This window comes from Streptomyces sp. NPDC053474, assembly GCF_044544845.1.
Taxonomy (GTDB): domain Bacteria; phylum Actinomycetota; class Actinomycetes; order Streptomycetales; family Streptomycetaceae; genus Streptomyces.
Map to the genome: position 1 here is coordinate 510,775 of NZ_JBITXV010000001.1, position 54,201 is coordinate 564,975.

The 54,201-nt window shown below is 71.6% G+C and carries 58 protein-coding genes (2 of these 58 cut by a window edge); 10 read left to right on the forward strand and 48 right to left on the reverse strand.

Going from position 1 to position 54,201, the window contains the following annotated elements:
• The 6 genes from ACIG3E_RS02225 to ACIG3E_RS02250 form a co-directional block, all read right to left on the reverse strand.
• Positions 1-331, reverse strand: the 5' end (the start) of a protein-coding gene (locus ACIG3E_RS02225) for a serine/threonine-protein kinase (protein ID WP_399610146.1). It extends 1,394 nt beyond the left edge of the window; the window shows 331 of its 1,725 coding nt (coding positions 1-331); it begins with the start codon at positions 329-331; its stop codon lies beyond the left edge, outside the window.
• Positions 332-478: 147 nt separating this feature from the next.
• The gene (locus ACIG3E_RS02230) at positions 479-2,149 is read right to left on the reverse strand and encodes a protein kinase (RefSeq protein ID WP_399610150.1); all 1,671 of its coding nucleotides are present in this window, start codon (positions 2,147-2,149) and stop codon (positions 479-481) included.
• Between the two features lie 90 nt (positions 2,150-2,239).
• A complete protein-coding gene (locus ACIG3E_RS02235; RefSeq protein ID WP_399610763.1) occupies positions 2,240-3,814 on the reverse strand; it encodes a protein kinase in 1,575 nt (524 codons plus the stop codon).
• 247 nt (positions 3,815-4,061) lie between these two features.
• On the reverse strand, positions 4,062-6,788 hold the full coding sequence (locus tag ACIG3E_RS02240) for a protein kinase (RefSeq protein WP_399610153.1): 2,727 nt from the start codon (positions 6,786-6,788) through the stop codon (positions 4,062-4,064).
• 242 nt (positions 6,789-7,030) lie between these two features.
• Positions 7,031-9,292, reverse strand: coding sequence for a serine/threonine-protein kinase (locus ACIG3E_RS02245; protein ID WP_399610156.1), 2,262 nt, complete (start codon positions 9,290-9,292; stop codon positions 7,031-7,033).
• Between the two features lie 229 nt (positions 9,293-9,521).
• Positions 9,522-11,228, reverse strand: coding sequence for a glycerol-3-phosphate dehydrogenase/oxidase (locus tag ACIG3E_RS02250; RefSeq protein WP_399610158.1), 1,707 nt, complete (start codon positions 11,226-11,228; stop codon positions 9,522-9,524).
• Positions 11,229-11,456: 228 nt separating this feature from the next.
• Here ACIG3E_RS02250 and ACIG3E_RS02255 point away from each other — a divergent pair, with 228 nt between their 5' ends.
• The gene (locus ACIG3E_RS02255) at positions 11,457-12,710 is read left to right on the forward strand and encodes a nucleotide sugar dehydrogenase (protein WP_399610160.1); all 1,254 of its coding nucleotides are present in this window, start codon (positions 11,457-11,459) and stop codon (positions 12,708-12,710) included.
• 103 nt (positions 12,711-12,813) lie between these two features.
• A complete protein-coding gene (locus ACIG3E_RS02260) occupies positions 12,814-13,386 on the forward strand; it encodes a hypothetical protein (RefSeq protein WP_399610163.1) in 573 nt (190 codons plus the stop codon).
• A gap of 74 nt (positions 13,387-13,460) precedes the next feature.
• Here the strand turns inward: ACIG3E_RS02260 and ACIG3E_RS02265 are convergent, their stop codons facing one another.
• The 4 genes from ACIG3E_RS02265 to ACIG3E_RS02280 all read right to left on the reverse strand — a co-directional run bounded on the left by ACIG3E_RS02265 (position 13,461) and on the right by ACIG3E_RS02280 (position 17,918).
• A complete protein-coding gene (locus ACIG3E_RS02265; protein ID WP_399610165.1) occupies positions 13,461-14,585 on the reverse strand; it encodes a GuaB3 family IMP dehydrogenase-related protein in 1,125 nt (374 codons plus the stop codon).
• A gap of 112 nt (positions 14,586-14,697) precedes the next feature.
• Positions 14,698-16,206 (reverse strand): IMP dehydrogenase, encoded by a 1,509-nt coding sequence (gene guaB, locus ACIG3E_RS02270; RefSeq protein WP_399610167.1) that lies wholly within the window; start codon positions 16,204-16,206, stop codon positions 14,698-14,700.
• Positions 16,207-16,461: 255 nt separating this feature from the next.
• Positions 16,462-17,037 (reverse strand): sigma-70 family RNA polymerase sigma factor, encoded by a 576-nt coding sequence (locus ACIG3E_RS02275; RefSeq protein ID WP_138961349.1) that lies wholly within the window; start codon positions 17,035-17,037, stop codon positions 16,462-16,464.
• Between the two features lie 269 nt (positions 17,038-17,306).
• On the reverse strand, positions 17,307-17,918 hold the full coding sequence (locus tag ACIG3E_RS02280; RefSeq protein ID WP_003948568.1) for a response regulator transcription factor: 612 nt from the start codon (positions 17,916-17,918) through the stop codon (positions 17,307-17,309).
• A 378-nt stretch (positions 17,919-18,296) separates the two neighbouring features.
• Here ACIG3E_RS02280 and ACIG3E_RS02285 point away from each other — a divergent pair, with 378 nt between their 5' ends.
• On the forward strand, positions 18,297-18,623 hold the full coding sequence (locus tag ACIG3E_RS02285; protein ID WP_399610171.1) for a WhiB family transcriptional regulator: 327 nt from the start codon (positions 18,297-18,299) through the stop codon (positions 18,621-18,623).
• Positions 18,624-18,785: 162 nt separating this feature from the next.
• Here ACIG3E_RS02285 and ACIG3E_RS02290 read toward each other — a convergent pair whose 3' ends face one another.
• Positions 18,786-19,682, reverse strand: coding sequence for a LysR family transcriptional regulator (locus ACIG3E_RS02290; protein WP_399610174.1), 897 nt, complete (start codon positions 19,680-19,682; stop codon positions 18,786-18,788).
• Positions 19,683-19,761: 79 nt separating this feature from the next.
• On the opposite strand from ACIG3E_RS02290, the gene ACIG3E_RS02295 reads away from it, so the two are divergent.
• Positions 19,762-20,430 carry an MOSC domain-containing protein gene (locus ACIG3E_RS02295; RefSeq protein ID WP_399610177.1) on the forward strand — a complete coding sequence of 223 codons (669 nt, stop codon included), beginning with the start codon at positions 19,762-19,764 and terminating at the stop codon, positions 20,428-20,430.
• A gap of 80 nt (positions 20,431-20,510) precedes the next feature.
• Positions 20,511-21,284 (forward strand): SDR family oxidoreductase, encoded by a 774-nt coding sequence (locus ACIG3E_RS02300; RefSeq protein ID WP_242721222.1) that lies wholly within the window; start codon positions 20,511-20,513, stop codon positions 21,282-21,284.
• A 200-nt stretch (positions 21,285-21,484) separates the two neighbouring features.
• Here ACIG3E_RS02300 and groL read toward each other — a convergent pair whose 3' ends face one another.
• The 3 genes from groL to ACIG3E_RS02315 form a co-directional block, all read right to left on the reverse strand.
• Positions 21,485-23,113, reverse strand: a complete 1,629-nt coding sequence (gene groL, locus ACIG3E_RS02305) for a chaperonin GroEL (protein ID WP_399610180.1) — start codon at positions 23,111-23,113, stop codon at positions 21,485-21,487.
• Between the two features lie 159 nt (positions 23,114-23,272).
• Positions 23,273-23,581, reverse strand: a complete 309-nt coding sequence (gene groES / locus ACIG3E_RS02310) for a co-chaperone GroES (protein ID WP_030022440.1) — start codon at positions 23,579-23,581, stop codon at positions 23,273-23,275.
• 566 nt (positions 23,582-24,147) lie between these two features.
• Complete coding sequence (locus ACIG3E_RS02315) at positions 24,148-25,089, reverse strand: polysaccharide deacetylase family protein (RefSeq protein WP_399610184.1); 942 nt, start codon at positions 25,087-25,089, stop codon at positions 24,148-24,150.
• A gap of 90 nt (positions 25,090-25,179) precedes the next feature.
• Here ACIG3E_RS02315 and ACIG3E_RS02320 point away from each other — a divergent pair, with 90 nt between their 5' ends.
• A complete protein-coding gene (locus tag ACIG3E_RS02320) occupies positions 25,180-26,385 on the forward strand; it encodes an SAM-dependent methyltransferase (RefSeq protein WP_399610186.1) in 1,206 nt (401 codons plus the stop codon).
• Between the two features lie 18 nt (positions 26,386-26,403).
• On the opposite strand, the gene ACIG3E_RS02325 is transcribed toward ACIG3E_RS02320, so the two are convergent.
• Genes ACIG3E_RS02325 through tsaB form a run of 4 tightly spaced genes read right to left on the reverse strand, consistent with a single transcriptional unit; the run spans position 26,404 to position 29,006 of the window.
• Positions 26,404-26,658 carry a hypothetical protein gene (locus ACIG3E_RS02325; protein WP_399610189.1) on the reverse strand — a complete coding sequence of 85 codons (255 nt, stop codon included), beginning with the start codon at positions 26,656-26,658 and terminating at the stop codon, positions 26,404-26,406.
• Positions 26,655-27,770, reverse strand: coding sequence for a tRNA (adenosine(37)-N6)-threonylcarbamoyltransferase complex transferase subunit TsaD (gene tsaD / locus ACIG3E_RS02330; protein WP_399610190.1), 1,116 nt, complete (start codon positions 27,768-27,770; stop codon positions 26,655-26,657). Before tsaD ends, ACIG3E_RS02325 begins: the two co-directional genes overlap by 4 nt.
• Positions 27,763-28,314: a ribosomal protein S18-alanine N-acetyltransferase gene (gene rimI / locus ACIG3E_RS02335; protein ID WP_399610765.1), complete on the reverse strand. Its 552-nt coding sequence runs from the start codon at positions 28,312-28,314 to the stop codon at positions 27,763-27,765. The genes tsaD and rimI overlap by 8 nt, the downstream gene beginning before the upstream one ends.
• Positions 28,315-28,349: 35 nt before the next feature.
• Complete coding sequence (gene tsaB / locus ACIG3E_RS02340; protein ID WP_399610192.1) at positions 28,350-29,006, reverse strand: tRNA (adenosine(37)-N6)-threonylcarbamoyltransferase complex dimerization subunit type 1 TsaB; 657 nt, start codon at positions 29,004-29,006, stop codon at positions 28,350-28,352.
• A gap of 102 nt (positions 29,007-29,108) precedes the next feature.
• On the opposite strand from tsaB, the gene ACIG3E_RS02345 reads away from it, so the two are divergent.
• Positions 29,109-29,657, forward strand: coding sequence for a hypothetical protein (locus ACIG3E_RS02345; protein ID WP_399610194.1), 549 nt, complete (start codon positions 29,109-29,111; stop codon positions 29,655-29,657).
• Between the two features lie 5 nt (positions 29,658-29,662).
• On the opposite strand, the gene ACIG3E_RS02350 is transcribed toward ACIG3E_RS02345, so the two are convergent.
• The 6 genes from ACIG3E_RS02350 to ACIG3E_RS02375 all read right to left on the reverse strand — a co-directional run bounded on the left by ACIG3E_RS02350 (position 29,663) and on the right by ACIG3E_RS02375 (position 35,344).
• Positions 29,663-29,842, reverse strand: coding sequence for a hypothetical protein (locus tag ACIG3E_RS02350; RefSeq protein WP_399610196.1), 180 nt, complete (start codon positions 29,840-29,842; stop codon positions 29,663-29,665).
• Between the two features lie 246 nt (positions 29,843-30,088).
• Complete coding sequence (tsaE, locus tag ACIG3E_RS02355; protein ID WP_399610197.1) at positions 30,089-30,604, reverse strand: tRNA (adenosine(37)-N6)-threonylcarbamoyltransferase complex ATPase subunit type 1 TsaE; 516 nt, start codon at positions 30,602-30,604, stop codon at positions 30,089-30,091.
• 18 nt (positions 30,605-30,622) lie between these two features.
• Positions 30,623-31,822, reverse strand: a complete 1,200-nt coding sequence (locus tag ACIG3E_RS02360) for an alpha/beta fold hydrolase (RefSeq protein WP_399610200.1) — start codon at positions 31,820-31,822, stop codon at positions 30,623-30,625.
• A gap of 13 nt (positions 31,823-31,835) precedes the next feature.
• Positions 31,836-32,993: an alanine racemase gene (gene alr / locus ACIG3E_RS02365; RefSeq protein ID WP_399610204.1), complete on the reverse strand. Its 1,158-nt coding sequence runs from the start codon at positions 32,991-32,993 to the stop codon at positions 31,836-31,838.
• Between the two features lie 449 nt (positions 32,994-33,442).
• The gene (locus tag ACIG3E_RS02370; RefSeq protein WP_399610207.1) at positions 33,443-34,912 is read right to left on the reverse strand and encodes an NAD(P)H-hydrate dehydratase; all 1,470 of its coding nucleotides are present in this window, start codon (positions 34,910-34,912) and stop codon (positions 33,443-33,445) included.
• A 63-nt stretch (positions 34,913-34,975) separates the two neighbouring features.
• Positions 34,976-35,344: a holo-ACP synthase gene (locus ACIG3E_RS02375; protein WP_399610210.1), complete on the reverse strand. Its 369-nt coding sequence runs from the start codon at positions 35,342-35,344 to the stop codon at positions 34,976-34,978.
• A 103-nt stretch (positions 35,345-35,447) separates the two neighbouring features.
• Here ACIG3E_RS02375 and coaA point away from each other — a divergent pair, with 103 nt between their 5' ends.
• On the forward strand, positions 35,448-36,446 hold the full coding sequence (gene coaA / locus ACIG3E_RS02380) for a type I pantothenate kinase (protein WP_399610214.1): 999 nt from the start codon (positions 35,448-35,450) through the stop codon (positions 36,444-36,446).
• A 54-nt stretch (positions 36,447-36,500) separates the two neighbouring features.
• Complete coding sequence (locus ACIG3E_RS02385) at positions 36,501-37,451, forward strand: DUF389 domain-containing protein (protein ID WP_399610217.1); 951 nt, start codon at positions 36,501-36,503, stop codon at positions 37,449-37,451.
• On the opposite strand, the gene glmM is transcribed toward ACIG3E_RS02385, so the two are convergent.
• The 4 genes from glmM to ACIG3E_RS02405 form a co-directional block, all read right to left on the reverse strand.
• Positions 37,448-38,806, reverse strand: a complete 1,359-nt coding sequence (gene glmM / locus ACIG3E_RS02390; RefSeq protein WP_399610220.1) for a phosphoglucosamine mutase — start codon at positions 38,804-38,806, stop codon at positions 37,448-37,450. The genes ACIG3E_RS02385 and glmM overlap by 4 nt on opposite strands.
• A 124-nt stretch (positions 38,807-38,930) precedes the next feature.
• Positions 38,931-39,446, reverse strand: a complete 516-nt coding sequence (gene rpsI / locus ACIG3E_RS02395; protein ID WP_399610223.1) for a 30S ribosomal protein S9 — start codon at positions 39,444-39,446, stop codon at positions 38,931-38,933.
• A 42-nt stretch (positions 39,447-39,488) separates the two neighbouring features.
• A complete protein-coding gene (gene rplM / locus ACIG3E_RS02400) occupies positions 39,489-39,932 on the reverse strand; it encodes a 50S ribosomal protein L13 (protein ID WP_399610226.1) in 444 nt (147 codons plus the stop codon).
• Positions 39,933-40,141: 209 nt separating this feature from the next.
• Entirely contained in the window at positions 40,142-41,368 is a 1,227-nt protein-coding gene (locus ACIG3E_RS02405) for a glycosyltransferase 87 family protein (protein WP_399610229.1), read from the reverse strand.
• Positions 41,369-41,442: 74 nt separating this feature from the next.
• On the opposite strand from ACIG3E_RS02405, the gene ACIG3E_RS02410 reads away from it, so the two are divergent.
• Positions 41,443-42,291, forward strand: coding sequence for a hypothetical protein (locus tag ACIG3E_RS02410; protein ID WP_399610232.1), 849 nt, complete (start codon positions 41,443-41,445; stop codon positions 42,289-42,291).
• Between the two features lie 21 nt (positions 42,292-42,312).
• Here the strand turns inward: ACIG3E_RS02410 and truA are convergent, their stop codons facing one another.
• The 20 genes from truA to rplN all read right to left on the reverse strand — a co-directional run.
• On the reverse strand, positions 42,313-43,167 hold the full coding sequence (gene truA, locus ACIG3E_RS02415) for a tRNA pseudouridine(38-40) synthase TruA (RefSeq protein ID WP_399610235.1): 855 nt from the start codon (positions 43,165-43,167) through the stop codon (positions 42,313-42,315).
• A 123-nt stretch (positions 43,168-43,290) separates the two neighbouring features.
• On the reverse strand, positions 43,291-43,782 hold the full coding sequence (gene rplQ / locus ACIG3E_RS02420) for a 50S ribosomal protein L17 (RefSeq protein ID WP_384799803.1): 492 nt from the start codon (positions 43,780-43,782) through the stop codon (positions 43,291-43,293).
• Between the two features lie 135 nt (positions 43,783-43,917).
• Positions 43,918-44,940 carry a DNA-directed RNA polymerase subunit alpha gene (locus ACIG3E_RS02425; protein WP_016645160.1) on the reverse strand — a complete coding sequence of 341 codons (1,023 nt, stop codon included), beginning with the start codon at positions 44,938-44,940 and terminating at the stop codon, positions 43,918-43,920.
• Positions 44,941-45,057: 117 nt separating this feature from the next.
• Positions 45,058-45,462: a 30S ribosomal protein S11 gene (gene rpsK / locus ACIG3E_RS02430; RefSeq protein WP_003948617.1), complete on the reverse strand. Its 405-nt coding sequence runs from the start codon at positions 45,460-45,462 to the stop codon at positions 45,058-45,060.
• A gap of 65 nt (positions 45,463-45,527) precedes the next feature.
• A complete protein-coding gene (gene rpsM / locus ACIG3E_RS02435) occupies positions 45,528-45,908 on the reverse strand; it encodes a 30S ribosomal protein S13 (protein WP_242721177.1) in 381 nt (126 codons plus the stop codon).
• Positions 45,909-46,098: 190 nt separating this feature from the next.
• The gene (gene rpmJ / locus ACIG3E_RS02440) at positions 46,099-46,212 is read right to left on the reverse strand and encodes a 50S ribosomal protein L36 (protein WP_003948619.1); all 114 of its coding nucleotides are present in this window, start codon (positions 46,210-46,212) and stop codon (positions 46,099-46,101) included.
• Positions 46,213-46,271: 59 nt separating this feature from the next.
• Positions 46,272-46,493 carry a translation initiation factor IF-1 gene (gene infA / locus ACIG3E_RS02445; protein WP_003948620.1) on the reverse strand — a complete coding sequence of 74 codons (222 nt, stop codon included), beginning with the start codon at positions 46,491-46,493 and terminating at the stop codon, positions 46,272-46,274.
• A 221-nt stretch (positions 46,494-46,714) separates the two neighbouring features.
• Complete coding sequence (gene map, locus ACIG3E_RS02450; protein ID WP_399610242.1) at positions 46,715-47,551, reverse strand: type I methionyl aminopeptidase; 837 nt, start codon at positions 47,549-47,551, stop codon at positions 46,715-46,717.
• Between the two features lie 151 nt (positions 47,552-47,702).
• Positions 47,703-48,359: an adenylate kinase gene (locus ACIG3E_RS02455; RefSeq protein WP_150512584.1), complete on the reverse strand. Its 657-nt coding sequence runs from the start codon at positions 48,357-48,359 to the stop codon at positions 47,703-47,705.
• On the reverse strand, positions 48,359-49,672 hold the full coding sequence (gene secY / locus ACIG3E_RS02460; protein WP_399610245.1) for a preprotein translocase subunit SecY: 1,314 nt from the start codon (positions 49,670-49,672) through the stop codon (positions 48,359-48,361). Before secY ends, ACIG3E_RS02455 begins: the two co-directional genes overlap by 1 nt.
• Before the next feature lie 248 nt (positions 49,673-49,920).
• A complete protein-coding gene (rplO, locus tag ACIG3E_RS02465) occupies positions 49,921-50,376 on the reverse strand; it encodes a 50S ribosomal protein L15 (RefSeq protein ID WP_138961319.1) in 456 nt (151 codons plus the stop codon).
• A 2-nt stretch (positions 50,377-50,378) separates the two neighbouring features.
• Positions 50,379-50,558 (reverse strand): 50S ribosomal protein L30, encoded by a 180-nt coding sequence (rpmD, locus tag ACIG3E_RS02470; RefSeq protein WP_052580766.1) that lies wholly within the window; start codon positions 50,556-50,558, stop codon positions 50,379-50,381.
• Positions 50,558-51,163, reverse strand: a complete 606-nt coding sequence (gene rpsE / locus ACIG3E_RS02475) for a 30S ribosomal protein S5 (protein WP_399610250.1) — start codon at positions 51,161-51,163, stop codon at positions 50,558-50,560. The genes rpmD and rpsE overlap by 1 nt, the downstream gene beginning before the upstream one ends.
• A 40-nt stretch (positions 51,164-51,203) precedes the next feature.
• A complete protein-coding gene (rplR, locus tag ACIG3E_RS02480) occupies positions 51,204-51,587 on the reverse strand; it encodes a 50S ribosomal protein L18 (RefSeq protein ID WP_138961318.1) in 384 nt (127 codons plus the stop codon).
• A gap of 3 nt (positions 51,588-51,590) precedes the next feature.
• On the reverse strand, positions 51,591-52,130 hold the full coding sequence (gene rplF / locus ACIG3E_RS02485; protein WP_138961317.1) for a 50S ribosomal protein L6: 540 nt from the start codon (positions 52,128-52,130) through the stop codon (positions 51,591-51,593).
• 24 nt (positions 52,131-52,154) lie between these two features.
• The gene (rpsH, locus tag ACIG3E_RS02490; RefSeq protein ID WP_018528360.1) at positions 52,155-52,553 is read right to left on the reverse strand and encodes a 30S ribosomal protein S8; all 399 of its coding nucleotides are present in this window, start codon (positions 52,551-52,553) and stop codon (positions 52,155-52,157) included.
• A gap of 212 nt (positions 52,554-52,765) precedes the next feature.
• Positions 52,766-52,951 carry a type Z 30S ribosomal protein S14 gene (locus ACIG3E_RS02495; RefSeq protein WP_003948630.1) on the reverse strand — a complete coding sequence of 62 codons (186 nt, stop codon included), beginning with the start codon at positions 52,949-52,951 and terminating at the stop codon, positions 52,766-52,768.
• 5 nt (positions 52,952-52,956) lie between these two features.
• Complete coding sequence (gene rplE, locus ACIG3E_RS02500; protein WP_138961315.1) at positions 52,957-53,514, reverse strand: 50S ribosomal protein L5; 558 nt, start codon at positions 53,512-53,514, stop codon at positions 52,957-52,959.
• On the reverse strand, positions 53,514-53,837 hold the full coding sequence (rplX, locus tag ACIG3E_RS02505) for a 50S ribosomal protein L24 (protein WP_384799819.1): 324 nt from the start codon (positions 53,835-53,837) through the stop codon (positions 53,514-53,516). Before rplX ends, rplE begins: the two co-directional genes overlap by 1 nt.
• Before the next feature lie 2 nt (positions 53,838-53,839).
• Positions 53,840-54,201, reverse strand: the 3' portion of a protein-coding gene (rplN, locus tag ACIG3E_RS02510) for a 50S ribosomal protein L14 (RefSeq protein WP_003974257.1). 7 nt of this gene lie beyond the right edge of the window; the window shows 362 of its 369 coding nt (coding positions 8-369); the start codon falls outside the window, past its right edge — the gene reads right to left on this strand; it ends in the stop codon at positions 53,840-53,842.

The following is a 54,201-nucleotide window of genomic DNA, read 5'->3' on the forward strand; positions in this document are numbered from 1 at the left end:
GCTCCTTGACGGCCACCTCGCGGTCGACGGTCTCGTCCTTGGCCCGCCAGACCGTGCCCATGCCGCCGTGCCCGAGCTTGGCGAGCAGCCGGTAGCGGCCGCCCACGAGACGGCCCGTGCCCGGGTCGGACCGGGTGGCCCCCGCCTGCGGGGCGAGCGGCGTCCGCGAAGCCGACGGGGCCTGCGGAGCCTGCTGGCCCGGGACGGTCTGCACCGCCTCCGCGTACGGATGGGGGTCCGGCGTCCCGCCCTGCTCTGGGGGGCGCGGCGGCTGCAACCCGTAGCTGGTGGTGTCGTGCGGCCCGTAGGAGGCTCCCCCGTCGTTACTCATGGACCCATGACTACCTTGCCCGGCGTGTCTGATTCCAGCCGGGGCCCCCACTTGTGACCTGGGTGATGCACGGACCGGGAACTCACGCCCCCACCAGGCCCTCGGCGCACGGGAGCCACCCCGTACGGGCCCGTGTACGGCGGCCCGTCAGCGGCGTACGAACGTGTCGACCGCGGTGTCGAAGTACCGCCGTCCCCGCCCGGATTCGGGCAGCGGAGCCGACACCCACACGTCGTACATCCGCCCGCCCTCCTCCCAGCACAGGTCGTAGGTGCGGAGCGGCCCTTGCCGGGTGTACTGCCACAGCGCGGCGGGGCGGCCGTTGCGGGTGGTCTCGGTGACCTGCCCGTCGCGGTAGCCGGGGCTGCGCTCGGGGCCCGCCGCGTGCGCGCGGCGCTGGGCCGCGGACGGGCCGCCGGGCACCGGGGCGGCGGCCTTGATGCCGACGCGGAAGGCGCCGTCCGGGGAGGTGTAGTAGGTGCGCGGCCCGTCCGTGGTGCGCCGGTAGCCCGTGGGCACGGCGAGCGTGAAGCCGCGCGGGTCCTTCGCCAGGCGGTAGCCGCGCGGGGCGTCGGGCGTGGAGGGCCGCACGGAGTCCGGTGTCTTGGTGACCGTGGAGGTGGCCGTGGGCCGGGGAGCGTCGGTGGCCGCGGTGCCGGGTCCGTCCCGCGTGGCCGACGTGGCCGGATTTCCCCCCTCCCCTTCGCCGTCGCGGCCGAGCAGGAGCGCGGCGGCCGAGACCGCGCCGCCCGCCACGGCGGCGACCAGGACGGCGGCGACGAGCATGGTGCGGCTCTGCCGCCGGTTCAGCCGCTGCCGGGTGGCCGGTCCTGGCTCGTAGGGGTCCGCCGGGAGCGGCAGCAGCACCGCGGCCTTGGTCCGCTGGTATCGAGGCAGGTCACGTGGGGTGGACGGATGGCGCCCCGGCCATAACGCGGCGGGCAGCAGGCCCGAGCCCGACCGGTCCCCGTCGAGCCTCGGCATCGTGCCGGTCACGACGTACGTACGCAGCAGCCGTTCCGCCGAGGCCGCGTCGAGCCGTCGCTCCGGGTCGCGTTCGAGCAGCCCGAGGACGACGGGAGCGAGCGGCGCCGCGGCGGGCGGCGGGCGTATCTCGTCGAAGACGACGGCGTGCAGCACCCCGCCGATCGAGTCGCGGCGGAACGGCGACTCGCCGCTGACCGCCGCGACGAGCAGCGCCCCGAGCGACCACAGGTCGGAGGCGGGCCCGGTCCGCTCGCCGGACATCCGCTCGGGTGCGGTGTACTCCGGCGAGCCGACGAACGACCCGCTCTCGGTGAGCGTCGTAGCCCCGCTGACCTGCGCGATTCCAAAGTCCGTGAGGACGACGCGGCCGGTGGCCTCCTCGATGAGCACGTTCGCGGGCTTCAGGTCGCGGTGCAGGATCCCGGCGGCGTGCGCGGTGCGCAGCGCGCCGAGCAGATCGAGGCCGACCCGGGCCGCCGCGTGCGGGGGGAGCGGCCCCGAGCGGGCGATGCGCCGCGCGAGCGACACGCCGTCGACGTACTCCATGACGAGGTACGCGTGGCCGTCCTGGACCACCACGTCGTGCACGACCACGATGTGCGGATGGCTCAGCCGCGCCACCGCGCGCGCCTCGTGCAGGGTGCGCTCGCGCTGCCGGGCGGCCTCCTCCTCGGAGAGGGTCTCGTCGAACGCGAGCTCCTTGACGGCGACCCGGCGCCCGAGGAGCTGGTCACTGGCCCGCCACACGACACCCATGCCGCCCCGGCCGAGCCGCGCTTCGACGCGGTAACGACCGGCGATCACACGGGTGCTGTCACCCAGGCTCCCCATGCGGCCATCATGCCCCAGAGGTGTGGCCCTCGATCCGGACCACCGCAGGTGGGGCCGGAGACCGGCCAGTTCAGGCCGCCCGCGCGGGGGTCAGTCGCGCCAGCCGCGCAGCACCGCGTCGAACTGCTCCCGCGTCGTGTCCCAGCTCTCCTCGGGGCCCGACATGTAGATCATGTACTCGACGCCGTCGCCGTTGACGTACCCCTGCTCGATGGCGTGCCGGGGGCCCTTGGTGGTGTCGCTCGAACCCGCCGTCCAGCGGAACTCCCACAGCGCGCCGGGGTGGTCGCGGAAGTTGTTGGAGTTCAGGTGCAGGCGTTCGTAGTCCGGCAGCTTGAGCTGTCGCTCCAGGTCGAGCTGGTGGGCGTAGGGGCTGTCGAAGTCAGGGCTGCGGTCGACGGCGATGCGCACGAAGTGGCGGCCGTTGTCCGGCGTGTAGTCGATCTGGTTGCCGTCCACGCGCCGCGACCAGCCCTTGGGCAGCATCAGGCTGAAGCCCTCGGCGTCGCGCACCCGCACCCAGTCGGAGGGGATGCCGCCGACGACCCGGTCACCGCCCTTGCCGTCCTTGCTGTCCCTGCTCTCCTTGCCCTCGCTGGCCTCGGCGCGGGCGCGGTCGCCGTTGTCACCGCCGAACTGCAGGTATCCGAACACCGCGCCGCCGCCGAGCAGCGCCGCCGCGGCGACCAGCGCGAGCCGTCTGACCCAGCGGCCCCTGCCGGGCGCCGCGGGGGGCGTCGGGATCACGGGGGCCGTCTGCGGCGCGGTCGCGGGCTGGGTCGCGGGCTGGGTCGCGGGCGGCGGCAGCTGGTTGGCCCGCGTCGGTACGTACGCGGGCGCGGCGCTGGGCCTGCGTCCCTCCGCGGCCTCGGCGAGCATCTGCTCCGCCTCGTCCGCGCTCGGCCGCGCGGTCGGGTCCTTGCGCAACAGCGCGGCGATGACCGGGCCGAGGGGTCCGGCGTGCGCGGCCGCCTTGGGCTCCTCCGTCACCACGGCCTGCATGGTGCCGAGCGGCGAGGTGCGGCGGAACGGCGAGGTGCCCTCCACCGCCGTGTACAGCGTGGCGCCGAGCGCCCACAGGTCGGCCGCGGGGCCGGGGTTGGCGCCGCTGACCCGCTCGGGCGCCAGATAGTCGACGGACCCCACCACTTCGCCGGTGCGCGTGATGGTCTTGTCGCCCTCGATCGCCGCGATGCCGAAGTCGGTGAGCAGCACCCGGCCGTCGTTCGACAGCAGGACGTTGCCCGGCTTGATGTCGCGGTGCAGGACCCCGGCGGTGTGCGCGGCCCGCAGGGCGCGCAGCACCCACAGGCCGATGCGGGCGACCTCGCGCGCCTCGACGCGGCCCCGCTCCTTGACGGCGTCGGCGAGCGAGCAGCCCTCGACGAGCTCCATCACGATCCACGGCCGGTCGTCGTACTCGAGTACGTCGTGGACGGTGACGACGGCGGAGTGGTTGATCTGCGCCTGGGCCCGCGCCTCCGTCTGGGTGCGCGTCAGCAGGACCGCGCGGTCGGCCTCCTGCACCCACTGGGCGGCCGTCAGCTCCTTGACGGCGACGGCCCGGTGCAGCACCTCGTCCCGCGCGCGCCACACCCGCCCCATGCCACCGCTGCCGATGGACTCACCGAGCCGGTAGCGGCCGGCGAGGAGCAGGCCCTGCATCTGATTCACGTTCCCCCGCAGTTGGTCTTGACAGGGCCCAGGTTCTGACAGAGCCAAGGGTAAGGAGGCGCGGGGAGGCAGGGAACGGGAGGGGGTGGCCGGAAGCCGCACTGTGACGGATGCGGCTCCGGTCCTTCGCCGTTCCACCGCGAATCCCCGCGTTACCCCCGCGTACGGAGGGGCCACTTCCAGTTGCGCCCGGCGCCGAGGATGACGGCGGCTGGGGCGGTTCGGTTCCGTCCGGACGTCAGCCGGTGGCCTGGTACGACTTCGACGCCTGCTCGTACAGCCGGTCCACCTCGTCCCGTTCGGCCTCCGGGCCGCGCACCTGCACCACGTGGTACTTGCCGTCCACGATCAGCGCCAGATTGCGCACGAAGACCTCCGTGCCGTCCGGCCCCTGCCAGGTGAACTGGCCCTCCGCCATGGCGCGGCCGCCCACGTCGACCCGGCGCATCCCGCTGGACGTGGCCCAGGAGGAGTCCCGGAACGGCTGGAGCTCGCGCTCGTCCTCCTTCTGGTACTTCATCGGGTCCGTGCCGTAGTCCCCGGTGCTGTCCCGGCCCGGGACGACGAGGAGCTCGAACTTGCCGTGGGTGTAGAGCACTTGCTCCCGGCCGTTCATCGCCTGGCGCTGCCAGCCGCTGGCCACGGCGACGCGGAAGCCCTCCGTGTCCTTGCGCAGCGTGAAGCCGGGCGCCACGCCGGACGCGGTGGTCTGCGGCTCCTGCGCGCCGGGGGTCTCCTCGCCGTCGGGCGACTTCCCCGGCCTGCCGTCCTGGCCCTCGCCCTGGTCGTCGGTGTCGCCGCCCTGGCCCGGCTTGCCGTTGCCCGCGGGGCGGTCGTCCGGGGTGGTGCTGGACTCGCCCGCGGTGCCCGTGCGCCCCGCGCCCTCGTTCTCATCGGCCTTGGGCATGAACAGCATCGCGTACGTGACCGCCGCCACGAGCCCCGCGAGGATCGCCAGGAGCAGCACCCGGCCGAGGGACCGCGGCCCCTGCGCGGGGCGCGGCTCCCGCTCCGGGCGGGGCGCCCGCACCGGCCTGGTGTCCCGGGTGTGCTCCCGGCCGCGCTTGTGGCGGCCGTGGCCGGTGCCCGTGGCGACCGGCGCGGGCGGGCGCCGCTTGCGCACGACCTCGCCCCGGCGGCGCACGACGGGCAGCCTGCCGCCGTCGTACGGCGGTGCCGGTATCACGTGGGTGCCCGCGTCCGGCTCCGGCGCCGACCGCACCAGGGAGCGCAGCCAGCCGCTCAGCTCCTCGAAGTCGATGCGCTCGGTCGGGTCCTGACGCAGCAGCGACTCCACGACCGGCCGCAGCGGCCCGCACTCCTCGGCGAACGCGGGCGGCTCCGCGCACACCATCTGCACGAGCTCCGCGGTGTTCTCCTCCGGGTAGGGCGCGTGTCCCTGGACGGCGCGGAAGAGCAGCGCGCCGAGCGCCCACAGGTCGGTGGCGGGGCCGATGGGCGCGGCGAGCTGCCAGTTCTCGTGCACGGGCCCTGCCTGCTCGGGGGCCCAGCGCTCGGTGACCGCGCCCACGACCGTCATCCGCGCGTGCCGGGCCCGCTCGGCGGCGAGCGCGGTGGCGGGGCCGCGCCGGGGCCGCCGCTCGGCCGCGGGGTCGCCCCAACGGCCGCTGAGGGCACGGCCGTCCGGCTCGGAGCCCTCGTACTCAGCGGCCTCCTGGTCCTCCTCGGCCGCGGTGCCGTACCTGTCGTGCTCGTCGTGCCTGTCGTGCCTGTCGTAGGTGTCGCGCGTGTCGTACCTGTCGTACGCGTCGTCGTCCGGCGGTGTCTGCCGCCGCGGCGGCGCCGGTCGCTTGGCCAGGCTCGGGGCCAGGGCGTCGCCCTGCGCGGGCACGCCGGTCCGGGGCACGGCGCCGTGCCACTGCTTGCGGGCGCCGCCGTTCCAGCTCTCCGGCGCGCCGCCGTGGGCCTCGCGGCCGCCGCGCACTCCGTACGGGTCCGCGATCCGGCCGGTGGCGCTGCCGGTGTCGGCCTCGCTGACCTGAGCCGCCGCCCGGGCCGCGCCCGCGCGGTACGCGGCGATCGCACCGGCGCGCGCCGCCCGCAGGTCGGATGCGTAGTCGGGCTCGGGCCGGGCGTCCGGCCCGGGGGCGGGGTCGGTCTCGTACACGGCACCCGGCTCGTACGCGTCAGACGCATACGCGTCGGACTCATAGGACTCGTACGGCGGGTCGGGCTCGTACGCGGGCTCCGGGGCCGCCTCCAGGCCGCGGGCCTCTCCGGCCTCTCCCGCCTCTCCGGCCGCGAGGGCGCCCGCGGGCTCCGTGAAGCCGGAGAAGTCCTCGCCCTCGGGCCGCGGGTCGTACCCGCACAGGGCCTCCTCCGCCGCGCCCGCCGCGAGCCCCGTGAGGAGCACGCGCCCGTCGTCGCAGACGAGCACCGTGCGCGCGGTGATGTTCCGGTGGACCCAGCCGTGCGCGTGCAGCACGCGCAGCGCGGTCACGACGTCGGCGGCGACCTCCGCCGCGCGGAACGGGTTCAGCGGTTTGTCGGCGAGCAGCGCCGCGAGCGGCCGGGCCGCCACCAGCTCACTGACTATCCACAGCGAGCCGTCCTCCGCGAACACGTCGAAGACCTGGTCCAGGCGCGGATGGTCGGGGATGCGCGCGGCGGCCTGCGCGGCCTCTATGGCCCGGCGCACCGCGGGGTCGCTGGGCCTGCGCGTGGCCCGTGCGCCGGGGCGCCGGGGGGTGCGCGCGCCGGAGCCCGCGCTCCTGAAGCCCTCGGGCAGTCCGCCGGGCAGGACGTCACTCAGGTCGCCGTCGCCGTAGCCCTCGTCGCCGACCACTTCCGCCTCGACGACCTCCGGCAGGGGGACCTGCCTGACCAGGACTTCCTGGCCGCTATAGGTGTCGAAGGCGCGGGTCTCGGCGAACTCGTACTCATCGGCCGGCGGCAGCGGCAGGCGGTAGCGGTCGGCGAGCACCCGTCCCGCATAGTCGTCCACGATGCCTCCCCCAACCGCCCGGTGGTCAATTCCGTTCGTTTTACGGCTCGTTGCGCTTGCTTACCCTCCGCAAGCACTCACGATACGTCTCCAGGCCGGACCGTATTGACGGGATGCCAGATCTCACCGGATCGTCAACCACCGGTTCCGGCTCTTCTCGGGCCCCGCTTGCGGATCATCCGCGAGGCCCCCCGGGTCTCCGCCCGGCCCGCTCCTCGGACCACTCCCGGGTCGCCCCTGGGTCACTTCTTGGGCTCGAACGTGCGCGTGAACGTCCGCCAGGTGTCCCGGCGCTGGTCATCGCCCCAGCGGTCGGCCTTCGCCGTGTACATCAGTCCGTAGCCGAGACCGCCGTTGACCACGAAGCCGCGGTCGACCGAGCGGTACTTGGTGCCGCCGTCGACGTAGGTGAACTCCCAGTCGGCCGTGAGCCAGCCGCGGAAGCCCACCTTCTCTATCCGGATCCGCTTGTATGCCGCCCGGCGCATGCCCGACTCCTGGTTCTTCCAGTCGGCCACCGGATTGTCCTTGGGCGTGGTGGTCCAGCCGACGAGCAGCCGCTGGTCGTCCGGCCCCGTGAAGCGCGCGCCCGCGCGGTCCGTGCCCTTGAACGTCCAGCCCTTGGGCAGGCCGATCGAGAAGCCCTGCGGGTGCTTGTGCGTCGTCTCGGCGCCGTCGCCCTTGTCCTTGCCCTTCTCCTTGCCGTCCCCGCCGATGGGCGCGCCCTGACCGGCGCCGTCGTCCTTGCCGGAGCCCTGGTCCTCGCCCTGGTCGCCCTTGGCGCCGTCGTCCTTGGCGCCGTCGCCCTTGCCGGACCCGGACCCGTCGGACTTCCCGTCGTCGGTGTCCTTGCCCTTGCCCTCGCCGCCCGCGCTCGCGCCGCTGGAGGCGGACGTGCCGGTGCCCTTGCCGCCCTTGTCGCCCTCGTCGCCGTTGAGCGCGAAGGCGAGCACCGTGCCGAGCACGGCGAGCACGACGACCACCGCGATGATCACCAGCGTGCGCCGGGGCACCACGTCCGTGAGCGGCGCCCTGGCGGGCGGTCTGGGCGGTGTGCCGGGCGGCGTCCCGGGCTGGGCGGGCACCTGGGCGCCGAGCGGGGAACCGCCCCCCGCGGCGGCGGAGTTCCTCCCGGCACCGACACCGGAACCAGCGCTGGCGCCGAGGCCGGTGGCCGTGCTCGCGCCGGAGCCCGCCGCGGTGACGCGCGCCGCCGCCGGGCTGGTCGTGGGCCGCGCGGGAACACCGGTGCCGGTGCCGGTGCTCGTGCCCGTCGTAGGGTTCCCCGAAGTGACCGCTCCACCCACGGCTCCGGCCGCGGGGGCTCCGGCCGTCGGGGCTCCGGCCGGGGAGCCCGTCGCGGGCCCGCCGCCGCCCGTGCCCCGGTCCGTGGCGGAACCGCCCGTGGCGGAACCGCCGAGCGCCGTGGCCCCACCGGCCGCCGCGGCTCCAGCGCCCCGGGACGTCGCCGCCGCGGCCGCCTTCTTGCGCACCGAGCGGAACGCGCCCTTCAGCCGCTCCGCCGCCTCCTCGCCCTTGCGGCCGCCGGAGGTCCCGGGCCCCTGCGCGGGCACCGGAGGCACCGGCGGCAGGGGCACGACCTTCGTGGCGTCCGCCGGGTCCTCGGGGCGCCTGTCCGCCGCACCGTCCGGGGAGTTGATCACTTCCTGGAGCAGGGCCCGCGCGCTCGCGTCGTCGAGCCGCTGCTCGGGGTCCTTGGCGAGCAGGCCGTAGATGACCTTCTCCAGCAGCGGACCGGCGTTCTCCGGAGGGTCGACCGCCTCGGTCATGACGGCGGTGAGCGTGGCGATGGCCGAGCCCTTGTCGTACGGCGGCACGCCCTCCACCGCCGCGTAGATCAAGCCGCCGAGCGACCACATGTCGGCCGCGGGGCCGGGCTTGTGGCCGCGCGCCCGCTCCGGCGAGATGTACGAGGGAGCGCCGACGAGCATGCCCGTCGAGGTGATGGACGGGTCGCCCTCGACCTGGGCGATGCCGAAGTCGGTGAGGACCACCCGGCCGTCCTCGGCGATGAGGACGTTGGACGGCTTCACGTCGCGGTGCAGGATGCCCTCGCGGTGCGCGGAGCGCAGCACGTCGAGCACGGCGAGCCCGACCTCGGCCGCGCGCCGCGGCGTGAGCAGCCCGTCCTCGCGGACGGCCTCGGCGAGGGACTTGCCCTCGACCAGCTCCATCACGATCCACGGCCGGTCGTCCTCGTCGACCACGTCATAGACCGTCACCGCGCCAGTGTTGCGGATCCGGGCGATCGCCTTGGCCTCGCGGAGGGTGCGGGTGATGAGGCGCCGCTTCTCCTCGTCGTCGATGCTGGAGGGGAAGCGCAGCTCCTTCACGGCGACCGTGCGGCCCAGCGTCTCGTCCTTCGCCCGCCAGACCGTGCCCATGCCGCCCCGGCCGAGCACGTCACCGAGCCGGTACCGGCCCGCGAGGAGACGCGCGCTCTGATCCTGACGGGCCCCGCCCGTCTGCTCCGCCTCCGACATGCGTCCCCTCAACTACCCGCACAACCCGCCCTGACAGAGCCTTCATTGTCCCTCACCCGAGGACCGGTCAACGCCGCGGGTCGGATGTCCCACATGGTGGACTTCGTCGCCTCGCGAACCCCTGCGCACCACCCCAAACCCCCCTGGTCATACCCTCCTTGGCCACCCCGCTCCGGTCAAACCGCCCGATCTCTGGCGTGTCCTTCCTTGACAACCCCGGACCCGGCCTCTAGAGGGGCACGATGTCCGGCGCCCCGAGGCGGGCCGCGTCCGCCGTCAGGTCGTCCGGCTGGCGCTGGGACTCGCGCTCGGCCTCCACCCGCTTCTCGTAGTGCTGGACCTCGCGCTCGACTTGGCCCTTGTCCCAGCCGAGCACGGGCGCCATCAGCTCGGCGCACTCGCGGGCGCTGCGCGTGCCCCGGTCGAAGGTCTCGATGGAGATGCGGGTGCGGCGGGTCAGCACGTCGTCCAGGTGCCGGGCGCCCTCGTGCGAGGCCGCGTAGACGACTTCGGCGCGCAGATAGTCCTCGGCGGCGTGCAGCGGGGCGCCGAGCGAGGCGTCGGCCTCGATCAGCTCGATGACCTCTTCGGCCAGCGAGCCGTAGCGGTTCAACAGGTGCTCGACGCGCACCACGTGCAGGCCGGTGCGCGCGGCGATGCCCGCGCGGGCGTTCCACAGCGCGCGATAGCCCTCGGCGCCGACCAGGGGGATGTCCTCGGTGACGCACTCCGCGACGCGCTGGTCCAGGCCGTGCACCGCCTCGTCCACGGCGTCCTTGGCCATCACGCGGTACGTCGTGTACTTGCCGCCCGCCACCACGACCAGGCCGGGCGCGGGGTGCGCGACCGTGTGCTCCCGGGAAAGCTTGCTCGTGGCGTCCGACTCCCCGGCGAGCAGCGGGCGCAGGCCCGCGTACACCCCCTGGACGTCGTCGCGGGAGAGGGGGACCGCGAGGACCGAGTTCACATGCTCCAGGAGGTAGTCGATGTCCGCGCTGGAGGCCGCCGGGTGGGCCTTGTCCAGGTCCCAGTCCGTGTCGGTGGTGCCGACGATCCAGTGCCTGCCCCAGGGGATGACGAACAGGACGCTCTTCTCCGTGCGCAGGATCAGACCCGACGTCGAATTGATCCGGTCCTTCGGTACGACCAAATGGATGCCCTTGGACGCCCGGACGTGGAACTGGCCGCGCTCGCCGACCATCGCCTGGGTGTCGTCGGTCCACACCCCGGTGGCGTTGACGATCTGCTTCGCGCGGATCTCGTACTCCCCGCCCGCCTCGACGTCCTGGACGCGGGCGCCGACGACCCGCTCGCCCTCGCGGAGGAAGCCGGTCACCCGCGCGCGGTTGGCGGCCCGGGCGCCATAGGCCGCGGCGGTGCGCACGAGGGTGGCCACATAGCGGGCGTCGTCCATCTGCGCGTCGTAGTACTGGAGGGCCCCGACGAGGGCGTCCCGCTTCAGGCACGGGGCCACGCGCAGGGCGTGACGCCGGGTCAGGTGGCGGTGCATGGGCAGGCCCCGGCCGTGGCCGCGCGCCATCGACATCGCGTCGTACAGCGCGACGCCCGATCCGGCGTAGAGCCGCTCCCAGCCCTGGTGCTGCAAGGGGTACAGGAACGGCACCGGCTTCACCAGATGCGGGGCCAGGCGCTCCAGCAGCAGGCCGCGCTCCTTCAGGGCCTCTCTGACCAGCGCGAAGTCCAGCATCTCCAGATAGCGCAGGCCGCCGTGGATGAGCTTGCTCGACCGGCTCGACGTGCCCGACGCCCAGTCCCTGGCCTCGACGATGCCCGTGGTCAGGCCGCGCGTCACGGCGTCGAGCGCGGTGCCCGCGCCCACCACACCGCCGCCCACGACGAGAATGTCCAGCTCGCGCTCGGCCATGCCCGCGAGTGACTCGGCACGCTCCGCCGGCCCCAGAGTCGCTGTCCTCACCGCTGCCTCCCGTGGTCGTCGGGTGTGGTCGCGCTCACATCATGCCCAGATTCTTGTCGCGCTCGCCGAGTTCAGCCACCGCCTGTGGACAACACTCCGGCGACGGGCGGGGCCCAATGCCGCAAATCGGTCATATTTACTCCTAGTCTGACATTGCGCTGCCCCATCTTGTCCACAGGGCTTGCGCCCTCGTCCCGCTCCGGCTATTGGGAAGGACGGCTCACCGCCATGCCAGCAGACCTCGCCGTCATCGGCCTCGGCCACCTCGGCCTGCCCCTGGCCCAGGCCGCCGCCCACAGCGGCATCGCCACCATCGGCTACGACCCCGCCCGCGCACCCGAGCTCGCGAGCGGCCGCCTTCCCGGCGACGGCGCGGAGGGCACCCTCACCGCCGCCGACGTCCGCCGCATGCTCGCGGGCGGCTTCCGCCCGACGACCGACCCGGCCGAGCTCGGCCGGGTCCGCACCGCCGTCATCTGCGCGCCCACGCCGCGGGCGGCCGACCGCACGCTCGACCTCGGCCCCGTGGCCGAGGCCGCCCGCGCCCTGGCCGCACGCCTGCGCCCGCACACCACGGTCATCCTCGAATCGCCCGCCTACCCGGGAACCACGGAGGAATTCCTCCGCCCCCTCCTCGAAGAGGGCTCGGGCCTGCGCGCCGGACGCGACTTCCACCTCGCCTACTCCCCCGGCCGCCTCGACCCCGGCAGCCGCACCCACGGCTACGCCGGCACCCCCAAGGTCATCGGCGGCCTCACCCCCGCCTGCACCGAGTCCGCGGCCGCCTTCTACGGCCGCCTCACCGACAAGGTCGTACGCGCGCGTGGACCGCGGGAAGCCGAGACCGTGCACCTCCTGGAGACCAACTACCGCCACGTGAACATGGCGTTGGTCAACGAGATGGCCGTGCTCTGCCACGACCTCGGCATCGACCTCTGGGACGTCATCCGCTGCGCCGAGACCAAGCCCTTCGGCTTCCAGGCCTTCCGCCCGGGCCCCGGCGTCGGCGGCCACAGCGCGCCCCTGGAGGTGCCGGGCCCGGCCCACGGAGCCCGCCCCCTGCGCATGGTCGAACTCGCCCAGCAGGTCAACGACCGCATGCCCGGCTACGTCATCCAGCGCGCCGCGACCCTGCTCAACGAACACGGCAAGTCCGCCCGCGGCGCGCGCGTGCTGCTTCTCGGCATCACGTACAAGCCGGACGTCGCCGACCAGCAGGGCGCCCCCGCCCAGGAGATCGCGGTCCGTCTCATGCAGCTCGGCGCCGCCGTCAGCTACCACGATCCGTACGTGGCCCACTGGAACGTTCTCGGCCATCCCGTCCCACGCGCGGACAGCCTCTACGAAGCGGCCGCCGACGCCGATCTGACGATCCTGCTCCAGCAGCACCGCACCTACGACCTCCAGGGTCTGGCCGTGAAGGCCCAGCTCCTGCTCGACACCCGGGGCGCGACCCCGGCGGGCGCCGCCCACCGCCTCTGATCCCCCGTCCGACCCCCTGGGGCACGTCCGCCGCTGCTGCTACCGTGCGGATCCAGCCATTTACCGCACACCAGTGCACTCATATGTCCCAGGGGGAAACCACATGACGCAGCCCACGCCTCCAGGCCAGCCATACGGCCAGCCGCAACACCCCCAGCAGCCATACGGCCAGCCGGGCTACGGCTACCCCCAGCAGCCCTACGGCCAGCAGCCGTACGCGCCCTTCCCGCCGCAGCAGGGCGGTTTCCCGGTGCCGCCCGGCCCGGCGCCGCACCGCGGCAACCCTGGCCTCGGGATCGTCGTCGCCGTCGTGACCGCCCTGGTGGCCGCAGGCGTCTACGGCGCGATCATCGGCGCCACGGAGCACGAGATCGGCTGGGCCGCCGTGGGCGTCGGCTTCGTCGTGGGCCTGGCCGCCGGGAAGGTCGGCGGCAGCCATCCGGCGCTCGGCGTGGTCAGCGCGGCCCTGTCGCTCGGCGCGGTCTACTTCGGCCAGCTGATCGGCGAGGCCATGATCGCCGCCGACAAGACGCCGTGGACCTTCTCGGAGATCTTCATCGACCACTTCGACCTCCTCCAGGAGGCGTGGAAGAAGGACGCCGACGCGATGACCTTCGTGTTCTTCGCGATAGCCGCGGTGGCGGCCTTCGGCGGCGCGCAGCGCGCGGCGCGCTAGCCGGACAGCGAAGGGGCCCGGGCCGCCCGACGGCGGCCCGGGCCCCTTCGTATCTGCTCAAGCGCAGCGCGGCGTCACCGCTTGTGCTGCGAGTCCGCCACCGTCACCTCGACGCGCTGGAACTCCTTGAGCTCGCTGTAGCCGGTCGTGGCCATCGCGCGGCGCAGGGCGCCGAAGAAGTTCATCGAGCCGTCCGGGATGTGCGACGGGCCCGTGAGGATCTCCTCGGTGGTGCCGACGGTGCCCAGGTCGACCTTCTTGCCGCGCGGCACGTCCTCGTGGACGGCCTCCATGCCCCAGTGGTGGCCCCGGCCCGGCGCGTCCGTGGCGCGCGCGAGCGGGGAGCCCATCATCACGGCGTCCGCGCCGCAGGCGATGGCCTTGGGCAGGTCACCCGACCAGCCCACGCCGCCGTCCGCGATGACGTGCACGTAGCGGCCGCCGGACTCGTCCATGTAGTCGCGGCGGGCGGCGGCGACGTCGGCCACGGCGGTGGCCATGGGGACCTGGATGCCCAGGACGTTGCGCGTGGTGTGGGCGGCGCCGCCGCCGAAGCCAACGAGGACACCGGCCGCGCCGGTGCGCATCAGGTGCAGGGCGGCCGTGTACGTGGCGCAGCCGCCGACGATGACCGGGACGTCCAGCTCGTAGATGAACTGCTTCAGGTTCAGCGGCTCGGCGGCGCCGGAGACGTGCTCGGCCGACACCGTCGTACCGCGGATCACGAAGATGTCCACGCCCGCGTCCACGACGGCCTTGGAGAACTGCGCGGTGCGCTGCGGGGAGAGCGCGGCGGCGGTGACGACGCCCGCGTCGCGCACCTCCTTGATGCGCTGCCCGATCAGCTCTTCCTTGATGGGGGCGGCGTAGATCTCCTGGAGGCGGCGGGTGGCGGCCTCGGCGGGCAGCTCACCGATCTCGTCGAGCAGCGGCTGCGGGTCCTCGTACCGCGTCCACAGGCCTTCCAGGTTCAGCACGCCGAGGCCGCCGAGCTCGCCGATGCGGATGGCGGTCGACGGCGACACCACGGAGTCCATGGGGGCCGCGAGGAAGGGCAGCTCGAAGCGGTAGGCGTCGATCTGCCAGGCGATCGAGACCTCCTTCGGGTCGCGGGTGCGCCGACTCGGTACGACGGCGATGTCGTCGAAGGCGTACGCCCGGCGGCCGCGCTTGCCGCGCCCGATCTCGATCTCAGTCACGTGTGTGGCCCTTCAGCTTTCCTACGGCACTCCGTATGCCGTTCCAGTATCCCCGACACGCGCGCGTGGGGGCGGCCCGGGATTCCGGACCGCCCCCACGCGCGCGTGGCCGCTACTTGTTGCGGCTGTAGTTCGGTGCCTCGACGGTCATCTGGATGTCGTGCGGGTGGCTCTCCTTGAGGCCCGCCGACGTGATCCGCACGAACCGGCCGTTCGCCTGGAGCTCGGGCACCGTACGGCCGCCCACGTAGAACATCGACTGGCGCAGACCGCCCACCAGCTGGTGCACGACCGCGGACAGCGGGCCGCGGTAGGGCACCTGACCCTCGATGCCCTCGGGCACCAGCTTCTCGTCGGAGGCGACGCCCTCCTGGAAGTACCGGTCCTTGGAGAAGGAGCGCTGGTCACCACGGGACTGCATGGCGCCGAGGGAGCCCATGCCGCGGTACGACTTGAACTGCTTGCCGTTGATGAAGAGCAGCTCGCCCGGGGACTCCTCGCAGCCCGCGAGCAGCGAGCCGAGCATGACCGTGTCCGCGCCGGCGACGAGCGCCTTGGCGATGTCTCCGGAGTACTGCAGGCCGCCGTCGCCGATCACCGGGACACCGGCTTCCTTGGCGGCGAGCGACGCTTCGTAGATGGCCGTTACCTGCGGTACGCCGATGCCGGCGACGACGCGGGTGGTGCAGATGGAGCCGGGGCCGACGCCGACCTTGATGCCGTCGACACCGGCGTCGATGAGGGCCTTCGCGCCGTCACGGGTGGCGATGTTGCCGCCGATGACGTCGACGCCGCTGGAGTTCGACTTGATCTTGGCGACCATGTCGCCGACCAGGCGGGAGTGGCCGTGCGCGGTGTCGACGACGATGAAGTCGACCCCCGCCTCGATCAGCGCCTGGGCGCGGTCGAAGGCGTCACCGGCGACACCGACGGCGGCACCGACGATCAGGCGGCCCTCGGCGTCCTTCGCGGCGTTCGGGTACTTCTCGGCCTTCACGAAGTCCTTGACCGTGATGAGGCCCTTGAGGACGCCGCTGTCGTCGACCAGCGGCAGCTTCTCGATCTTGTGGCGGCGCAGCAGCTCCATGGCGTCCACGCCCGAGATGCCGACCTTGCCGGTGACCAGCGGCATCGGCGTCATGACCTCGCGCACCTGGCGGGAGCGGTCCGCCTCGAAGGCCATGTCGCGGTTGGTGACGATGCCGAGCAGCTTGCCCGCGCCGTCGGTCACCGGGACGCCGCTGATGCGGAACTTGGCGCAGATCGCGTCGGCCTCGCCGAGCGTGGCGTCCGGGTGCACGGTGATGGGGTCCGTCACCATGCCGGACTCGGAGCGCTTGACCAGGTCGACCTGGTTCGCCTGGTCGGCGATCGACAGGTTCCGGTGCAGTACGCCGACGCCGCCCTGGCGGGCCATGGCGATGGCCATGCGGGACTCGGTGACCTTGTCCATCGCGGCCGAGAGCAGCGGGACGTTCACCCGGACGTTCTTCGAGACGTGCGAGGCGGTGTCGATGTCACCCGGCGCCATGTCCGACGCGCCCGGCAGCAGCAGCACGTCGTCGTAGGTCAGCCCGAGTGTCGCGAATTTCTCGGGCACTCCGTCGACGTTTGCAGTCATGACACCTTCCCCAAATGGCCTTGATCGGTGCGGATGTCCATGCTAACGGGAAGCGCGGCTCTCTCATTCCACAGTTCCGGGCGCCCTACGGCTTCGTAGGTTCACACAGAGTCTTCTCGGGGCCCTCGTCGGCCGGGTCGTGCCCGGTACGGCCGGAGTGCGCCGCTTCGCAACGCGCCGTCGCGGCGGAAAAGAGATCCTGGCCACAGGGGCCGGAACGGGACGGGATCCACCGCTCCGGCACGGGCGGGGGCGCTACTGCTCGGCCAGGGCCCGCAGACGGCTCAGCGCCCGGTGCTGGGCCACCCGGACCGCGCCGGGCGACATGCCCAGCATCTGCCCGGTCTCCTCTGCGGTGAGGCCGACGGCGACGCGGAGCAGCAGCAGCTCGCGCTGGTTCTCGGGGAGGTTGGCCAGGAGCTTCTTGGCCCATTCCGCGTCGCTGCTGAGCAGCGCGCGCTCCTCGGGTCCGAGGGAGTCGTCGGGCCGCTCGGGCATCTCGTCCGAGGGCACGGCGGTCGACCCCGGGTGGCGCATCGCCGCCCGCTGGAGGTCCGCGACCTTGTGCGCGGCGATGGCGAAGACGAAGGCCTCGAAGGGCCGCCCGGTGTCGCGGTAGCGCGGCAGGGCGAGCAGGACCGCGACGCAGACCTCCTGCGCGAGGTCCTCCACGAAGTGGCGGGCGTCACCCGGGAGTCGGGAGAGCCGGGTGCGGCAGTAGCGGATGGCGAGGGGGTGCACATGGGCCAGGAGGTCGTGCGTGGCCTGCTCGTCACCCTCGACAGCGCGAAGGACGAGGGCACCGATCACCGTCGTCTTGTCCTCGCGCATCGGTCCATGGTGCCTCGGCGCTGACTGATCTGTGGCACCGCGTCCATAGTTGTGCACCGAAGCGTTATGAGCAGGTGCGCCGAAACTCATCTCCCGCACCCTCCCCTTGCGCTCGGCCGACTCGTCCCCAAGGAACTCCACACCTTCAAGGATGCGGCATCGGCGACGAAGCGCCACAAGCCGCTCCCGCGGCGGGCGGTTGCGGGTGCCCATGGCCCCGCCCGCCGCACGGCGGGCGGGGATCGCCATGCCCCCCCGCGACAACCCGTCTAGCGAACCAGGCCCCAGCGGAAGCCGAGCGCCACCGCGTGCGCCCGGTCCGAGGCGCCGAGCTTCTTGAAGAGGCGCCTGGCGTGCGTCTTCACCGTGTCCTCGGAGAGGAAGAGCTCGCGCCCGATCTCCGCGTTGGACCGGCCGTGGCTCATGCCCTCCAGGACCTGGATCTCCCGCGCGGTGAGCGTGGGCGCGGCCCCCATCTCGGCCGACCTCAGCCGCCGCGGGGCGAGCCGCCAGGTCGGGTCGGCGAGGGCCTGGGTGACGGTCGCGCGCAGCTCGGCGCGCGAGGCGTCCTTGTGCAGATAGCCGCGGGCGCCCGCGGCGACCGCGAGCGCGACCCCGTCCAGGTCCTCGGCGACGGTGAGCATGATGATGCGCGCCCCGGGGTCGGCGGAGAGCAGCCGCCGCACGGTCTCGACGCCGCCCAGTCCGGGCATGCGTACGTCCATCAGGATCAGGTCCGAGCGGTCGGCGCCCCAGCGGCGGAGGACTTCCTCGCCGTTGGCCGCTGTCGTCACGCGCTCCACGCCGGGCACGGTCGCGACCGCGCGGCGCAGCGCCTCTCGGGCGAGCGGGGAGTCGTCGCAGACGAGGACGGATGTCATGGCCGTCCTCCGCAGCTGATGCGCGTCACCTTGAGCCTCCAGGCTGGTACAAGTCGTCACCTGTGCGGTTGACGCACTCGGACACCTGCCCGAGCACTTGTTGTTTCAACCGCCTCCGCACTCTCAACGATGGTCACTCGAAAGAGTTACGGGTCGGACTGCCGCCTTCGGCACTCTACGTGAGGGCGCGGACACGGCACAGGCGGCATGAAACCGCACATACCCAGTTGAGGGCTATGCCCCATTTAGCGGCTTTTCTTCCCTTTTCCCGGTGTCTGTGGCTAGATTCGCAATGAGTCATATTTTCATCTCCTTAGACAGTAGATGTACGGTCATGGGCACCGTATCCGCGTCACGACGGCTACCAGGAGACACGCAATGGCAGATTTCTCCCGCCTCCCCGGACCGAACGCAGATCTGTGGGACTGGCAGCTCCTCGCGGCCTGCCGCGGGGTGGACAGCTCGCTCTTCTTCCACCCGGAGGGCGAGCGCGGCGCGGCACGGAGCGCGCGCGAGAACTCGGCCAAAGAGGTCTGCATGCGCTGCCCGGTGCGCGCGGAGTGCGCCGCGCACGCGCTCGCCGTACGGGAGCCGTACGGCGTGTGGGGCGGCCTCACCGAGGACGAACGGGAAGAGCTGATGGGACGCGCGCGCAACCGGCTGGTCGCGGCGTCGACCGGGGGCGGGGGCGCCGCTTCCCCCTGACACCGCGCGGGCCCGACAGCGAGAAGGAACGTTTCCCCTCCCGTGTGCGCGGGCCCTCTCCCGTGCCCGCGGGCCCTCTCCCGTGCCCGCGGGCCGAGCGCAGGCCAAGCGCCCAGCACGTCGCTGGGCGATCAGCGCGTCGCCAGGCGCTCAGCGGCGTACTCAGCGCTCGGCGGCGCGGGCCAGTCGGTCGAGGGTCGCCGCGACCGCAGGTACCTGGGCCAGATCCGGCAGGGTGAGCGCGACGATCTCGCGGCGCACGGCGGGCTCCACCACCACCGCGCGGGCCCCCTTGGGGCGCACCGACTCAAGGGCGAGCTCGGGCAGGACGGCGACGCCGAGACCCGCGCCGACCAGGCCGATCACCGCCGGGTAGTCGTCGGTCGCGAAGTCGATGCGGGGCTCGAAGCCCGCGCCGCGGCAGACCTCGACGAGCTGGCGGCGGCAGCGCGGACAGCCCGCGATCCACGACTCGTCGGCCAGCTCGCCGATGGTGACGGCGTCGGCCTTCGCCAGGCGGTGCCCCTCCGGGACGAGGCCGACGAGCCGGTCGGCGAGCACCGGCCGGACGACGAGGTCGTCCCACTCCTCGGCGGCGCTCGCCCCCTCGTACCGGAAGGCGAGGGCCACGTCGCAGTCGCCCTCGCGGAGCATCTCCACCGAGCGCGGCGGCTCGGCCTCCTCCAGGGAGACACGGGTGCCGGGGTGGGCGGCGCGCAGGGCGGCGAGTGCGCCGGGCACGAGCGTGGAGGAGCCGCTGGGGAAGGAGACGAGCCGGACCCGGCCCGCGCGCAGGCCCGCGATCGCGGCGACCTCCTCCTCGGCCGCGGTCAGCCCGGCGAGGATGCCCGCGGCATGCCTGACCAGGGCCTCGCCCGCCTGCGTGAGGCGCATCTCGCGGCCCGTACGGATGAGCAGCGGAGTGCCCGTGGACGCCTCCAGGGCCTTCATCTGCTGGCTGACGGCGGGCTGGGTGCAGCCGAGCTCGCGGGCCGCGGCCGAGAAGGAGCCGGTGGCGGCCACGGCGCGCAGGACACGGAGATGACGGGCCTCGATCATGCGTCGAGCATAAGTGACCCTTGGAAGGAATGCACAATATTGCGTAGCTGCTTTGAGCACGCTCCCTTAGCCTGACCGCATGAAGCTTCTCTCCGTGAATGTGGGTCGTCTGAAGTCCGTCCCGTACACCAGCTCGCCCAGCGGTCTCACCGGGATCGACAAACAGCCGGTGGACGAGCCCGTTCGGGTGACGGCGCCCGGCCCCAAGGGCACCGGCGGCAGCGGACTCGCGGGGGACTCGATCGGCGAACTGCGCCACCACGGCGGGAACGACCAGGCGGTGTACGCCTTCGCGCGCGAGGACCTCGACGCCTGGGGGCGGCGGCTCGGCCGCGAGCTGCCCAACGGAGTGTTCGGCGAGAACCTCACCACGACCGGCGTCGACGTGAACGGCGCGCTGATCGGGGAGCGTTGGCGCGTCGGCGCGGACCTGCTCCTGGAGGTCACCTCGTCCCGCATCCCGTGCCGTACGTTCCAGGGCCACCTGGGCGAGGAGGCCTGGGTGCGGCGGTTCACCGAGGCGCTGCTGCCCGGCGCGTATCTGCGGGTGCTCGAACCGGGCACGATCCAGGCGGGCGACGCGGTCGAGATCGCGCACCGCCCTGACCACGACGTCACCGTAGCGCTGCAGTTCAGGGCGGTGACCACGGATCGCACGCTGCTGCCGAGGCTGCTCGCGGCCGGGGACGCGCTGCACCCCGAGGCGACGGACAAGGCCCTCAAGTACGTGGAGAAGCACGGCGGTTGACGCGCGCCGGGGCGCCCGCGCCGGCCCGGCGCGCGGGGCGCGTGGCGCGGAGGCGCCCGTGGCCTCACTAGCCTTGGTCCATGACTACGGCTCTCATCACGGGTGCGACCTCGGGCATCGGTGCCGCCTTCGCACGGCGCCTGGCCACCGACGGCCACAACCTCGTCCTGGTGGCACGCGACACGAAGCGGCTGCGGGAGCAGGCGACCGAGTTGCACGACCGGCACGGCAACGAGGTGGAGGTACTGACGGCGGACCTCTCCACGGACGACGGGATCGCAGCCGTCGAACAGCGACTCGCGAACCGCCGTGACCCGGTCGACCTGCTCGTCAACAACGCGGGGTTCGCCAACAAGGGCCGCTATCTGGAAGTCTCGATGGCCGACGAGCTGACGATGCTGAAGGTGCACTGCGAGGCGGTGCTCCGGCTGACGTCGGCGGCGGTGGAGGCGATGCGGGAGCGCGGGCGCGGGGGCGTCGTGAACGTGGCGTCGGTGGCCGCCTTCGTGCCGCGCGGCACCTACGGGGCGTCGAAGGCGTGGATCGCGCAGTTCACCCAGGGCGCGGCGCGGGACCTCGCCGGGTCCGGGGTGCGGCTGATGGCCCTGTGCCCCGGCTTCGTCCGCACCGAGTTCCACGAGCGGGCGGGCATGGGCACGGACAACATCCCCAAGTGGATGTGGCTGGACGCGGACAAGCTCGTCGCCACCGCCCTGACCGACCTGGCCCGCGGCAAGTCCCTCTCCGTGCCCGACCCCCGCTACAAGGCCATGATGGGCGTGGTGAAGGTGACGCCGCGCGCCCTCCTCGGCGGGGTGACGTCACGGACCGGACGGAAGTACGGGCCGCGGTAGCAGCGCCCCGAAGGGGGGCGGGGAACCGCGCGAGGACGGACCACTGCCCGCAGTCGGCAGGACGGTGCGCCCCGGCGGACGGAGAACCGCAAGCGCGAAGGCCCGGTATCCCGCGACGGGATACCGGGCCTTCGTCATGCCGGGCCTTCGTCAGCCCGGGCCTTCGTCAGCCCGAGTCGACCGCTCGACTCAGGTCACGCTCAGTGGGAGTGACCGTGGCCGTGGCCGTGACCGGCGTCGGCCTCTTCCTCGGCCGGCTTCTCGACGACCAGGGTCTCGGTCGTGAGCAGCAGGGAGGCGATGGAGGCCGCGTTCTCCAGGGCGGAGCGCGTGACCTTCACGGGGTCGATGACGCCGGCCTTGACCAGGTCGACGTACTCGCCGGTCGCGGCGTTGAAGCCGAAGCCCTTGTCCAGCTCCGCCACCTTGGTGGTGATGACGTAGCCCTCGAGGCCGGCGTTCTCGGCGATCCAGCGCAGCGGCTCGACGACGGCGCCACGGACGACGGCGACACCGGTGGCCTCGTCGCCCTCCTTGCCGAGGCCGCCCTCGAGCACCTTGGCGGCGTGGACGAGCGCGGAGCCACCACCGGAGACGATGCCCTCCTCGACCGCGGCGCGGGTCGCGGAGATGGCGTCCTCCAGACGGTGCTTCTTCTCCTTCAGCTCCACCTCGGTGGCGGCGCCGACCTTGATCACGCACACGCCGCCGGCCAGCTTCGCGAGGCGCTCCTGGAGCTTCTCGCGGTCCCAGTCGGAGTCGGTGGTCTCGATCTCGGCCTTGATCTGGGCGACGCGGGCCTCGACGTCGGCAGCGTTGCCGCCGCCGTCGACGATGGTGGTGTCGTCCTTGGTGATCGTCACGCGGCGGGCGGAGCCGAGCACGTCGAGACCGACCTGGTCGAGCTTGAGGCCGACCTCTTCGGCGATGACGGTGCCGCCGGTGAGGGTGGCCATGTCGCCGAGCATCGCCTTGCGGCGGTCGCCGAAGCCGGGGGCCTTCACCGCGACGGCGTTGAAGGTGCCGCGGATCTTGTTCACGACGAGGGTCGAGAGGGCCTCGCCCTCGACGTCCTCGGCGATGATCAGGAGCGGCTTCGAGGAGCCGGCCTGGATGACCTTCTCCAGGAGCGGCAGCAGGTCCTGGATGGAGGCGATCTTGCCCTGGTGGATGAGGATGTACGGGTCCTCGAGGACGGCCTCCATGCGCTCCTGGTCCGTCACGAAGTACGGCGACAGGTAGCCCTTGTCGAAGGCCATGCCCTCGGTGAAGTCCAGCTCAAGGCCGAAGGTGTTGGACTCCTCGACGGTGATGACACCGTCCTTGCCGACCTTGTCCATCGCCTCGGCGATGAGCTCGCCGACCTGCTGGTCCTGGGCGGAGAGCCCGGCCACGGCGGCGATGTCGGACTTGTCGTCGATCGGCCGCGCGGTGGCGAGCAGCTCGTCGGAGACGGCCTTGACGGCGGCGTCGATGCCCTTCTTCAGGGCGGCCGGGGACGCACCGGCGGCGACGTTGCGCAGGCCTTCCTTGACCAGGGCCTGGGCGAGCACGGTGGCGGTGGTGGTGCCGTCACCAGCGATGTCGTTGGTCTTGGTCGCCACCTCCTTCACCAGCTGGGCACCGAGGTTCTCGTACGGGTCCTCGACCTCGACCTCACGGGCGATGGTGACGCCGTCGTTGGTGATGGTCGGGGCGCCGAACTTCTTGTCGATGACGACGTTGCGGCCGCGGGGGCCGATCGTCACCTTGACCGTGTCGGCAAGCTTGTTGACGCCGCGCTCAAGGGCGCGACGGGCGTCCTCGTCGAACTTCAGGATCTTCGCCATGGGAGCGATTCAGCCCTCTCGGAAACTCAGGGGGCCCGGGGGGACCCCCGGGAAAGATGCAGTAACGAACTGCGCCCCTCGCCGCCCGGCAATCAGCGGGGTGACCAGGGGCGCAGCGCGAAACAAATCTGCTGGGTGAAGCAGGTGACTAGCGCTCGATCACTTCTCGATGATCGCGAGCACGTCGCGGGCGGAGAGCACCAGGTACTCGTCGCCGTTGTACTTCACCTCGGTGCCGCCGTACTTGCTGTAGAGCACGACGTCGCCGACCTGCACGTCGAGCGGCAGGCGCTCGCCGTTCTCGAAGCGGCCCGGGCCCACGGCGAGGACGGCGCCCTCCTGGGGCTTCTCCTTCGCGGTGTCCGGAATAACCAGGCCAGAGGCCGTGGTCTGCTCGGCGTCGAGCGGCTGGACCACGATGCGGTCCTCAAGCGGCTTGATGGCAACCTTGGAGCTGGCGGTCGTCACGATCCGACCTCCCCCTTCGGAGATCTCGCGGGGTTAACTGATCTAGAGGTGGCGACCAGGTCGATCCGTCGTCGCGGGTGCCGGACCTGCCCGTCGCTTCTGGCACTCTCCAGGTGGGAGTGCCAGGCCTGAGACTAGGACGGCGATTAGCACTCGGTCAAGCGGAGTGCCAATTGGCTGCCGCCTGCTTGGCAGGTTTCCCCTCTGCGCGGGGTGGGCGAGGGGCTAGCGCGGGGCCGTGGGCGGGGGCTCCTTTGGGCAACGTTTCGCGTGCGGGGTGGGTTCCGCGCGGGGCGCGGGGGTGCTGGGGCTTCGCCCGGAGAGGGGCCTCTCCGCCTGGGGCCCCGTCAACGGTTGCTCGGCGCCTGGGGCTGTGCCCACCCTTCCCCAAGCTCTCGGCTCCGCTCGAGCAGGGGATGCCCCACTCGCCGTGCGGAACGATTGCCCACAGCTAGGAGCCATTCTTTCGGCCGCCTTTCTGCCCAGGCGTTCGATCGGGTCCACCGACTGGGCGCAGGACGTCAGCAGGAGGGGGAGCAGGAGGGTCGCCGCGGTGGCGGTGCGCCTCACAGGTAGTCCTCCAGGCGGGCCACCGCGTACCCCCTGTCGGTGACCGTCTTCAGGACCGTGCGGACCATGTCGGGCATCGTGCCCTTCCAGTCCTCGCGGCCCCGGAAGTGCGTGAGGATGATGTCGCCGGGGTGCAGGTCCTTGTCCCATTCGCGCCACTCCATGTGGTCGGCGAAGCCCTCGGACGCCCACAGCGGCACCGCCTTGACGCCGCAGGACTTGGCGGCGCGCAGGGTGTCGCGGTTGTAGTTGCCGTACGGCGGCCGGAACAGCTCGGGGCGCTTGCCGTACCGCCGCTCGATGACGTCCTGCATGCCGCAGATCTCGTGCCGCTGGGCCTCGTACGAAAGGCCGGGCAGATAGCGGTGGTTGAGGGTGTGGTTGTTCAGCGCGACGCCCTGGTCCCGCATCCGCTTGAAGTAGCCGTAGTCCTCCTTGACGAGGTAGTCGCTGAGGAACGCGGTGTACGGGATCTTCAGGTCGCTCATCATCCACAGGAAGGCCGGATCCTTCTCGGCGCCGTCGTCGACGGTCAGGAAGACGACCTTGTCCTTGGTGGGCACCGTGGTGAACACCGGCGGCAGCTCCGCCTGCCCCCGCACCTCGAAGCCCTCGCGCGTGGCGGGGCGCGTCTTGGCGGCGGGCGCGGCGGGCGCCGTGAGCGGCACCGCAGCGAGCCCCCAGCGCTTCGCCGCGGCGGCCCGCGCGGCCTGGCTCGCGCGCAGCCGCTGGGCGTACTCGCGCAGGGCCTGGGCGGGCGGGGCGAGGCGCGGCTGCTGGCCGTGGGCGGCTTGGGCCCCGTGCTCGCGGCCCGCACCGGCGTCCGGGTCCACCGCGCAGCCGGAGGCGACCGCGCCGACGCCGAGCGCGGCAAGGACGAGCAGCGCCCGGCCCCTCACCTTTCCTGCCGATTCTCCATTTTGTCGTACTAGTCGCATGGCGCCGGATCCTCGCAGTTCAGAGCCCTGCCAAGGGCTCGACACCGCCGCCGGACGCGCACCTTCCACCGACTGGCCCACAATGGGCCGGTGAACGCTCCGCACGATCCGCAGCCCTCCACGACGGCCTTCGCCGCGCTCCTCACCGCCGAGGGCACCGCCCTCCTCGACGCCGTACGGGATGTCGAACCGGCCGCGGAGCTCGCGGTCGCGACCCGGCTGCGCCGCGACCACCCCGCCGATCTGGTCTCGGCGGCGCTCGCCCAGGCGCGGCTGCGGCAGCGGGCGGTGGCGAAGTTCGGCGCCGGGGACGCCGCGCGGATGTTCTTCACGCCGAACGGCGTCGAGCAGTCCACGCGCACGTCCGTCGCGACGTACCGGGCGGAGCGGTTCAAGGAGCTCGGCGTGCGGCGGATCGCCGATCTGTGCGGCGGCATCGGCGGCGACGCGCTGGCGCTCGCGCGCGCCGGAATCGAGGTCCTCGCCGTCGACCGCGACCCGCTGACCTGCGCGGTCGCCCGTGCGAACGCCGCCGCCCTCGGCCTGGAGGACCTCATCGAGGTCCGCGAGGCGGATGTCACGGAGGTGGACACGACCGGGTACGACGCGGTCTTCGTGGACCCGGCACGCCGGGGCGGGCGCGGCCGGATCTTCGACCCGGAGGCGTACTCGCCCCCGCTGTCCTGGGCGGTGGCGGCCGCCAGGAAGGCCCCGCGCGCGGCCCTGAAGATCGCCCCCGGCATCCCGCACGAGGCGGTGCCCGAGGAGGCGGAGGCCGAGTGGATCTCGGACGGCGGGGACGTGAAGGAGGCGGTGCTGTGGTTCGGCACGGACGCGCCCGGCTCGCACCGGGCGACCCTCCTGCCCTCACGCGCCACTTTGTGCGCGGGGCGCGCGACGATGCTCCCGGACCCCGATGTGCGCCCCGTCGGCCGCTATCTGTACGAGCCGGACGGCGCCGTCATCCGCGCCCACCTCGTCGCGGAGGTCGCCGCACGGGTCGAGGGCGGGCTCGTCGACGAGACGATCGCCTACGTCACCTCCGACGTGGTCCGCACGACGCCGTACGCCAGCGCGTACGAGATCACGGACCAGCTGCCGTTCAACGTGAAGAAGCTGAAGGCGCTGCTGCGGGAGCGGGAGGTCGGCGTGCTCACGGTCAAGAAGCGGGGCTCGGCCGTGGAGCCGGAGGAGCTCCGCCGCAAGGTGAAGCCCCGGGGCCCCGGCTCCGCCACGGTCTTCCTCACCCGGGTCGCGGGCGCGCCCACCATGCTCGTGGGGCACCCGGCCCCCTGACCCCGCCCGGGGAGGGCACTAGGAGTCGACGGGCTCGAAGCGCCAGCGGTGCGGCGCCCGGGACACCAGGTCCCCGGGCGGCGCGGGCAGCTCCGGCAGCTCGGCGTCGTAGGCGGCGTCCCACCAGGTGATGACGAGGACGCGGTCCTGGGGCGCGCGGAAGGTCTCCCGGCGCGCCGGCGCGGCCGCGAGGTCCTGGGCGCGCGCCCAGGCGAGCAGCTCGGGCCCGCGCCCCTCGGCGGCGCGGGCCTCCCACATCAGCGCGACGCTCATGAGTAGAGGTTGTCCTTGCTGACCTCGTGCACGTGGTCGTGATCGTGGGTGTGGGCGTGCGCGCCCGGCACGTGCGGCTCCGTCACCGGCAGGGAGGAGTCCGCCGAGAGCCCGAGGTCCGACGGCCGCCTGCCCCGCGCGACCATCTCCGCGCCGAGGGCCGCGACCATCGCGCCGTTGTCCGTGCAGAGCTTGGGCCGCGGCACCCGCAGGCGGATGCCCGCGCGCTCGCAGCGCTCCTCGGCGAGCGCGCGCAGGCGGCTGTTCGCGGCGACGCCGCCGCCGATCATCAGGTGGTCGACGCCCTCGTCCTTGCAGGCCCTGACCGCCTTGCGGGTGAGCACGTCGACGACCGCCTCCTGGAAGGACGCGGACACGTCCCGCACCGGCACGTCCTCGCCCGCGGCCCGCTTGGCCTCGATCCAGCGCGCCACGGCCGTCTTCAGGCCGGAGAAGGAGAAGTCGTACGCGGGGTCGCGCGGGCCGGTCAGACCGCGCGGGAAGGCGATCGCCTCGGGGTCGCCCTCGCGCGCGTACCGGTCGATGACGGGGCCGCCGGGGAAGCCCAGGTTCAGCACCCGCGCGATCTTGTCGAAGGCCTCCCCCGCCGCGTCGTCGATGGTGGCGCCGAGGGGCCGGACGTCGGCGGTGATGTCCGTGGAGAGCAGCAGCGAGGAGTGCCCGCCGGACACGAGGAGCGCCATCGTCGGCTCGGGCAGCGCGCCGTGCTCCAGCTGGTCCACGCAGATGTGCGAGGCCAGGTGGTTCACGCCGTACAGCGGCTTGCCGAGCGCGTACGCGTACGCCTTCGCGGCCGAGACGCCGACGAGCAGCGCGCCCGCGAGACCGGGTCCCGCGGTGACGGCGATCCCGTCGAGGTCGGAGGCGACGACGCCCGCGTCCTTCAGGGCGCGCTGGATGGTCGGGACCATCGCCTCCAGGTGCGCGCGCGAGGCGACCTCGGGCACGACGCCGCCGAAGCGCGCGTGCTCGTCGACGCTGGAGGCGACGGCGTCGGCGAGCAGCGTGGTGCCGCGCACGATGCCGACGCCGGTCTCGTCGCAGGAGGTCTCGATGCCGAGGACGAGGGGCTCGTCGCGGAGGTCAGCCATGGATCTCGGTTCCTTGTACGCCGTTCACGGGGCCGTCGGCCCGGCCGTTCGGGGAGGGGTGGGGGGCCTGCGGCAGGGCAGAGGGGTCCGAGAGGCGCATCACCAGCGCGTCCACGTTCCCCGGCTGGTAGTAGCCGCGGCGGAAGCCGATCGGCTCGAACCCGAAGCGCTCGTACAGCTTCTGCGCCCGGGTGTTGTCCACGCGCACCTCGAGCATCACCTCGGTGGCCTCGAAGGCGGTCGCGTGCCGCAGGAGCTCGGTGAGCAGCCGCGCGCCGAGCCCGGTGCCCCACTGGTCCCGGGCCACGGCGATGGTCTGCACGTCGGCGGCCAGCGCGTCGCCGCCGTCGGAGTCGGTGCCCGCCACCGCGAGCCCGCCGTAGCCGACCAGGCGCTCGCCGTCGTACGCCACCAGATAGCGGCGCGTCGAGCCCGGCCCGCGCGCGTGCGCGAGCTCGGACCAGAACATACCGCGCGACCAGGCGTCCTCCGGGAAGAGCTCCTTCTCCAGGGCGAGGACGGGATCGATGTCCCACCAGCGCATCTCGCGCAGCACGGCGGCGTGGGTCGTCACGGTGGTCACTGGGGGGTGACCACCTTGTAGTTCTTGGGCACCTGCGCGTCCGGGCGGCGCAGATACAGCGGGCGCGGCTCCAGGAGCTCCTCGCCCGCGGCCAGCTTCCCGGCGGCGAGCGCGGCCAGGGCGGCGGCCGCCACGTGCTCGGGCCCGCGGGCGTCGGGGAAGGTGTCCGGGTAGAGCGCGGCGCCCGCGCCGACGGCCGGAAGCCCGGCGACCTGCTCGGCGATGTCGGCGGGCCGGTCCACGGCGGGCCCCGAGACGCGCGTGCGCGGGTTCTCGTACCGGGCCCAGTAGACCTCCTTGCGGCGCGCGTCGGTGGCCACGACGAAGGGGCCGTCCTCGATCCCGGAGGCGTACGCCAGGCCGTCGAGCGTGCACACCCCGTACACGGGCACGCCGAGCGCGAGGCCGAAGGTGTCGGCCGTCATCAGGCCTACCCGCAGACCGGTGTACGGCCCGGGGCCCACCCCGGCGACGACGGCGGTGACCGCGTCGAGTCTCACGCCCGCGTCGGCGAGGACGCGGTCGACGGCGGGCAGCAGCAGCTCACCGTGGCGGCGCGCGTCGACCTGACTCGACTCGGCGACGACGGACGTGCCGTCGTGCAGCGCGACGGTGACGGCGGGGGTTGCGGTATCCAGAGCGAGCAAGAGCACGCGAACAGCCTACGGCTCCGAGGCCCCGCGCACGGCCGCACCGGCCAGGGGTGCGCCTGCTGCTACCGTCACTCCATAGCCGTACGTAGGGAAGGTGGCTCAGTGTCCAGGACCAGCTCGGGATTCGTGGCCGGGCTCACCGCCGCCGCCCTCGCCGTGGTCGGATTCCTCGCCTACCAGGCCTCCGCGAGCGCGCCGGACGACCTGAACGCGCGGCCGGACAAGTCCCCCACGACCCCCACGAAGTCCCCCAAGGGCAAGGGCGGCTCGCTGGCCCTCCCGGACCGCTCGGGCACCGGCAAGCGGGTCGTGTACTCGCTGGAGGGCGACCGGGTCTGGCTGGTCGGCGACTCCGGCAAGGCGAAGCGCACGTACAAGGTCACGCCGAGCACCGTCGACCCCGAGCCCGGCACCTACGAGGTCACCTCGCGCCAGGGCCAGGTCACCGGCTCGGACGGCAGGCAGGTCGAGCACGTCGTGCGCTTCACGGCGGTCGACGGCATAACAGTGGGGTTCAGCGCGGCGCTCAACGGCTCCACGGAGAAGCCGGACCCCGCGAAGAAGACCGGCGGCATCCGCTCCTCCCGCGAGGACGGCAACGCGATGTGGGACTTCGCGATCATCGAGACGACGGTCGTCGTCGTCAAGTAGCCCCGCTACGCGGCGTCGCGCCGCGGTTCGTCCACGGGGGCTTCCTGGGGCACAGGGGCGGCCGGAGGCGTGGAGACGGCGCTCGCGGCGGCGCACGACGCGAGCAGCTCGCCCATCGAGCAACTGGACGGCTGCGCCGTCAGCCCCTGCGGCCGGGGCTGTACGTCTCGTTCTGAAGCCGGCATGGACGCCTCCTGGGGCTTCGGGAGCAGACGTGGTTAGGTAGACCTAACCAGTACCGGTATCCATGTGAACACGCCCGGCACCCGCCACGCAACATCTTACCGACGCCTTGTCGGAAAATGTGGACGGCAACGGTCCCTGGCCGGGCGGCAGGACGAACAACCGGCCGGGGCGGCGAGGACGGAACGAGCAGCCGAAGAACCTCCGAGACGGCGCGGAGAGAGAACCTCAGACGGCCAGGGCGCTCGTCAAACGGCCAGGACGCTCAGATCGACGTCCTGCCAGCGCGCCCCGATCCCGTGCACCGCGATCTCGCGTCCCTCGTCCGTGGCGTCTCCCACGGCCCGGTGGATGACCAGGTGCAGCCGGTCGTCCGACAGCTCCTCGACCTTGCCGTCGCCCCACTCGACGACAACCACGGAGTCCGGGAGCGACACGTCCAGGTCCAGGTCCTCCATCTCGTCGAGCCCGCCGCCCAGACGGTACGCGTCCACGTGCACCAGGGCGGGGCCGTCGCCGAGCGGCGGGTGGACGCGGGCGATGACGAACGTCGGCGAGGTGACGGCACCGCGCACGCCGAGGCCCTCGCCGAGGCCGCGCGTCAGCGTCGTCTTGCCCGCGCCGAGCTCGCCGGTGAGCATGACGAGATCACCCGGGCGCAGGACCTTGGCCAGGCGGCGGCCCAACTCGCCCATCTGCTCGGGGGAGTTGACGGCGATCTTCAGGGTGGCGGCGGGGACGGCGGGGCTGTGCGGTGCTTCCATGGGCCCCACGGTAACCGGTCAGCCGGTGCCGACCGCGCCCGTCCGTGCCAGCAGGTCCGCCAGGCGGTCGGTGACCACCTCCGGGTGCTCCAGCATGACCAGGTGACCGGCGTCCGGCACCAGGACGAGCTCCGCGTCCGGCAGCAGATCGGCCATCACCTCGCTGTGCTCGCTCGGCGTGACCAGGTCCTTGTCCCCGGCGAGCACGAGCACGGGCAGCTCGGCGAAGTGCTTGAGGGCGTCGGCCTTGTCGTGCTCGGTGAACGCCGGGTAGAACTCCGCGACCACGTCGATCGGCGTGGACTCGATCATCCGCTCCGCGAACCGCGCGACCGCAGGGTCGACGTCCTTCGACGAGAACGAGTACCGCTTGATGATGCCCGCGAACAGGTCGGACGTGGCCCGCCGCCCGCGCTCCACCAGCTCGGCCTGCGAGCCGAGCGCCCGCAGGACGCCGGGCAGCACGCGCCGCACGGCGTTCACCCCCGCCACCGGGAGCCCGAAGTTGACTTCCCCGAGCCCGCCGGCGGACGTACCGACGAGGGCGACACCGACCACGCGCTCGCGGATCAGCTCCGGGAACTGGTCGGCGAGGGCCATCGTCGTCATGCCGCCCATGGAGTGCCCGACGAGGACCAGCGGCCCCTCGGGCGCGGCCGCGTCGATGACGGCTTTCAGGTCCCGGCCGAGCCGGTCGATGGTGACCGGCTCGCGGTCGCGCAGCCGGGTCGCGCCGCGCCCCGAGCGGCCGTGGCTGCGCTGGTCCCAGTACACGGCCCGGACGACGCCGCGCAGGGCGGCGCGCTGGAAGTGCCAGGAGTCCTGGCTGAGGCAGTAGCCGTGGCTGAACACGACGGTGACGGGGGCGGGCGCCCGCCGCCCGAACAGCCGACGCCGCCGAGCGGCCTGCGGGCCCTCGGCCCCCACCTCGTCGACCTCGAAGGCGAGCTCCGTGCCGTCGTCGGCGTACGCCTTGCCGGGTGTGCCGCGCAGCGAGCCGTACGGCCCCGAGGCGTCGAGGGCGAGACGGGCCTTCTTGCGCATGCCGCGCCCGACCGTGAGCCGCTCGATGGCGACCCCGGCGGCGGCGCCCGCCGCGATGACTCCTATGGCGGCGCCCGCGACCCCGGCCCGCCGCCACGTCGTCACCGCGCCGCCCGGCCGTCCCGCCACCGCCTCGACCACCTCGGCGGCCGCCCCCGTGCTGCCCTCGCCCACGTGCCGCTCCTCTTCAGTCGCCGGTGCCCGGCCGCTCGTTCACATAGACGCGCGGGACGCGCGCCCCGATGCGCGTCACGATCTCGTACGCGATGGTGCCCGCGGCCCGCGCCCAGTCCTCGGCGGTGGGCTCCCCGCGGTCGCCGGGCCCGAAGAGCACCGCCTCCGCGCCGACCTCGGGCTCGTCACCGCCGAGGTCCACCACGAACTGGTCCATGGCGATCCGCCCGGCGACCGTGCGCCACTTGCCGCCGACGAGCACCGGACCCGCGCCGGAGGCGTGCCGCGGGATGCCGTCCCCGTAGCCCGCGGGCACGAGGCCGAGGGTCGTCTCGCCCGCCGTGGTGTAGAGGTGGCCGTAGCTCACCCCATGCCCGGCCGGGGCGCGCTTCACGTGTGCCAGGGCCGCGGCGACCGTCATCACCGGGCGCAGGCCGAAGTCCTCGGGCGTCCCGATCTCGGGGCTGGGCGAGACCCCGTACATCGCGATGCCCGGCCGCACCAGGTCGAAGTGCGTCTCGGGCAGGGTGAGCGTGGCCGGGGAGTTGGCTATGTGCCGCACCTCGGGGTCAAGACCCGCCCCCTCGGCGTGCCCGACCATCTCCCGGAACGTCCGCAGCTGCCCGGCGACCGAGGGGTGCCCCGGCTCGTCGGCGCAGGCGAAGTGCGACCACAGGCCCGTGACCTTCACCAGGCCGTCGGCCTCCGCGCGCAGGGACTCGCCCACGAGCTCCGGCCAGTCCTCGGGCATGCACCCGTTGCGCCCGAGACCGGTGTCGGCCTTGAGCTGCACCCGGGCCGTGCGTCCGACGGCCCGCGCGGCGGCGACGACCTCGGCCAGGGCCTCCACCCGGCTCACCGACACGTCGATGTCCGCCTCGACGGCCTCCCGCCAGGGCGACCCCGGCGTCCACAGCCAGCACATCAAGCGCCCACCGACACCCGCGGCCCGCAGCGCGAGCGCCTCCTCCGGCGTGGCGGTCCCGACCCAGTCGGCCCCCGCGTCCAACGCGGCCCTGGCACACGGCACCATTCCGTGCCCGTACCCGTCCGCCTTCACGACGGCCATGAACGCGGCACCGGGCGCGTGCGCACGCAACGTCCGCACGTTGGCCCGAAGGGCAGCGAGGTCGATCTCAGCGCGCACACGCGGCAGTGCAGTCTCAGTCATCGTCGAACAGTCTCTCAGAGCGGAAGAGAACACCATCGGAGAGCCACCCCACACGGGACGTACAGGACAAATCACCACCACCGAGGGAACGCCGAACGGGCTGTTTCGGCGCCCGCACGCATGCGGGAAGCGCCCGATCCGCCCCACCGGCGGAAAGCCGCCGACGAAACGCGAGGGGACGCACCGGTATGTCCGCCCGGAGCACCCCGAGTACACCGCGTCGCGCGGGGAGGCCGACCCGCGCGCATGACGGCGAGGACGGACATACCGGGGCGGCCCCGCCCCACCACGGCCGGACGGCACACCACGACGCAGGCGCAGACGAACAACGCACCCCAGGAGGCGTCACACCCCAGGGAAGGCGTCACACCCCAGGGAAGGCCTCACACCCCAGGGAAGGCCTCACACCCCAGGGAAGGCGACGCGCCCCAGAAGGGCAGCGCCCCGCGCTAGCCGCGCCGCACGTCCCGCCAGGCCGCCGGAATGGCCTCCGCCACGTCCTGCGCCCCCACCGGCGCCCCCTCCGCCGCGAGCCGCCCCGCGAGCCCGTGCAGAAAGGCCCCCACCGCCCCCGCCTCCCGAGCCCCGAGCCCCGCCGCGAGCAGCGCCCCGGCAAGCCCCGACAGCACGTCCCCGCTCCCCGCGGTGGCCAGCCACCCGGTCCCTGTCGGATTGACCCGTACGACACCCCCACCGGCCCCGGCGACCAGCGTCGTGGACCCCTTGAGCAGCACCGTGGCCCCGTACCGCCCGGCCAGCTCCCGCACCGCGTCGAGCCGGGCCGCCTCGACCTCCGCCCGCTCCACCCCGAGCAGCGCGGCCGCCTCCCCCGCGTGCGGGGTGAGCAGCGTCGGCGCGCCCCGCTGCCGCACGGCCGAGGCGTCCACGAGCCGCAGCCCGTCCGCGTCGACGAGGACGGGCACCTCCGAGGCGACCACGTCCCGCAGCCGCTCCCCCGCGTCCCCGTGCCCGTCCCCGAGCCCCGGCCCCACCACCCAGGCCTGCACGCGCCCGGCCCGGTGCACCGGCCCGGCCGACACCAGCGCCTCGGGGAAGCGGGCGATGACGGCGTCCGCGGCGGGCCCCACGTACCGCACGGCCCCGGCGCCCCCGCGCAGCGCGCCGGCGACGGTGAGGACGGCCGCGCCGGGGTAGCGGGCGGACCCGGCGACGACCCCGAGGACCCCGCGCCGGTACTTGTCGCTCTCGGCCCCCGGAACCGGAAGAAGCCGCTCGACATCGGCGTACTGCAGGGCCTCCACCGCGGGCGCGTACGCGGAGAGTTCACCACCGAGCCCGATGTCCACGAGCCGCAGGGCCCCGGCGTACTCCCGGGCGGGATCGACGAGGAGCCCGGGCTTGTACGCGCCGAACGTCACGGTCGCGTCCGCGCGCACGGCCGCGCCGCGCACTTCGCCGGTGTCGGCGTCGACCCCGCTCGGCAGGTCGACGGCCACGACCAGGGCCCCGGACTCCTCGGCGGCACGGGCGAGTTCGGCGGCGCCGGGCCGCAGGCCGCCCTTGCCGCCGATGCCCACGATCCCGTCGACCACGAGATCGGCGCCCGAAAGGGCGGCGAAGGCAGTGCCGGAACCACTCCCCGAGCCGTCGACCACCCGCCCCCCGGCCCCCCGCAACGCCGCGAGCCCGCCCGCGTGAGCCCGCTCCGGCGCGAGCAGCACGGCCGTCACCCCGGCCCCGCGCCGGGCGAGCCGCGCCCCGGCGTAGAGCGCGTCACCGCCGTTGGCCCCGCTGCCGACCAGGAGCACGACCCGCGCCCCGTACACCTTCCCGAGCAACTGCCCGCACGCCACGGCGAGCCCCGCCGCGGCCCGCTGCATCAGCGCCCCTTCGGGAACCCGCGCCATCAGCGCGCGCTCGGCCGCCCGTACGTCCTCCACGCGATACGCAGTACGCATCCACCAAGTCTCGCGCACACCGCGCGCCCCGGCAGCACCGCGGAACGGGCAACGGGGACCGGGCTACCCCTCGGCGATGACCACCGCGGAGGCCACCCCCGCGTCATGGCTCAGGGACACGTGCCACCCGCGCACCCCCAGGGCCTCGGCCCGCGCGGCCACGGTCCCGGAGACCCGCAGGCGGGGCTGCCCGGTCTCCTCCACGTACACCTCGGCGTCGGTCCACCGCAGCCCGGGCGGCGCGCCCAGGGCCTTGGCCAGCGCCTCCTTGGCGGCGAACCGGGCGGCGAGCGAGGCGACCCCGCGCCGGTCCCCGCCGGGCAGGTACAACTCCTGCTCCACGAAGAGCCGTTCCCGCATCCCCGGCGTCCGCTCAAGGGAGGCGGCGAACCGGTCGATCTCGGCCACATCGATACCCACGCCAACAATCACGCCGGAAGGGTACGGCACCCTCGCGCCCCGCCCCCCGGGACCCTGTGGCGGAGCGTGACACACCCCACCCGCACGGACGTTCAAACTGCCGTAACAATGGACTGTGATCTCTTTGGTCTCCTCGCCGCCACGGGGCGCCAACCGGCACAAGCCGGAGGCGACCCCTTACGTCGACCTCACCCGTTCCGAGTGGAGCGCGCTGCGCGACAAGACGCCGCTGCCCCTGACCGCCGCCGAGCTGGAGAAGCTGCGCGGCCTCGGCGACGTCATCGACCTCGATGAGGTGCGGGACATCTACCTCCCGCTCTCCCGCCTCCTCAACCTCTACGTGGGCGCCACCGACGGCCTGCGCGGAGCGCTCAACACCTTCCTGGGCGACACCGGCGAGAAGGGCTCCCAGTCGGGCACGCCCTTCGTCATAGGGGTCGCGGGCTCCGTCGCCGTGGGCAAGTCGACGGTGGCGCGGCTGCTCCAGGCCCTGCTCTCGCGCTGGCCCGAGCACCCGCGCGTGGAGCTGGTGACCACCGACGGCTTCCTGCTGCCCACCAAGGAGCTCCAGGCGCGCGGCCTGATGTCGCGCAAGGGCTTCCCCGAGTCGTACGACCGCAGGGCGCTCACCCGCTTCGTCGCCGACATCAAGGCGGGCAAGGACGAGGTGACGGCGCCGGTCTACTCCCACCTGATCTACGACATCGTGCCCGGCCAGCGCCTGACGGTCCGCCGCCCCGACATCCTCATCGTCGAGGGCCTGAACGTGCTGCAGCCCGCCCTGCCCGGCAAGGACGGCCGCACCCGCGTGGGCCTGGCCGACTACTTCGACTTCAGCGTGTACGTCGACGCCCGCACCGAGGACATCGAGCGCTGGTACCTGAACCGGTTCCGCAAGCTGCGCGAGACCGCCTTCCAGAACCCGTCCTCGTACTTCCGGAAGTACACGCAGGTCTCCGAAGAGGAGGCGCTCGACTACGCCCGCACCACCTGGCGGACCATCAACAAGCCCAACCTGGTGGAGAACGTGGCGCCCACGCGCGGCCGCGCCACCCTCATCATCCGCAAGGGCCCCGACCACAAGGTGCGCCGCCTCAGCCTGCGCAAGCTCTGAACCGGCCCGCGCGACTCTGAAGGGGACGCGTCAGCGGGGCGTTAGGGTGCGGGCATGCTCCATCTGCGGCTGATCACCCCGGCGGACCGGACGGACGCCGTGGTGCGTCTGATCGAGAAGACGCCCGGTACGACCCACCTCGCCGTCGTGCCGGGCGCGGCCCGCAACCCGTCGGGCGACATCGTGATGTGCGACGTGGCCCGGGAGGCGGGCGACGAGCTGCTCGGCGGCCTGCGCGCCCTGGAGATCGACAAGCACGGCTCGATCGCCCTGGAGAACATCGACCTGTCGCTGTCCCTGCGCGCCGACAAGGCGGAGGACGAGGCGCCGGGCGAGGGCGCGGACGCGGTCCTGTGGGAGCACCTGGCGGACGCCACGCACGAGGAGTCCACGCTCTCCATCACGTACGTCGCCTTCATCACGCTCGCCACGATGATCGCCGCCTGCGGCGTCGTCCTCGACAACGCGATCCTCATCGTGGGCGCGATGGCGGTGGGCCCGGAGTTCGGCCCGCTCGCGGGCTTCTGCACGGCGCTCGTGCAGCGCGCCCCGCGCCTGGCGCTGCGCTCCCTGATCGCGCTGATCGCGGGCTTCGCGATCGCCATGGCGGCCACGGTGGCGTTCAGCTTCTTCATGGACGCGGTCGATCTCTTCGACCAGGCGGCGCTGGAGGCCAAGCGGCCCAACACCAACTTCATCTACCGGCCCGACTGGTTCTCCTTCGTCGTGGCCGTCCTCGCGGGCGCGGCGGGCACCCTGTCCCTGACCTCGGCGAAGTCGGGCGCGCTCGTCGGCGTCGCCATCTCGGTGACGACGGTCCCGGCGGCGGCGAACGCCGCGGTGGCCTTCAGCTACGACGAGTACCGCCAGGCCTGGGGCTCCACCGAGCAGCTCCTGCTCAACCTGCTCGGCATCGTCCTCGCCGGTACGTTCACGCTGCTCGCCCAGAAGCTGCTCTGGGCCCGGCAGCGCGAACGCACCGCGAAGAAGTTCGGCCTGCCCTAGCCGAGCGCGGACTTCACCACGTCCGCGAGGCGCCCGGCCACCGAGCGGGCCTGCTCGATGTCGGCGGCCTCCACCATCACCCGCACCAGCGGCTCGGTGCCGGAGGGGCGCAGCAGCACCCGGCCGGTCTCGCCCAACTCGCGCTCGGCGTCGGCGACCGCGGTGGCCAGCTCCGTCGAGGTCCCCACCCGGGTCCGGTCCACGTCCGGCACGTTGATGAGGACCTGCGGCAGACGCTCCATGACGGCGGCCAGGTCCTTGAGGCTGCGGCCGGTCTCGGCGACACGGGCCGCGAGCAGCAGGCCGGTGAGGGTGCCGTCGCCGGTGGTGGCGTGGTCCAGGGCGATGACGTGCCCGGACTGCTCACCGCCGAGCGCGTAGCCGCTGGCCTTCATCTCCTCCAGGACGTACCGGTCGCCCACGGCGGTCTGGACGAACTGCAGGCCCTCGCGCTCCATGGCCAGCTTGAAGCCCAGGTTCGACATGACCGTGGCGACAACGGTGTCGCGGCGCAGCACCCCGCGCTCCCGCATGCCGAGCGCCAGCACGGCGAGGATCTGGTCGCCGTCGACCTCGGCGCCCGTGTGGTCCACGGCGAGGCAGCGATCGGCGTCGCCGTCGTGCGCGATGCCGAGGTCGGCGCCGTGCTCGACGACGGCGGCCTGGAGCTGCTCCAGGTGGGTCGAGCCGCAGCCCTCGTTGATGTTCAGGCCGTCGGGGGACGCGCCGATGGTGACGATCTCGGCGCCCGCGCGCGCGAAGGCCTCCGGGGAGACCCGGGCGGCGGCGCCGTGCGCCTCGTCCAGGACGATCCTCAGCCCGTCGAGGCGGTTCGGCAGCACGCCGATCAGATGCGCCACGTACTGGTCGAGCCCCTGGTCGTACGAGGTGACACGGCCGACCCCGGCGCCGGTGGGCCGCTGCCAGGGAGCGCCGGTGCGGTGCTCCTCGTAGACGGACTCGATGCGGTCCTCCAGGTCGTCGGCCAGCTTGTGGCCGCCGCGCGCGAAGAACTTGATGCCGTTGTCGGGCATGGCGTTGTGGCTGGCGGACAGCATCACGCCGAGGTCGGCGCCGAGCGCGCCGGTGAGATGGGCCACCGCCGGAGTGGGCAGCACGCCCACGCGCAGGACGTCCACGCCCGCGCTCGCCAGGCCCGCGACCACCGCGGCCTCCAGGAACTCCCCGGACGCGCGCGGGTCACGCCCCACCACCGCTGTCGGGCGATGGCCCTCGAAGGTGCCCGCTTCGGCGAGCACGTGCGCCGCGGCGACCGAGAGACCGAGCGCGAGCTCCGCCGTCAGATCGGCGTTGGCGACACCGCGCACGCCGTCCGTGCCGAAGAGTCGTCCCACTGCTGTCCTCCATTGCGATCCACCAGGCGCCGCCCCGGGCGCCCGCCACTGGGTGCCTAACAAAGAACGCCCCGGCGGCACACAGGTGCCGCCGGGGCGAACAAGAAGTACAAACAGGCAGCGATTAGCGCTTGCTGTACTGCGGGGCCTTGCGGGCCTTCTTGAGACCGGCCTTCTTGCGCTCGACCGCACGGTCGTCGCGCTTGAGGAAGCCGGCCTTCTTGAGGGCGCCGCGGTTGTTGTCCACGTCGGCCTCGTTCAGGGCGCGGGCCACGCCGAGGCGCAGGGCGCCGGCCTGACCGGAGACACCGCCACCCGAGATGCGGGCGACGACGTCGTAGCGGCCCTCAAGCTCGAGGACCTTGAACGGCTCGTTGACTTCCTGCTGGTGCACCTTGTTGGGGAAGTAGTCCTCAAGGGTGCGACCGTTGATCTTCCACTTGCCGGTGCCCGGAACGATCCGGACGCGGGCGATGGCGTTCTTGCGACGGCCCAGGCCGGCGGCCGGCTGCGGGTCGCCGAAGCGCGCGGCGTTCGACTCCGAGGTGTACTCGCCCTCGACGGGCGCCTCGGACTCGGTGGTGTAGTGCTCGATGTCGACAGTCTCGTCGATCGGCTGCTCGGCGGTGGTCTCGGCCACGATGCTCCTCAGATTCTCTTCAGGCTTAGGGGGTGGCCGGACTTACTGCGCGACCTGGGTGATCTCGAACGGCTGCGGCTGCTGCGCGCCGTGCGGGTGCTGGTCACCCTTGTAGACCTTCAGCTTCGAGAGCATCTGACGGCCCAGCGAGTTCTTCGGGAGCATGCCCTTGACGGCCTTCTCGATGGCCTTCTCGGGGTTCTTCTCGAGGAGCTCGTCGTAGCGGACGGAGCGGAGACCACCCGGGTAGCCGGAGTGGCGGTACGCCATCTTCTGGGTCCGCTTGTTGCCGGACAGGTGCACCTTGTCGGCGTTGACGATGATGACGAAGTCACCGGTGTCAACGTGCGGCGCGTAGATCGGCTTGTGCTTGCCGCGCAGGAGAGAGGCGGCGGTGGTCGCCAGACGCCCCAGGACGATGTCCTGGGCGTCGATGACGTGCCACTGACGGGTCACGTCGCCGGGCTTGGGGCTGTACGTACGCACTTCGTAGCCTTCGCTTCTTCAGTGGATGGGGTCCAGACATACGGCACCCAGGAAGCGATCATGCAGCTGGGGCTCACAATGCCGGGGACGCTGCCCGTATGCGAGCCACTGGTAACTGCTCCAGGGAACCTACGTATGGCCCTTTCGCGTGAGAACGAGGAAGCCAATACGTATCAGTCCACGAGACTACCCGCGCCGCCCCGTATGGGTCAAAACGCGGCCCTGGAGACCGGCACCGCCGACCCCACCGCCTCGGGCGGTCCTGCCGGTCCTGCGCCATCCACAGTAACCGCCCTCGGCCGCAGACAGCACCGTGCGACCGCGAAGGCCAGCACACAGAGCGTGACGCAGTCCTTGAAGGCCCGCCGCACCCCCGGCTCAAGACCCACCCACGCGAACCCCGGCACCTGCGGCACGAGGGCCACCCAGAACCCGGCCCCCCGCACCACGGCCCCCGCCTCCCCCGCCCCCGCGAGCAGCAGCGGCACCACGACCAGCAGATAGTGGTCGTACGAGGGCCGGGACACCAGGAAGGCCGCCAGCATCAGGGCCACGGCCGTCTCCACGACCCGCGCGGCCCCCGCGTCCCCGCGCCCCCACCGCCGCCACGCGCACCCCACCCCCACCACGGCCCCCGCCCCCGCCACCAGCGAGGCCGCCGCGCCCGGCACCCCGAGGCGCGGCAGCACCGCCGCGGGCGAGGCCTCGTAGAGCCGTACGAAGCTGTCGCCGCCGCGCAGGAGGAAGGGGAGCGTACGGGTGAGGAAGCCCGCCGGGTCGGGCAGCAGGAGCGCCGCGGCGGCGGAGACCGCGACCGGCACCCCCACCGCGATCCCCAGCGCGCGCCACCGCCGCGCGAAGACGAAGAGGAGCAGCACCGGCACCAGGAGCGGCTTCACGGCCACCGCGACCCCGAGCACCGCCCCCGCCCGCCCCCACCGGCCCCGGCACACGCACAGCAGCGCCAGCGGCAGCGCGGCCGCCGACGCCACGGTCCAGTTCCCGAGCTCCACCAGGTGCCCGAAGGGCGCGAAGCCCAGGGCGAGCCCGAGCAGGCCAAGCACCGCGAAGCGGCTCCTGAACGGCACCCCGTACACCCGCAGCGCAGCCGCCCAGCCACCCGCGAGGGCCCCCACCACCCCGAGCGGCACCAGGACCCGCACCACCCCCTGCGGAAGGACGGCCTGCGGCACCGCCGCGAGCACGGCCCCCGGCAGGTACAGGAAGTGCCGGTCCGCGTACGGAGAGCGCCCCTCGAGCCAGGCCCCGGCCGCCCGCACCACGATCCCGTTGTCCATGCCGCCGTCCGGCACGCGGCAGGCGACGCGCAGCACGAGCGCGCCGAGGACCACCCCGAGCACCGCCCACGCCTGCCACGCGGCGGGCCGCAGCCACCATCCCGTACCACCGGAAACATCACATTTGCCCGCGTTCATGCGGCTCAGGCTAGGGCGAGAACCCGCCCCGGCCCCGGCTCAACATCCCCACCGCCCCGTCTAAGATGCCGCGCATGAGCTTTGGGCAAGGGGGACCCCAGTGGGGTCCGGGGGGCTCACCCACCCCGGACTGGGCGGCACTGGCCGAAGCCTCCGAGAAGCGCGCCCGCCGCCGCAAATGGCTCCTCCTCGGCGGCGGCGCCCTCGCCACCGTCGGTGTCGCCACGGCCGTGGCCGTCGCCGTCGTCTCCGCGAACGGCGACGACGCCGCCGCGTCCAACAAGCCCGCGAGCGAACTGCCCTCGTCCCCGGACATCCCCGGCGCCTCCTCGGCCCCGGAGCCGTCCTTCGAGGCGACCACTCCCCCGCCCCCGCCGGACCCGAAGGACTACATCTCCGACGCGGACAAGGACAAGGCACCCCTGAGCGCCGCGATCCTCTTCCCCGGCACGAAGCTGACCTCCGGCGACAAGGTCTACAAGAAGGGCGCCACCGCCGACACCAAGCGGTGCGCCTCGGTGACCCAGCCGGTCCTCGGCCGGATCCTCACCAAGAACAAGTGCACCAAGCTGATGCGCGTCACCTACGCCCGCCGCGGCGTCGCCGTCACCGTCGGCGTGGCCGTCTTCGACACCGAGGCCCAGGCCGCCAAGGTCAAGAAGCAGGCCGACAAGGGCCTGGTCACCTCGCTGCCCGGCAAGGGCGTCGCCACGTTCTGCCGCACGGCCGTCTGCCGCGGCACGTACAACGCGTACGGCCGCTACGCGTACTTCACGACGACCGGCTTCCTGAGCGGCAAGGACGTCACACAGAAGGACCGCAAGGCGTACGAGGTCGGCGACGACCTCGCCCGCTTCGCCTTCCACCAGATCAACCGCCGCGGCGAGGCACAAGCCTCCGCCGCCGCGAACAACCCCGAGTAGAACGAACGCTCTATCCAGAGCTCAGCAACAACCCGCCGACGGCAGCGACCGCTTGTTCCGCGCCTCCGCGCTGCGCGCCGCGAGCAGCTCGTCCGCCGGATAGCCGACCTCTTCGAGCGTGAGCCCGTGCGGCCGCACCACGTGCACCGCCGAGTCCCGCACCCCCGCCGCGAGCACCTTGCCCGGCCAGTCCGGCGGCCGGTGCCCGTCCCCCACGAACAGCATGGCCCCCACCAGGGACCGCACCATGTTGTGGCAGAAGGCGTCCGCCCGCACCGTCGCTTCGAGGATCCCGTCGGGACGCCGCTCCCAGCGCAGCTCCTGGAGCGTGCGGATGGTCGTCGCACCCTCGCGCCGCTTGCAGTACGCGGCGAAGTCGTGCTCGCCGATGAGCGCCCGCGCGGCCTCGTTCATCGCGTCCAGGTCGAGCGTCCAGTCGTGCCACAGGACGTGACCGCGCAGGAGCGGATCGACGCCGCCGGGGTGGTCGGTCACGCGGTACGCGTACCGCCGCCAGATCGCCGAGAACCGCGCGTTGAACCCGGCCGGGGCCCCCTCCGCCCGCCAGATCCGCACGTCGTGCGGCAGCCGTCCGGCGAGCCGCCGCAGCAGCTTCTCGCGGTGCTCGGCCCACAGCCCCTCCGGCAGGTCGACGTGCGCGACCTGGCCGCGCGCGTGCACCCCGCTGTCGGTCCGCCCGGCCACGGTCAGCTCGTACGTCTCGCTGGACCGCGTGACCGTGCGCAGCGCGTCCTCGATCTCGCCCTGGACGGTCCGCTGGCCTTCACGCTGCTTCGCCCACCCGGAAAAGTCCCGGCCGTCGTACGACAGATCAAGACGCACCCGAACGAACCCGGGCTTCACTTCCTCACTCACACACAGATCCTCTCAGCAACGCGAAAGCGGGCCCGCCCCAAGGGGCGGACCCGCTCAGCACCCGCTCACAGAAAGGCAGAGCCTCACGCGTCCGGGTCACCTCCGCTGACGCGGAGAAACGCCTCAGGCGTCCTTGGACTCCTCGGCGGCCTCAACCGGCTTCGCGTCCTCGACGGGCGCGTCCTTCTTGAGGGCGTCTTCCTTGACGGCACGCTTGGTCGCCGCCTCGGCCTCACCGGTGGCCTGCTGGGCCACGGTCAGGGCCTCCACCAGCTCGATGACGGCCATGGGCGCGTTGTCGCCACGGCGGTTACCGATCTTGGTGATACGGGTGTAGCCACCCGGGCGGTTCTCGTAGCGCGGGCCGATCTCGGCGAAGAGCGTGTGGACGACGCTCTTGTCCGTGATGACCTGGAGCACCTGACGGCGGTTGTGAAGGTCGCCCTTCTTCGCCTTGGTGACCAGACGCTCCGCGAACGGGCGCAGGCGGCGGGCCTTCGCCTCGGTCGTGGTGATGCGGCCGTGCTCGAAGAGATCCTTGGCGAGGTTCGCCAGCATCAGCTTCTCGTGCGCGGCGCTGCCGCCCAGACGGGCACCCTTGGTGGGCTTCGGCATGGTGTTTCTCCTAGTGATCTGCCCCGGCCGTATCAGGTACCGGGGTCAGCGGACCGCGCCCCGTAAGGGGCGCGGGGAACTGCGCGAGCAACCACAACGCACGCGCAGCCAAATTCAGACCGTCGGGCCCGAGCTCTAGTACTGCTCGGTCTCGACGAACCCGGCGTCCGCGTCGTCATCCGCGCCAAAGGCGTCAGCCGCAGCGGTCGGGTCGAAGCCGGGAGGCGAGTCCTTCAGCGCGAGGCCCATCCCGTTGAGCTTCATCTTGACCTCGTCGATGGACTTCGCACCGAAGTTGCGGATGTCCAGGAGGTCGGCCTCGGAGCGGGCGACGAGCTCACCCACGGAGTGGATGCCCTCACGCTTGAGGCAGTTGTAGGAGCGGACCGTGAGCTCCAGCTCCTCGATCGGCAGCGCCAGGTCGGCGGCGAGCGCGGCGTCCGTCGGGGACGGACCCATGTCGATGCCCTCGGCGTCGATGTTGAGCTCGCGGGCCAGACCGAACAGCTCGACCAGGGTCTTACCGGCGGACGCCATGGCGTCGCGCGGGCGCATGGCCTGCTTGGTCTCGACGTCGACGATCAGCTTGTCGAAGTCGGTGCGCTGCTCGACTCGGGTGGCCTCGACCTTGTAGGTCACCTTGAGGACCGGCGAGTAGATGGAGTCGACCGGGATGCGGCCGATCTCCTGGCCGACCTGCTTGTTCTGCACGGCGGAGACGTAGCCGCGACCGCGCTCGACGGTCAGCTCCATCTCCAGCTTGCCCTTGCCGTTGAGCGTGGCGAGGACGAGGTCGGGGTTGTGCACCTCGACACCGGCCGGCGGCGCGATGTCAGCGGCGGTGACCAGGCCCGGGCCCTGCTTGCGCAGGTACATCACGACCGGCTCGTCGTGCTCCGAGGAGACGACCAGCTGCTTGATGTTGAGGATGAGGTCGGTGACGTCCTCCTTGACGCCCGGCACGGTGGTGAACTCGTGCAGGACACCGTCGATGCGGATGGACGTGACCGCCGCACCCGGGATCGAGGAGAGGAGCGTACGACGCAGGGAGTTGCCGAGGGTGTAGCCGAAGCCCGGCTCCAGCGGCTCGATGACGAACCGGGAGCGGAACTCGTCGACGACCTCTTCGGTCAACGAGGGACGCTGAGCGATCAGCATGTAGCGATTCCTTCAGTCAGGGGCACCCACTATTTGATGCCCTGAGTAGTACAAGGGTACGGGCGATACGGCCCGAAAGAGCCGTACCGCCCGAATCCTCAAGTCAAGCGACGTGCGTCAGACGCGGCGACGCTTCGGCGGACGGCAGCCGTTGTGCGGGGTCGGCGTGACGTCCTGGATCGAACCGACCTCGAGGCCCGTGGCCTGGAGGGAGCGGATCGCGGTCTCGCGGCCGGAGCCCGGACCCTTCACGAAGACGTCGACCTTGCGCATGCCGTGCTCCTGCGCGCGACGCGCGGCCGACTCGGCGGCCATCTGCGCGGCGAACGGGGTGGACTTGCGCGAGCCCTTGAAGCCGACGTGGCCGGCGGAGGCCCAGGAGATCACGTTGCCGGTCGGGTCCGTGATGGACACGATCGTGTTGTTGAACGTGCTCTTGATGTGCGCGTGGCCGTGAGCGACGTTCTTCTTTTCCTTGCGGCGCACCTTCTTGGCAGCGCCCTGACGACCCTTGGGGGGCATCTCTAACTCCTACGGGAGGTGGTCGGTCCTGCAGCGTCAGCTGTCGATAGACCGCTGAGCGAGGACTACTTCTTGCCCGGCTTCTTCTTACCGGCGATGGCGCGACGCGGGCCCTTGCGGGTGCGAGCGTTGGTGCTGGTGCGCTGGCCGCGGACGGGCAGGCCACGGCGGTGGCGCAGACCCTGGTAGCAGCCGATCTCGACCTTGCGGCGGATGTCGGCCTGGATCTCGCGACGGAGGTCACCCTCGGTCTTGACGTTCTGGTCCACGTACTCGCGGATCTTGACGAGGTCGTCCTCGGTCAGGTCGCGAACACGGGTGTTGCGGTCGACACCAGTGGCGTCCAGCGTCTGCTGGGACAGCGTCCGGCCGATGCCGAACACGTAGGTGAGGGCGACCTCGATGCGCTTGTCGCGCGGGAGGTCAACACCTTCAACGCGTGCCATTCATGGCTCCTGTGAATCTACGGAGGTCTTCAGCAGAACCGCTCCCAGCCGCCGTATGAGGTACGAACTGGGTCCCCGGCCTCCGACCGGGGGTGTCGCCCTCCATTACCTGATGGACCTAGAGAGGGACGGGTCCTGCATATGTGCTGTTACGTGCGTCGCGCGAAAATCTGCGAGTGCAGTACGTGCGTCAGCCCTGGCGCTGCTTGTGGCGCGGGTTGTCGCAAATGATCATGACCCGACCGTGACGGCGGATCACCCTGCACTTGTCGCAGATCTTCTTGACGCTCGGCTTGACCTTCATGGGTGTGAGGTTCTCCGGGTCAGTGCCACCACCCCGCCGGAGCGGGATACAGGCAAGATCTACTTGTACCGGTAGACGATCCGGCCACGCGTCAGGTCGTACGGAGACAGCTCCACCACGACCCGGTCGTCAGGGAGGATGCGGATGTAGTGCATGCGCATCTTGCCGCTGATGTGTGCCAGGACCTGGTGGCCGTTCTGGAGCTCGACCTTGAACATAGCGTTCGGAAGAGACTCGACGACAGTGCCCTCGATCTCGATGGCACCTTGCTTCTTGGCCACGCTTCGCCCTTCGAATCGACTACCTTGATCGACTCTCTGCGGTGACGCAGACATGCGGGTGCACGAGAGCCGACGCGTCAGTCTACGTCAGTGCACCCGGAAAGACGAATCGAGAAAGAATGCCCGCCCGGGAAGATCCTTAAGCGGCACCGCGGCAGCCCTCACCCACTGTGCCCAGACGCCGCACACACGTGGCCCCGGGGGCGCGGCCCGGCAGGGGCTCAGCCCAGCGGGTCGGGCGCGGCGGTGACGCCGTACTCGGCGAGCTTCGCCTTGCCCCCGTCGGGCGCGGTGAGCACCAGCGGCCCCTGCTCGGTCAGCGCGACCGAGTGCTCCCAGTGCGAGGACCACGTGCCGTCCGTGGTGATGACCGTCCAGTCGTCGGACAGGACCTCGGTCTTCGCGGTCCCGAGCGACACCATCGGCTCGATCGCGAGGCAGAACCCGGGCACCAGCTTGGGCCCGCGGCCGCGCCGCCGCTCCACGTAGTTCAGCACGTGCGGGTCCATGTGCATCTCGGTGCCGATGCCGTGGCCGCCGTAGTCCTCGATGATCCCGTACTTGCCGGACGCGGGCCGCGGCTGGCGGCGGATGTACGTCTCGATGGCGCGGGAGACGTCGACGAGCCGGTTGCCCAGCTTCATGGCCGCGATGCCCGCCCACATCGACTCCTCGGTCACCCGGGACAGCTCGACCAGCTCCGGAGCGTGACCGCCGCCCACGAACGCGGTGAACGCGGCGTCGCCGTGCCAGCCGTCCACGATCGCGCCCGCGTCGATGGAGATGATGTCGCCGTCCTCAAGGACGACGTCGTCGCTCGGGATGCCGTGCACGACGACCTCGTTCTTCGAGGTGCAGATGGTCGCGGGGAAGCCGCCGTACCCGAGGAAGTTCGACTTGGCGCCGTGCTCGGCGATCACCTTGCGCGCCACGTCGTCCAGGTCCTTGGTGGTGGCGCCCGGCACGGCCGCCGCCCGCGTGGCCTGGTGGATGGCGGCGACGACAAGTCCCGCCGCACGCATCTTGGCGATCTGCTCGGGAGTCTTGATCTGCACCATGTCCGGGCCTGAGCCTTTCTGAACCTACGAGTACGACGTACGGCATACGAGGAGCACTCACCACGATACGGCCGCGGCAGTGCCCCTCGCGCCCCGCCCACGGCTGGGCCGCGGCACCCGCCCGGGGTGCCGCGGCCCAGTCACATCCGTGTCAGGCGCTCTCGCCCTGGAGGGCGGACATCGCCCGCTGCGTGACCTCGTCCACCTTGCCGAGGGCCGAGATCGTCACGACCAGGCCCTGCGCCTTGTAGTGGTCGATGATCGGCTCGGTCTCGCGGTGGTAGACGTCGAGCCGCTTGCGCACGGTCTCTTCCTTGTCGTCGCCGCGCTGGTAGAGCTCGCCGCCGCAGACGTCGCAGACGTCCTGCTGCTTCGGCGGGCTGTACGTCACGTGGAAGACGTGGCTGGAGTCGTTGCGGCAGATGCGGCGGCCCGCGATGCGCTTGACCACCTCGTCCTCGGGGACCTCCAGGTCGAGGACCGCGTCCAGCTTCTGGCCGTCGGCCTTGAGGGCCTCGTCCAGGGCCTCGGCCTGCGACACGTTGCGCGGGAAGCCGTCCAGCAGGAAGCCGTTCTCCGCGTCGGCCTGCGCCATGCGGTCCTTGGCCATGCCGATGGTCACCTCGTCCGGGACGAGGTTCCCGGCGTCCATGTAGGACTTGGCCAGCTTGCCGAGCTCCGTCTGCTGGCTGATGTTGGCGCGGAAGAGGTCGCCCGTGGAGATGTGCGGGATCGACAGGTTCTTGGCAAGGAACGCGGCCTGCGTTCCCTTGCCGGCACCGGGCGGCCCGACGAGGACGATTCGCATCAGCGGAGGAACCCTTCGTAGTTGCGCTGCTGGAGCTGGCTCTCGATCTGCTTCACGGTCTCCAGGCCCACACCCACGATGATGAGGATGCTCGTTCCACCGAAGGGGAAGTTCTGGTTGGCCTGGAAGCCCACCAACGCCATCGTTGGCACGAGAGCGATCAGCCCCAGATACAGCGAGCCCGGCCAGGTGATCCGGTTGAGTACGTAGCTCAGATACTCAGCGGTCGGTCGGCCAGCCCGGATGCCCGGGATGAAGCCACCATACTTCTTCATGTTGTCGGCGACTTCCTCCGGGTTGAAGGAGATCGCGACGTAGAAGAAGGCGAAGAACACGATCAGGACGAAGTAGGTGACGATGTAAATCGGGTGGTCACCCTTGGTCAGGTTCTGCTCGATCCACGTCTTCCAACCGGACTGACCACCGGCGAACTGGGCGACGAGCGCCGGGATGTAGAGCAGCGACGAGGCGAAGATCACAGGGATGATGCCCGCCTGGTTGACCTTCAGCGGGATGTACGTCGACGTGCCGCCGTAGGACCTGCGGCCGATCATGCGCTTCGCGTACTGCACCGGGATGCGACGCTGCGCCTGCTCGACGAAGACCACCAGGCCGACCATGAACAGGCCGACGAGGATGACGGTGCCGAACTCGATCCAGCCGCCCGCCAGGTCGCCCGACTTCTTGATGCCCCACAGGGCGGCCGGGAAGGTCGCGGCGATCGAGATGAACATCAGGATCGACATGCCGTTGCCGATGCCGCGGTCGGTGATGAGCTCACCGAGCCACATGACGGTGGCCGTACCGGCGGTCATGGTGATGACCATCGTGATGGTGACGAAAATCGACTGGTCGGGGACGATCTCCGAGGCGACCGGGCAGCCCTGGAACAGGGTGCCGGTGCGGGCGGTGGCCACCAGGCCGGTGCCCTGCAGGATGGCCAGGGCGATGGTCAGGTAGCGCGTGTACTGCGTGATCTTGGCCGTGCCCGCCTGGCCCTCTTTCTTGAGGGCTTCCAGACGCGGGATCACCACGGTCAACAGCTGCAGGATGATGCTCGCCGTGATGTACGGCATGATGCCGAGCGCGAAGATCGTGATCTGCAGGAGCGCGCCGCCACTGAACATGTTGACCAGACCGAACAGGCCCTGGTTGGCATTGGCCGCGTCGATACAGGTCTGGACGTTCTTGTAGTCGATGCCCGGGATCGGGACGTGCGTCCCGAGCCGGTAGATCACGATGATGCCGAGCGTGAAGAGCAGCTTCTTGCGCAGGTCGGGCGTCTTGAACGCCCGGGCGAACGCGGTGAGCACGGTGCCTCCTGCGACCCCCGCGCTACTGCGTCAGAGGTGACGGTGGTGTGTCCGACGGATAAGTACGTGTGTGTCTAACTGAAAGCCAAGAACCGCCCGGCCGGTCGCGAGGACAGACCGCGCGGAAAGTAACAGTGCACGCCACCTTACCGGCGACCGTGCCCCCCTTGGAACGACCAACCGGGGATGCCCCTTTTGTGGGGCATCCCCGGTCGGGATCGCTCAAGTCATCGAGACGCCTGAGAAATTCAGACGAGCTCGGTGACGGTACCGCCAGCGGCGGTGATCTTCTCCTTGGCGGAGCCGGAGACGGCGTCAACCGTCACCTGCAGCGCCACGGTGACCTCGCCCTGGCCGAGGACCTTGACAAGGCTGTTCTTGCGAACGGCGCCCTTGGCGACCAGGTCGGCCACCGTGACCTCGCCACCCTCGGGGTAGAGGGCGGTGAGCTTGTCCAGGTTGACGACCTGGTACTCGGTCTTGAACGGGTTCTTGAAGCCCTTCAGCTTCGGGAGACGCATGTGGAGGGGCATCTGGCCACCCTCGAAGCGCTCCGGAACCTGGTAACGGGCCTTCGTGCCCTTGGTACCACGACCGGCCGTCTTACCCTTCGACGCCTCACCACGACCGACACGGGTCTTGGCGGTCTTGGCGCCGGGAGCCGGACGGAGGTTGTGGATCTTCAGCGGGTTGTTCTCCGCCATGATCAGACCTCCTCAACCGTCACGAGGTGGCGGACGGTGTGCACCATGCCGCGGAACTCGGGGCGGTCCTCCTTGACGACCTGCGTGTTGATGCCCTTGAGACCAAGGGAACGCAGGGTGTCACGGTGGTTCTGCTTGCTGCCGATGTACGACTTCACCTGCGTGATCTTGAGCTGTGCCATTACGCACCAGCCCCGGCACGCGCACGCAGCAGAGCGGCGGGAGCGACGTCCTCGAGCGGCAGACCACGGCGGGCCGCGATCTCCTCGGGACGCTGCAGACCCTTGAGGGCCGCCACGGTCGCGTGCACGATGTTGATCGCGTTGTCGGAGCCCAGGGACTTCGACAGGATGTCGTGAACACCGGCGCACTCGAGCACGGCGCGCACGGGACCACCGGCGATAACACCGGTACCCGGCGAAGCCGGCTTGAGCAGGACGATGCCCGCGGCCTTTTCACCCTGAATCGGGTGCGGGATGGTACCGGCGATACGCGGGACCTTGAAGAAGTGCTTCTTGGCCTCCTCAACGCCCTTGGCGATGGCGGCCGGCACCTCCTTGGCCTTGCCGTAACCGACACCCACGGTGCCGTCGCCATCGCCCACCACGACCAGCGCGGTGAAGCTGAAGCGACGACCACCCTTCACAACCTTGGCGACGCGGTTGATCGCGACAACGCGCTCAACGTACGCGGTCTTCTCGGCGGCAACTGCGCCGCCGTCACGGCCCTTCCGGTCCCGCCGCTCGCCGCCACCGGCACCGCTGCCGCGGCGCTGGGGTCCAGCCATTGGATTTACCTCTCTCTTTTCCGCTAGCTACGCAGCGAGCTCAGAACTTGAGCCCGGCCTCGCGGGCGGCGTCGGCCAGGGCCGCGATGCGACCCGCGTACCGGTTACCGCCACGGTCGAACACGACAGCCTCGACACCGGCGGCCTTGGCACGCTCGGCGACCAGGGCGCCGACCTTGCCGGCCTGCGCCGACTTGTCGTCCGAGCCACCACGGATGGACGCGTCCAGGGTCGACGCCGACGCCAGGGTGTGACCCTGGATGTCGTCGATGACCTGGGCCACGATGTGGCGGTTGGAGCGCGTCACGACCAGGCGCGGACGCTCAGCCGTACCCGAGATGTGCTTACGGATCCGGATGTGACGACGCTTGATGGCAGCACGCTTGTAAGCGTCGCCCTTAGCAATCTTGACACCGTATGCCATGGCTTACTTACCCGCCTTTCCGACCTTGCGGCGGATGACTTCGCCCTCGTACTTGACGCCCTTGGCCTTGTACGGGTCAGGCTTGCGCAGCTTGCGGATGTTGGCCGCAACCTCGCCGACCTTCTGCTTGTCGATGCCCTCGACCGAGAACTTGGTCGGCGACTCGACCTTGAACGAGATGCCCTCGGGCGCCTCGATCAGGATCGGGTGGCTGTAGCCGAGCGAGAACTCCAGGTTGGAGCCCTTCGCCAGGACGCGGTAACCGACACCGCTGATCTCGAGCTTCTTCACGTAACCCTGGGTCACACCGGTGATCATGTTCGCCACCAGCGTGCGGGACAGGCCGTGCAGGGCCTTGTTCTGACGCTCGTCGTTCGGGCGGGTGACGTTCAGAACGCCGTCCTCGCCCTTAGCGATCTCGATCGGCGACACGACGGTGTGGCTCAGGGTGCCCTTGGGGCCCTTCACCTGGACCGTCTGGCCGTCGATGGTGACGTCCACGCCGGCGGGAACCGTGATGGGGAGCTTGCCAATACGCGACATAGCTGTTTCCTCCGTTCCCTTCCGCTACCAGACGTAGGCGAGGACTTCCCCACCCACGCCCTTCTTGCCCGCCTGCTGGCCGGTGAGCAGGCCGTGGGACGTGGAGATGATGGCCACGCCCAGGCCGCCGAGCACCTTCGGCAGGTTGGTGGACTTCGCGTAAACACGCAGACCAGGCTTCGAGATCCGCTTGATGCCCGCGATGGAGCGCTCACGGTTCGGCCCGAACTTGAGCTCGAGAACGAGGTTCTTGCCGACCTCGGCGTCCTCGACCTTCCAGCCCGTGATGAAACCCTCCTGCTGGAGGATCTCCGCGATGTGCGACTTGATCTTGCTGTGCGGCATCGCCACGGTGTCGTGGTATGCCGAGTTCGCGTTCCGCAGACGCGTAAGCATGTCTGCGATCGGATCAGTCATGGTCATGAATTGGCCTTCGGCCTCTCTCGCCGGGGTTTCCTGTCTGCGCCATCCCTCTCCCCACTCATGGGCGGGACGGGTGCGGCGCGGGGACCTACGGCGTAGTAAGTCGTACGAGGGCGGCAGGGCGCCCAACCACACAAGCCTAAGGCATGCGCGGCCGGGCCCCCACCGACCTCATTGCTTACCGAGAGACTCCGGTCATCCCAACTAGGGGACTACCAGGAGCTCTTGGTCACGCCCGGCAGCTCGCCACGGTGAGCCATCTCACGAAGGCACACGCGGCACAGGCCGAACTTGCGGTACACGGAGTGCGGGCGGCCGCAGCGCTGGCAGCGGGTGTAGCCACGCACACCGAACTTGGGCTTGCGAGCAGCCTTAGCGATCAGAGCCTTCTTCGCCATCTCGCTCACGCCTCCTTGAACGGGAAGCCGAGGTGACGAAGGAGCGCGCGGCCCTCAGCGTCGTTGGTCGCCGTGGTGACCACGGTGATGTCCATACCCCGGACACGGTCGATCTTGTCCTGGTCGATCTCGTGGAACATGACCTGCTCCGTGAGACCGAAGGTGTAGTTGCCACGGCCGTCGAACTGCTTGGGGGACAGGCCACGGAAGTCGCGGATACGCGGCAGCGCGAGCGACAGGGTGCGGTCCAGGAACTCCCACATGCGGTCGCCACGGAGCGTGACGTGGGCACCGATCGGCTGGCCCTCACGCAGCTTGAACTGCGCGATGGACTTCCGGGCCTTGGTGATGGCCGGCTTCTGACCGGTGATCGTGGTCAGGTCACGGACGGCACCGTCCATGAGCTTGGAGTCACGGGCAGCGTCGCCGACACCCATGTTCACCACGATCTTCACGAGGCCGGGGATCTGCATGACGTTCTCGTACGAGAACTCCTCCTGCAGCTTGCCCTTGATCTCCTCGCGGTACTTCGTCTTGAGGCGCGGAGTGGTGGTGGTCGTCATCAGATGTCCTCACCCGTCCGCTTGGCAACGCGGATCTTGTTGCCCTCGTCGTCGAAGCGGTAGCCGACGCGCGTGACGACCTTCTTGCCGTCCTTCTCAACGACCAGCTGGACGTTGGAGACGTGGATCGGCGCCTCGGTCGTGACGATGCCACCGGCCTGCGAGCCGGAGGCCGTGGGGCCGGCCTTCGTGTGCTTCTTGACCCGGTTGACACCCTCGACCAGGACGCGCTCGTCGCGCGGGTAAGCGGCAATGACCTTGCCCTGCTTGCCCTTGTCCTTACCGGTGATGACCTGGACCAGGTCGCCCTTCTTGATCTTCATGCTTACAGCACCTCCGGCGCGAGCGAGATGATCTTCATGAACTTCTTCTCGCGCAGCTCACGGCCCACCGGGCCGAAGATACGGGTGCCGCGAGGGTCGCCGTCGTTCTTCAGAATGACGGCGGCGTTCTCGTCGAAGCGGATGTACGAGCCGTCCGGACGGCGGCGCTCCTTGACGGTGCGAACGATGACCGCCTTGACGACGTCACCCTTCTTCACGTTGCCACCGGGGATCGCGTCCTTGACGGTGGCGACGATGACGTCACCGATGCCCGCGTAGCGGCGACCCGAGCCACCGAGAACACGGATGGTGAGGATTTCCTTCGCACCCGTGTTGTCGGCGACGCGAAGTCGCGACTCCTGCT

What these genes read in the sequence shown, in the direction of transcription:
- ACIG3E_RS02230 (WP_399610150.1), bottom strand. Translation starts at nt 2,149, where the DNA reads ATGGGGAGCCTGGGTGACAGCACCCGTGTGATCGCCGGTCGTTACCGC.
- ACIG3E_RS02235 (WP_399610763.1), bottom strand. Translation starts at nt 3,814, where the DNA reads ATGCAGGGCCTGCTCCTCGCCGGCCGCTACCGGCTCGGTGAGTCCATC.
- ACIG3E_RS02245 (WP_399610156.1), bottom strand. Translation starts at nt 9,292, where the DNA reads ATGTCGGAGGCGGAGCAGACGGGCGGGGCCCGTCAGGATCAGAGCGCG.
- ACIG3E_RS02255 (WP_399610160.1), top strand. Translation starts at nt 11,457, where the DNA reads ATGCCAGCAGACCTCGCCGTCATCGGCCTCGGCCACCTCGGCCTGCCC.
- ACIG3E_RS02260 (WP_399610163.1), top strand. Translation starts at nt 12,814, where the DNA reads ATGACGCAGCCCACGCCTCCAGGCCAGCCATACGGCCAGCCGCAACAC.
- guaB (WP_399610167.1), bottom strand. Translation starts at nt 16,206, where the DNA reads ATGACTGCAAACGTCGACGGAGTGCCCGAGAAATTCGCGACACTCGGG.
- ACIG3E_RS02275 (WP_138961349.1), bottom strand. Translation starts at nt 17,037, where the DNA reads ATGCGCGAGGACAAGACGACGGTGATCGGTGCCCTCGTCCTTCGCGCT.
- ACIG3E_RS02280 (WP_003948568.1), bottom strand. Translation starts at nt 17,918, where the DNA reads ATGACATCCGTCCTCGTCTGCGACGACTCCCCGCTCGCCCGAGAGGCG.
- ACIG3E_RS02285 (WP_399610171.1), top strand. Translation starts at nt 18,297, where the DNA reads ATGGCAGATTTCTCCCGCCTCCCCGGACCGAACGCAGATCTGTGGGAC.
- ACIG3E_RS02290 (WP_399610174.1), bottom strand. Translation starts at nt 19,682, where the DNA reads ATGATCGAGGCCCGTCATCTCCGTGTCCTGCGCGCCGTGGCCGCCACC.
- ACIG3E_RS02295 (WP_399610177.1), top strand. Translation starts at nt 19,762, where the DNA reads ATGAAGCTTCTCTCCGTGAATGTGGGTCGTCTGAAGTCCGTCCCGTAC.
- ACIG3E_RS02300 (WP_242721222.1), top strand. Translation starts at nt 20,511, where the DNA reads ATGACTACGGCTCTCATCACGGGTGCGACCTCGGGCATCGGTGCCGCC.
- groL (WP_399610180.1), bottom strand. Translation starts at nt 23,113, where the DNA reads ATGGCGAAGATCCTGAAGTTCGACGAGGACGCCCGTCGCGCCCTTGAG.
- ACIG3E_RS02315 (WP_399610184.1), bottom strand. Translation starts at nt 25,089, where the DNA reads ATGCGACTAGTACGACAAAATGGAGAATCGGCAGGAAAGGTGAGGGGC.
- ACIG3E_RS02325 (WP_399610189.1), bottom strand. Translation starts at nt 26,658, where the DNA reads ATGAGCGTCGCGCTGATGTGGGAGGCCCGCGCCGCCGAGGGGCGCGGG.
- tsaD (WP_399610190.1), bottom strand. Translation starts at nt 27,770, where the DNA reads ATGGCTGACCTCCGCGACGAGCCCCTCGTCCTCGGCATCGAGACCTCC.
- rimI (WP_399610765.1), bottom strand. Translation starts at nt 28,314, where the DNA reads ATGCGCTGGTGGGACATCGATCCCGTCCTCGCCCTGGAGAAGGAGCTC.
- ACIG3E_RS02350 (WP_399610196.1), bottom strand. Translation starts at nt 29,842, where the DNA reads ATGCCGGCTTCAGAACGAGACGTACAGCCCCGGCCGCAGGGGCTGACG.
- tsaE (WP_399610197.1), bottom strand. Translation starts at nt 30,604, where the DNA reads ATGGAAGCACCGCACAGCCCCGCCGTCCCCGCCGCCACCCTGAAGATC.
- alr (WP_399610204.1), bottom strand. Translation starts at nt 32,993, where the DNA reads ATGACTGAGACTGCACTGCCGCGTGTGCGCGCTGAGATCGACCTCGCT.
- ACIG3E_RS02370 (WP_399610207.1), bottom strand. Translation starts at nt 34,912, where the DNA reads ATGCGTACTGCGTATCGCGTGGAGGACGTACGGGCGGCCGAGCGCGCG.
- ACIG3E_RS02385 (WP_399610217.1), top strand. Translation starts at nt 36,501, where the DNA reads ATGCTCCATCTGCGGCTGATCACCCCGGCGGACCGGACGGACGCCGTG.
- ACIG3E_RS02405 (WP_399610229.1), bottom strand. Translation starts at nt 41,368, where the DNA reads ATGAACGCGGGCAAATGTGATGTTTCCGGTGGTACGGGATGGTGGCTG.
- ACIG3E_RS02410 (WP_399610232.1), top strand. Translation starts at nt 41,443, where the DNA reads ATGAGCTTTGGGCAAGGGGGACCCCAGTGGGGTCCGGGGGGCTCACCC.
- rplQ (WP_384799803.1), bottom strand. Translation starts at nt 43,782, where the DNA reads ATGCCGAAGCCCACCAAGGGTGCCCGTCTGGGCGGCAGCGCCGCGCAC.
- ACIG3E_RS02425 (WP_016645160.1), bottom strand. Translation starts at nt 44,940, where the DNA reads ATGCTGATCGCTCAGCGTCCCTCGTTGACCGAAGAGGTCGTCGACGAG.
- rpsK (WP_003948617.1), bottom strand. Translation starts at nt 45,462, where the DNA reads ATGCCCCCCAAGGGTCGTCAGGGCGCTGCCAAGAAGGTGCGCCGCAAG.
- rpsM (WP_242721177.1), bottom strand. Translation starts at nt 45,908, where the DNA reads ATGGCACGCGTTGAAGGTGTTGACCTCCCGCGCGACAAGCGCATCGAG.
- rpmJ (WP_003948619.1), bottom strand. Translation starts at nt 46,212, where the DNA reads ATGAAGGTCAAGCCGAGCGTCAAGAAGATCTGCGACAAGTGCAGGGTG.
- map (WP_399610242.1), bottom strand. Translation starts at nt 47,551, where the DNA reads ATGGTGCAGATCAAGACTCCCGAGCAGATCGCCAAGATGCGTGCGGCG.
- ACIG3E_RS02455 (WP_150512584.1), bottom strand. Translation starts at nt 48,359, where the DNA reads ATGCGAATCGTCCTCGTCGGGCCGCCCGGTGCCGGCAAGGGAACGCAG.
- rplO (WP_138961319.1), bottom strand. Translation starts at nt 50,376, where the DNA reads ATGGCGGAGAACAACCCGCTGAAGATCCACAACCTCCGTCCGGCTCCC.
- rpmD (WP_052580766.1), bottom strand. Translation starts at nt 50,558, where the DNA reads ATGGCACAGCTCAAGATCACGCAGGTGAAGTCGTACATCGGCAGCAAG.
- rpsE (WP_399610250.1), bottom strand. Translation starts at nt 51,163, where the DNA reads ATGGCTGGACCCCAGCGCCGCGGCAGCGGTGCCGGTGGCGGCGAGCGG.
- rplR (WP_138961318.1), bottom strand. Translation starts at nt 51,587, where the DNA reads ATGGCATACGGTGTCAAGATTGCTAAGGGCGACGCTTACAAGCGTGCT.
- rplF (WP_138961317.1), bottom strand. Translation starts at nt 52,130, where the DNA reads ATGTCGCGTATTGGCAAGCTCCCCATCACGGTTCCCGCCGGCGTGGAC.
- rpsH (WP_018528360.1), bottom strand. Translation starts at nt 52,553, where the DNA reads ATGACCATGACTGATCCGATCGCAGACATGCTTACGCGTCTGCGGAAC.
- ACIG3E_RS02495 (WP_003948630.1), bottom strand. Translation starts at nt 52,951, where the DNA reads ATGGCGAAGAAGGCTCTGATCGCTAAGGCTGCTCGCAAGCCCAAGTTC.
- rplE (WP_138961315.1), bottom strand. Translation starts at nt 53,514, where the DNA reads ATGACGACCACCACCACTCCGCGCCTCAAGACGAAGTACCGCGAGGAG.
- rplX (WP_384799819.1), bottom strand. Translation starts at nt 53,837, where the DNA reads ATGAAGATCAAGAAGGGCGACCTGGTCCAGGTCATCACCGGTAAGGAC.